General features: G+C 61.8%; 51 protein-coding genes and 3 pseudogenes (2 of these 54 running past the window's edge). 35 read left to right on the top strand and 19 right to left on the bottom strand.

Annotation, left to right across the window (positions count from 1 at the left end; genetic code table 11):
• Positions 1-700, top strand: the 3' portion of a protein-coding gene (locus tag BLL52_RS02235) for an ABC transporter permease (RefSeq protein ID WP_075585100.1). The gene continues 446 nt to the left of window position 1, outside the view; 700 of the gene's 1,146 nt are visible here — the last part of the coding sequence; its start codon lies beyond the left edge, outside the window; its stop codon occupies positions 698-700.
• Positions 701-1,151: 451 nt separating this feature from the next.
• On the opposite strand, the gene BLL52_RS02230 is transcribed toward BLL52_RS02235, so the two are convergent.
• The 6 genes from BLL52_RS02230 to BLL52_RS02205 all read right to left on the bottom strand — a co-directional run bounded on the left by BLL52_RS02230 (position 1,152) and on the right by BLL52_RS02205 (position 10,360).
• Complete coding sequence (locus BLL52_RS02230; RefSeq protein ID WP_075585099.1) at positions 1,152-1,859, bottom strand: hypothetical protein; 708 nt, start codon at positions 1,857-1,859, stop codon at positions 1,152-1,154.
• A gap of 75 nt (positions 1,860-1,934) precedes the next feature.
• The gene (locus BLL52_RS02225; protein WP_139313279.1) at positions 1,935-3,215 is read right to left on the bottom strand and encodes a hypothetical protein; all 1,281 of its coding nucleotides are present in this window, start codon (positions 3,213-3,215) and stop codon (positions 1,935-1,937) included.
• Positions 3,125-6,808, bottom strand: coding sequence for a tubulin-like doman-containing protein (locus BLL52_RS02220; protein WP_075585097.1), 3,684 nt, complete (start codon positions 6,806-6,808; stop codon positions 3,125-3,127). The genes BLL52_RS02225 and BLL52_RS02220 overlap by 91 nt, the downstream gene beginning before the upstream one ends.
• 33 nt (positions 6,809-6,841) lie before the next feature.
• Positions 6,842-7,279: a hypothetical protein gene (locus BLL52_RS02215; protein WP_075585096.1), complete on the bottom strand. Its 438-nt coding sequence runs from the start codon at positions 7,277-7,279 to the stop codon at positions 6,842-6,844.
• A gap of 73 nt (positions 7,280-7,352) precedes the next feature.
• Positions 7,353-8,846, bottom strand: coding sequence for a hypothetical protein (locus BLL52_RS02210; RefSeq protein WP_075585095.1), 1,494 nt, complete (start codon positions 8,844-8,846; stop codon positions 7,353-7,355).
• Positions 8,843-10,360 carry a hypothetical protein gene (locus BLL52_RS02205; RefSeq protein WP_139313278.1) on the bottom strand — a complete coding sequence of 506 codons (1,518 nt, stop codon included), beginning with the start codon at positions 10,358-10,360 and terminating at the stop codon, positions 8,843-8,845. Before BLL52_RS02205 ends, BLL52_RS02210 begins: the two co-directional genes overlap by 4 nt.
• Before the next feature lie 766 nt (positions 10,361-11,126).
• On the opposite strand from BLL52_RS02205, the gene BLL52_RS02195 reads away from it, so the two are divergent.
• On the top strand, positions 11,127-12,023 hold the full coding sequence (locus BLL52_RS02195; RefSeq protein ID WP_139313277.1) for a YihY/virulence factor BrkB family protein: 897 nt from the start codon (positions 11,127-11,129) through the stop codon (positions 12,021-12,023).
• Here BLL52_RS02195 and BLL52_RS02190 read toward each other — a convergent pair.
• Entirely contained in the window at positions 11,987-12,343 is a 357-nt protein-coding gene (locus BLL52_RS02190) for a rhodanese-like domain-containing protein (RefSeq protein WP_083633737.1), read from the bottom strand. The genes BLL52_RS02195 and BLL52_RS02190 overlap by 37 nt on opposite strands.
• A gap of 139 nt (positions 12,344-12,482) precedes the next feature.
• On the opposite strand from BLL52_RS02190, the gene BLL52_RS02185 reads away from it, so the two are divergent.
• Both BLL52_RS02185 and BLL52_RS02180 read left to right on the top strand, forming a co-directional pair.
• Complete coding sequence (locus BLL52_RS02185) at positions 12,483-13,574, top strand: PQQ-dependent sugar dehydrogenase (protein ID WP_241838961.1); 1,092 nt, start codon at positions 12,483-12,485, stop codon at positions 13,572-13,574.
• Between the two features lie 198 nt (positions 13,575-13,772).
• Positions 13,773-14,072, top strand: a complete 300-nt coding sequence (locus BLL52_RS02180) for a single-stranded DNA-binding protein (RefSeq protein WP_075585092.1) — start codon at positions 13,773-13,775, stop codon at positions 14,070-14,072.
• A 36-nt stretch (positions 14,073-14,108) separates the two neighbouring features.
• Here the strand turns inward: BLL52_RS02180 and BLL52_RS02175 are convergent, their stop codons facing one another.
• The gene (locus tag BLL52_RS02175; RefSeq protein WP_075585202.1) at positions 14,109-14,549 is read right to left on the bottom strand and encodes a hypothetical protein; all 441 of its coding nucleotides are present in this window, start codon (positions 14,547-14,549) and stop codon (positions 14,109-14,111) included.
• Between the two features lie 108 nt (positions 14,550-14,657).
• The gene (locus BLL52_RS02170) at positions 14,658-14,981 is read right to left on the bottom strand and encodes a hypothetical protein (RefSeq protein ID WP_075585091.1); all 324 of its coding nucleotides are present in this window, start codon (positions 14,979-14,981) and stop codon (positions 14,658-14,660) included.
• A 298-nt stretch (positions 14,982-15,279) separates the two neighbouring features.
• Between BLL52_RS02170 and BLL52_RS02165 the strand changes: the two are divergent.
• Positions 15,280-15,750, top strand: a pseudogene (locus tag BLL52_RS02165) (bactofilin family protein); the annotation flags it as partial.
• Positions 15,751-15,804: 54 nt separating this feature from the next.
• On the opposite strand, the gene BLL52_RS02160 reads toward BLL52_RS02165, so the two are convergent.
• Genes BLL52_RS02160 through BLL52_RS02145 form a run of 4 tightly spaced genes read right to left on the bottom strand, consistent with a single transcriptional unit; the run spans position 15,805 to position 24,425 of the window.
• Positions 15,805-17,361, bottom strand: coding sequence for a hypothetical protein (locus tag BLL52_RS02160; protein WP_075585090.1), 1,557 nt, complete (start codon positions 17,359-17,361; stop codon positions 15,805-15,807).
• A gap of 15 nt (positions 17,362-17,376) precedes the next feature.
• Complete coding sequence (locus BLL52_RS02155; protein ID WP_083633735.1) at positions 17,377-18,102, bottom strand: D-Ala-D-Ala carboxypeptidase family metallohydrolase; 726 nt, start codon at positions 18,100-18,102, stop codon at positions 17,377-17,379.
• A complete protein-coding gene (locus BLL52_RS02150; protein ID WP_075585089.1) occupies positions 18,099-23,534 on the bottom strand; it encodes a CHAT domain-containing protein in 5,436 nt (1,811 codons plus the stop codon). Before BLL52_RS02150 ends, BLL52_RS02155 begins: the two co-directional genes overlap by 4 nt.
• A 57-nt stretch (positions 23,535-23,591) precedes the next feature.
• Positions 23,592-24,425: a caspase family protein gene (locus tag BLL52_RS02145; protein WP_075585088.1), complete on the bottom strand. Its 834-nt coding sequence runs from the start codon at positions 24,423-24,425 to the stop codon at positions 23,592-23,594.
• A gap of 141 nt (positions 24,426-24,566) precedes the next feature.
• On the opposite strand from BLL52_RS02145, the pseudogene BLL52_RS19870 reads away from it, so the two are divergent.
• The 7 genes and pseudogenes from BLL52_RS19870 to hslU all read left to right on the top strand — a co-directional run.
• Positions 24,567-25,111 (top strand): annotated as a pseudogene (locus BLL52_RS19870) (IS4 family transposase); the annotation flags it as partial.
• A 58-nt stretch (positions 25,112-25,169) separates the two neighbouring features.
• The gene (locus BLL52_RS02130; RefSeq protein WP_075585086.1) at positions 25,170-25,481 is read left to right on the top strand and encodes a hypothetical protein; all 312 of its coding nucleotides are present in this window, start codon (positions 25,170-25,172) and stop codon (positions 25,479-25,481) included.
• Between the two features lie 396 nt (positions 25,482-25,877).
• A complete protein-coding gene (locus BLL52_RS02125; RefSeq protein ID WP_075585085.1) occupies positions 25,878-26,939 on the top strand; it encodes a CobW family GTP-binding protein in 1,062 nt (353 codons plus the stop codon).
• Between the two features lie 205 nt (positions 26,940-27,144).
• Positions 27,145-28,071 (top strand): RNA polymerase-binding protein DksA, encoded by a 927-nt coding sequence (dksA, locus tag BLL52_RS02120; protein WP_139313276.1) that lies wholly within the window; start codon positions 27,145-27,147, stop codon positions 28,069-28,071.
• A 39-nt stretch (positions 28,072-28,110) separates the two neighbouring features.
• Positions 28,111-29,790: an STAS domain-containing protein gene (locus tag BLL52_RS02115; RefSeq protein WP_075585084.1), complete on the top strand. Its 1,680-nt coding sequence runs from the start codon at positions 28,111-28,113 to the stop codon at positions 29,788-29,790.
• 15 nt (positions 29,791-29,805) lie between these two features.
• The gene (hslV, locus tag BLL52_RS02110; protein ID WP_075585083.1) at positions 29,806-30,351 is read left to right on the top strand and encodes an ATP-dependent protease subunit HslV; all 546 of its coding nucleotides are present in this window, start codon (positions 29,806-29,808) and stop codon (positions 30,349-30,351) included.
• Between the two features lie 329 nt (positions 30,352-30,680).
• Positions 30,681-32,012, top strand: a complete 1,332-nt coding sequence (hslU, locus tag BLL52_RS02105; protein ID WP_075585082.1) for an ATP-dependent protease ATPase subunit HslU — start codon at positions 30,681-30,683, stop codon at positions 32,010-32,012.
• 157 nt (positions 32,013-32,169) lie between these two features.
• On the opposite strand, the gene BLL52_RS21695 is transcribed toward hslU, so the two are convergent.
• Complete coding sequence (locus tag BLL52_RS21695; RefSeq protein ID WP_264569347.1) at positions 32,170-32,301, bottom strand: hypothetical protein; 132 nt, start codon at positions 32,299-32,301, stop codon at positions 32,170-32,172.
• A gap of 5 nt (positions 32,302-32,306) precedes the next feature.
• Here BLL52_RS21695 and mraZ point away from each other — a divergent pair, with 5 nt between their 5' ends.
• From mraZ to ftsA, 14 genes are all read left to right on the top strand, one after another.
• Positions 32,307-32,735, top strand: a complete 429-nt coding sequence (gene mraZ / locus BLL52_RS02100; protein WP_075585081.1) for a division/cell wall cluster transcriptional repressor MraZ — start codon at positions 32,307-32,309, stop codon at positions 32,733-32,735.
• Positions 32,736-32,744: 9 nt separating this feature from the next.
• Complete coding sequence (gene rsmH, locus BLL52_RS02095) at positions 32,745-33,698, top strand: 16S rRNA (cytosine(1402)-N(4))-methyltransferase RsmH (protein WP_075585080.1); 954 nt, start codon at positions 32,745-32,747, stop codon at positions 33,696-33,698.
• A complete protein-coding gene (gene ftsL, locus BLL52_RS02090; protein ID WP_075585079.1) occupies positions 33,695-34,024 on the top strand; it encodes a cell division protein FtsL in 330 nt (109 codons plus the stop codon). Before rsmH ends, ftsL begins: the two co-directional genes overlap by 4 nt.
• Complete coding sequence (locus tag BLL52_RS02085) at positions 34,021-35,754, top strand: peptidoglycan D,D-transpeptidase FtsI family protein (protein ID WP_075585078.1); 1,734 nt, start codon at positions 34,021-34,023, stop codon at positions 35,752-35,754. The genes ftsL and BLL52_RS02085 overlap by 4 nt, the downstream gene beginning before the upstream one ends.
• Complete coding sequence (locus BLL52_RS02080) at positions 35,754-37,274, top strand: UDP-N-acetylmuramoyl-L-alanyl-D-glutamate--2,6-diaminopimelate ligase (RefSeq protein WP_075585077.1); 1,521 nt, start codon at positions 35,754-35,756, stop codon at positions 37,272-37,274. The genes BLL52_RS02085 and BLL52_RS02080 overlap by 1 nt, the downstream gene beginning before the upstream one ends.
• The gene (locus tag BLL52_RS02075; RefSeq protein WP_139313275.1) at positions 37,271-38,707 is read left to right on the top strand and encodes a UDP-N-acetylmuramoyl-tripeptide--D-alanyl-D-alanine ligase; all 1,437 of its coding nucleotides are present in this window, start codon (positions 37,271-37,273) and stop codon (positions 38,705-38,707) included. Before BLL52_RS02080 ends, BLL52_RS02075 begins: the two co-directional genes overlap by 4 nt.
• A complete protein-coding gene (mraY, locus tag BLL52_RS02070; RefSeq protein WP_075585076.1) occupies positions 38,701-39,879 on the top strand; it encodes a phospho-N-acetylmuramoyl-pentapeptide-transferase in 1,179 nt (392 codons plus the stop codon). Before BLL52_RS02075 ends, mraY begins: the two co-directional genes overlap by 7 nt.
• 87 nt (positions 39,880-39,966) lie before the next feature.
• Positions 39,967-41,565, top strand: a complete 1,599-nt coding sequence (locus tag BLL52_RS02065; RefSeq protein WP_075585198.1) for a Mur ligase family protein — start codon at positions 39,967-39,969, stop codon at positions 41,563-41,565.
• On the top strand, positions 41,562-42,836 hold the full coding sequence (gene ftsW / locus BLL52_RS02060) for a putative lipid II flippase FtsW (RefSeq protein WP_075585075.1): 1,275 nt from the start codon (positions 41,562-41,564) through the stop codon (positions 42,834-42,836). Before BLL52_RS02065 ends, ftsW begins: the two co-directional genes overlap by 4 nt.
• Positions 42,837-43,004: 168 nt before the next feature.
• Positions 43,005-44,081 (top strand): undecaprenyldiphospho-muramoylpentapeptide beta-N-acetylglucosaminyltransferase, encoded by a 1,077-nt coding sequence (gene murG / locus BLL52_RS02055; protein ID WP_075585074.1) that lies wholly within the window; start codon positions 43,005-43,007, stop codon positions 44,079-44,081.
• On the top strand, positions 44,078-45,502 hold the full coding sequence (gene murC / locus BLL52_RS02050; RefSeq protein ID WP_075585073.1) for a UDP-N-acetylmuramate--L-alanine ligase: 1,425 nt from the start codon (positions 44,078-44,080) through the stop codon (positions 45,500-45,502). Before murG ends, murC begins: the two co-directional genes overlap by 4 nt.
• A 5-nt stretch (positions 45,503-45,507) precedes the next feature.
• The gene (locus BLL52_RS02045) at positions 45,508-46,467 is read left to right on the top strand and encodes a D-alanine--D-alanine ligase (RefSeq protein WP_075585072.1); all 960 of its coding nucleotides are present in this window, start codon (positions 45,508-45,510) and stop codon (positions 46,465-46,467) included.
• A complete protein-coding gene (locus BLL52_RS02040; RefSeq protein ID WP_075585071.1) occupies positions 46,464-47,252 on the top strand; it encodes a cell division protein FtsQ/DivIB in 789 nt (262 codons plus the stop codon). Before BLL52_RS02045 ends, BLL52_RS02040 begins: the two co-directional genes overlap by 4 nt.
• Before the next feature lie 21 nt (positions 47,253-47,273).
• Positions 47,274-48,503: a cell division protein FtsA gene (gene ftsA / locus BLL52_RS02035; RefSeq protein ID WP_075585070.1), complete on the top strand. Its 1,230-nt coding sequence runs from the start codon at positions 47,274-47,276 to the stop codon at positions 48,501-48,503.
• Positions 48,504-48,524: 21 nt separating this feature from the next.
• Here ftsA and BLL52_RS21135 read toward each other — a convergent pair whose 3' ends face one another.
• Positions 48,525-48,689, bottom strand: a complete 165-nt coding sequence (locus tag BLL52_RS21135) for a hypothetical protein (protein ID WP_206744486.1) — start codon at positions 48,687-48,689, stop codon at positions 48,525-48,527.
• On the opposite strand from BLL52_RS21135, the gene ftsZ reads away from it, so the two are divergent.
• Positions 48,651-49,910 (top strand): cell division protein FtsZ, encoded by a 1,260-nt coding sequence (gene ftsZ / locus BLL52_RS02030; RefSeq protein WP_075585069.1) that lies wholly within the window; start codon positions 48,651-48,653, stop codon positions 49,908-49,910. The genes BLL52_RS21135 and ftsZ overlap by 39 nt on opposite strands.
• A 52-nt stretch (positions 49,911-49,962) precedes the next feature.
• Here ftsZ and BLL52_RS02025 read toward each other — a convergent pair whose 3' ends face one another.
• Positions 49,963-50,379, bottom strand: a complete 417-nt coding sequence (locus tag BLL52_RS02025; RefSeq protein WP_075585068.1) for a SirB2 family protein — start codon at positions 50,377-50,379, stop codon at positions 49,963-49,965.
• A 230-nt stretch (positions 50,380-50,609) separates the two neighbouring features.
• Between BLL52_RS02025 and BLL52_RS20220 the strand changes: the two are divergent.
• The 8 genes and pseudogenes from BLL52_RS20220 to BLL52_RS01995 form a co-directional block, all read left to right on the top strand.
• Positions 50,610-50,921, top strand: a pseudogene (locus BLL52_RS20220) (c-type cytochrome); the annotation flags it as partial.
• On the top strand, positions 50,919-51,194 hold the full coding sequence (locus BLL52_RS20935; protein WP_175580246.1) for a c-type cytochrome: 276 nt from the start codon (positions 50,919-50,921) through the stop codon (positions 51,192-51,194). The pseudogene BLL52_RS20220 and the gene BLL52_RS20935, both read left to right, overlap by 3 nt.
• Before the next feature lie 261 nt (positions 51,195-51,455).
• Complete coding sequence (locus BLL52_RS02010) at positions 51,456-51,929, top strand: NnrS family protein (RefSeq protein WP_075585067.1); 474 nt, start codon at positions 51,456-51,458, stop codon at positions 51,927-51,929.
• Positions 51,930-51,938: 9 nt separating this feature from the next.
• On the top strand, positions 51,939-52,109 hold the full coding sequence (locus tag BLL52_RS20675) for a hypothetical protein (RefSeq protein ID WP_156876282.1): 171 nt from the start codon (positions 51,939-51,941) through the stop codon (positions 52,107-52,109).
• On the top strand, positions 52,096-52,443 hold the full coding sequence (locus tag BLL52_RS02005; RefSeq protein WP_075585066.1) for a hemerythrin domain-containing protein: 348 nt from the start codon (positions 52,096-52,098) through the stop codon (positions 52,441-52,443). The genes BLL52_RS20675 and BLL52_RS02005 overlap by 14 nt, the downstream gene beginning before the upstream one ends.
• Positions 52,444-52,500: 57 nt before the next feature.
• Entirely contained in the window at positions 52,501-53,424 is a 924-nt protein-coding gene (gene lpxC, locus BLL52_RS02000) for a UDP-3-O-acyl-N-acetylglucosamine deacetylase (protein WP_075585065.1), read from the top strand.
• 55 nt (positions 53,425-53,479) lie between these two features.
• A complete protein-coding gene (locus BLL52_RS20930; protein WP_173861790.1) occupies positions 53,480-53,656 on the top strand; it encodes a hypothetical protein in 177 nt (58 codons plus the stop codon).
• Between the two features lie 127 nt (positions 53,657-53,783).
• Positions 53,784-55,169: a sodium-dependent transporter gene (locus BLL52_RS01995; protein ID WP_075585064.1), complete on the top strand. Its 1,386-nt coding sequence runs from the start codon at positions 53,784-53,786 to the stop codon at positions 55,167-55,169.
• 46 nt (positions 55,170-55,215) lie between these two features.
• On the opposite strand, the gene ruvC is transcribed toward BLL52_RS01995, so the two are convergent.
• From ruvC to BLL52_RS01980, 3 genes are all read right to left on the bottom strand, one after another.
• Positions 55,216-55,776, bottom strand: a complete 561-nt coding sequence (gene ruvC / locus BLL52_RS01990; RefSeq protein WP_075585063.1) for a crossover junction endodeoxyribonuclease RuvC — start codon at positions 55,774-55,776, stop codon at positions 55,216-55,218.
• A 76-nt stretch (positions 55,777-55,852) separates the two neighbouring features.
• Positions 55,853-56,851 (bottom strand): phosphatidate cytidylyltransferase, encoded by a 999-nt coding sequence (locus tag BLL52_RS01985; protein ID WP_075585062.1) that lies wholly within the window; start codon positions 56,849-56,851, stop codon positions 55,853-55,855.
• A 12-nt stretch (positions 56,852-56,863) separates the two neighbouring features.
• Positions 56,864-57,306 carry the 3' portion of a lysophospholipid acyltransferase family protein gene (locus BLL52_RS01980; RefSeq protein ID WP_075585061.1) on the bottom strand. The gene runs 202 nt beyond the window's last position, so the window shows 443 of its 645 coding nt (coding positions 203-645); the start codon falls outside the window, past its right edge; it ends in the stop codon at positions 56,864-56,866.

The raw sequence follows: 57,306 nt of genomic DNA, 5'->3' as shown, positions 1-57,306 counted from the left end.
GATCACCGAGTTTTTAACCGGCAAACGCGACAGCGCGGCGCTGCCAATCAAACTGGTCACCCGGGTGCGTTTTAACCCCAACCTCAATGGCAAATGGTTTGGCGGGGTGATGGAGGTGATCAGCAATGTCACCATGCTGACCATCATTCTGGTCGGTGCTGCGCTGATTCGCGAGCGTGAGCACGGCACCATTGAGCATTTGCTGGTGATGCCGCTGGCACCGTTTGAGATCATGCTGGCGAAGATCTGGGCCAATGGACTGGCGGTGCTGGTGGGGGTCATCTTCGCCATGACGGTGATGTTGCAGTGGGTGCTAAAGGTTCCGATAGCCGGGTCGGTGCCGCTGTTTGTGGGGGCGGCGGCGCTGTACCTGTTTGCGGCAGCGTCCATCGGTATTTTTCTGGCCACATTGGCGCGCTCCATGCCGCAATTGGGGCTGTTGATCATCCTCACCATCATCCCGCTGCAACTGCTCTCTGGCGGCGTAACGCCGCGTGAAAGCATGCCTGAAGTCGTGCAAAACCTGATGTTGGCCGCGCCCACCACCTACTTTGTGCGGCTGGCGCAGGCCATTTTGTACCGGGGCGCGGGGCTGGACGTGGTCTGGGTCGACATGCTCAGCATGCTGGGGGTGGGCAGTGTGTTCTTTGTGGTAGCGCTGCTGCGCTTTCGCAGTTCTGTGACTCAGACGCAGGTTTGATGCAGTAAAAATAATAGCTGCTCACCCTTTATGCATAAGGGCTTGAGGCCAGAAAGACTTGGAACTTGTAGCGTTGTCTGCGGATGCGAAGCAGAAAGCGCCATTGCGCTTTGTTCTGGGCGTTCCCCTGCTGACCAGCGCCGCCGGCAAGTGAACAGGGTAGTCCGACATCAGCGGGCTTCAGTTGATGGGTCAGCGGCGTGAACGGTCAGCCCACTCGAAATCGGGGGCACCCGGTTCGGGCCAGTAACAGACGCTCAGGAAATCAGAACCTACTACCGCTGCAGGCTGATAGTGGGTCTACAGTTTGTTGAATTGCCTGCCTCATACCTGCCGTTCAATCTAGCAACTCTGGGTACCCGCAGTAGACTCATTGCGGCCTGCAAGCTTGTCAAAATGCCGCAGCCAAACCGGCAGCTGAGAGATGGGGGGGGGTAGCTCAGCCGAAGCATCAACGCGATGCTACGAGCACGCCAGAGCTGCCATCCCAGACCACCTGGGTGCGCAGATCACGCGTGGCGGCCAGCTTGCCGTTGATGTAGACGTTGGTCTTCAAGGGATAGACACCCTGGGACACACCTTCGGGCAGCTTGACCTCGAAGGAGTTCTCGTAGCGCCCGGCCGTGTTGGCTTTGAAGGGCTTGTTGCCGGTCTTGAACTGCGTGCCGCCGGGGTGGTAGATGATCAGCTCTTCACGCACCTCACGTACCTGCTGGCTTGTGCCGTTGACCATTTCCAGGGTGGAGTTGACCTTCATCGGCTGGCCACGCTGCACCGAGTTTTTGGCAAGCTGTGCCGAGTAGGACACAACCGTCGGCTCGCTCGGCAGCGCACCACGCGCCTTCTGGTAGTCGGCATCGGACTGCGCCGCGCTCTTGGTCTGGCGCGACTGGTAGTTGATCGCCACACAAGTCACCGCACCCAGCGCGCCGCCAGCCAGCGCGCCCTGGCCGGCGCCTCTTGAGCCATTCAGCAGCGCGCCAAGCAAGGCACCGGCAAGTGCGCCGGCCATCGCGCTCTTGCCAACGCTGCAGGGATCTTCTTCGGCCGCCGCGTCGGTCTGGCCGACGCCCGGGCCACCCGGAGCGGCGCAGGCTACGAGAAAAGCGGCTGCCGTGATGTGGACCACGGTACGTTGAAGATTTTTGAATAGGTTCATGGGGTTTTCCTGGGTGCTTTCGGGGGGGGGGATAAAAATGTTTGGCAACGGGTGCGGCAAGGTGGCCAGGCGGCATCACTTGATGGATGTCGCTTCCTCCAAGTACTGCAGCTCGCGTTCCCTGATCCGGCGGGCCAGCGCGGGCGCCAGCGGGTTGTTCGGGTCGAGGCGACGCGCGCTCTCAACATAGGTCTTGGCGGTATCGAACTTGAGCTGATTCATCGCGGTTTGCGCGTCGCGCAGGAACGACTGTGCCATCTCGGACTGCGGCGCCTCGCGCGCTGGGGTTGCTGCCGCCGCCGCCGCTGCTGCCGCCGCCGCGTTGGTCGGCTGGTCGCTTTCCGTGGCCTTGACACGCGCCGCCAGTTCCCGTCGCAGCGTCGCCAGATCGGGATGCTCGCGGTTGTTGGCGCTGATCTGGTCGAAGGCGGCGCGCGCGGCCTTCAAGTCGCCGTCGGCGAGCTGCTTGTGCATCTCGGCCTCGGCGGCGGCGGCGGCGACCTGGGCGGTTTCGATCTGGGTGCGCAGGCCTTTGCCCTGCGGGCTATCGGCGCAGCTTGTGTCGATCTCGTCGAGTGTGCTGCGGGCGCTTTGCAGGCGGTGCTCGGTGATCTGGCTGTCGATGCGGCGGAAACTGCGCTCGCATCTGGCTTGCACAGCCAGGAGCTTGTCAGCCGCCGACTGCAGCTCGCCGGCCTTGGAGCGGGCCTCGCCACTGCAGGAGGTCTGCGCCAGCACCGTCTGGGCGCGGGCATTTGCGGCGTCGCCGCCGGCCAGCATCGCGGCTGCCTGGTTCAAGGCTTGGTCGCAGGCGGTTTCCTTCTGGCTTGGCTGAGTGAACAGGTAGGCCCCGACCAAGGCAGCCAAGCCCAGCGTCACCACGATGCCCTTCTTGGAGCGCGGTGGCTTTGCTTGCGGTGGCGGTGGCTCATCGCGCATTGGGGTGGCCGGTGATGGGGCGAGCGGCGTGACCGGTTCGGCTGCTGGCTCTGTGGCCTTGGTTTTTGCCGGCAGCACCGGTGGCTTCGGTTTGAGCACCGCAGCGGGAGCCGGCGCCGCAGCCGCAGGACCCGGTGTTGGCGCCCGGATTGGCGCCGCCGTTGCGGCGGCGGCCACCGATGCACCGGCTGCCTGGCCGACCGGCTGGTCATCAGTGACGGGCTGCGCGACACCGCAGAACGGGCAATGCGCTACGGCGTCGTACAGCGGCGCGTTGCAGCCGGGACAAGGTTCGAAAGACGGTTCCAAGTCAGCCCCTGAAAAAATCAAGCCAGCGGGGGTGGCATGCCAGCGCTCAAGGGCGGCGGGCTTTGCAGCAAGGGCGCCAGCTCGGCCAGCTGGCTCAGCTCGACCCAAGCCGGCAGGCCCTGGCGCCAGACCTTGGTGCCCGCCGCGGCGATTTGCCCGGCCGCCAGCATCTGCGCGAGTTGCTGCGTGACGAAGGGGCCGTATTGCTGGCCGTTGACGCCGATGTGGTACTGGGGCGCCAGTTGCGATGCCAAGCCGCCCAAGGGTGGCGGCATGACACCAGGCATCACCGGCATGGCGGCCACTACAGCAGGCTGCAACAAGGCCTCCAGTGCGCCGGGTTCCAGCATGTCAGCGTTGATCAGGTACTTCAGCCGGGGCTGGCCGTCCTCGCCGGGTTCGCGCACTTCCCAGTCGTAGGCATCGGCGTCGGAATCGCCGATCGGCGTCGCCCAGGGTTTGAGCTTGTCCAGCAGCCTGGTGGCCGCCTGCTCGAGTTCACGCTCCGACAGGCCCTTGCGGCGCGCGCGGTCGCGCAAATCCTGCTTGGCCTCGGCCGAGATCGCGCTGGCGAATCCCTTGCGGACCTGCTCGGCGCCGGTTGCATCGGACACCAGCTTCGGGGTGTAGACGGCACTTTCGTAGTAATCACACAGCGCGGCCAGCGCCGCCAGCTGCTGCGCGCCGGCCTGGGCCAACTGCTCCTGCACCCGTGCGACGATGGCCTCGCGGTATGCCAAAGGCAGGCCATTCTGGCGGATCGCCCGCTCGTTGCCGATACGCCGCACATCGCCGCGCGCCACCGCAAACTGGTACTGTCCCGGCGGCACAACGCGCTGAATCGAGCGCGTCAGCACACCCAGCATCACCGCCAGCAGGAACTGCTTGAAGTCCTCAGCCAGGCGGTTGATCTCGTCCGTGGTCGGTGCAATCGGATGGCTGAACTGGGTTGAATCGATGTGGGTGTGGGTGGGGCTTTTTTCCGATTCCTTGCGGTAGCTGGTGCGCCAGCCTTCGAGCCCGCGCAGCACCGTCATCGGCACGCCCGACAGCTCGCTGTAACAGACCGCCCGGCCGGAGGCGCCGTTTTCGACGATGCTCAACTGGGCCGCGGTGATGCCGGCCTGCGTTGGTATGCAGGTGTCGAGTTCGGGGCCGAACTTGCGTTTGAACTCGTCGGCACCGGCCACACCGATGAAGCATTTGTACTGGTCGGCGCGCACCGTGAAGTCGCCCGACAGGTTGGCGTCGATCCAGGGCATTGCGCAGGCCAGCAGCTTGCGAAAGGCATCAATACGTGCCGCCGGGTTCATCTGCTCGAGTGCCTCGACCAGCGGGTCGGTGGCCGCCGCGTCGCCGTCAACGCTGGCGGCCAGCGCCAGCTGGCGCTCGGCCATACGCTTGATCTTGGCCAGGATCTTGCCGCGCTGTTCGACCTCGCCGAGCATCGGGAACAGGGCTTTTGACCCCCCCAGGTCCTTGAAGGCCTCGTCAGCCCATTCACGCAGCTGCGCCGCGCCGGGCATCGGGATCTCGCGGTCGGGTGCCGGAATGGTGATCAGCGTCGCATGGTCCTTCTTCAGATCCTGCTGCAGGATGGCGTTGGCACGCTGCAGCTGATCGAGCATCGCCAGCACCGACTCGCGTCCGGCCTGCAGTTCGCCGACCAGGCCGTTCCACACCGCCTGGCCCTGGGCGTCGACGCCCATCTTGCGGCCCAGCCAGGCCGACAGTTCACCCATCAACAGCGCGGCCTCGTCGGCGGCCTTGGCGCGCAGGTGGAACTTGATGCCGTTGGCGATCTCGATGCGCAACTGGTCCATCACGGTGACGGCCTGCTTCTCGCCGCCGCCAAAGAAGCCACCCTTGGTCTGCTCCAGATTGGTCAGTAGGCGTTCGACCTCGCGGCTGCGCACGGCCTCCTTGATTTCGCGATAACGCTCGCCGTTGAGTGTCAGCGCGGCGATCAGGCCGCTGCCTGAGACCTCGAGCCGGTCCTTGATCTGCTCGACCAGCGAGAGCACGTATTCAAGCCCGCCGAATTCCTTGTTGTCGAGGTAGGCGTAGAGCTGGTCGCGCACCGTTTTCCTGACGCGATCGAGCACCTCGCGGCGGCGCTTGGCGACGCGGTCCTCGGTGGTGTCGGCGGTCGAGTCCTGGTCGCGCACCGCATCACGCTCGAGCTGCTTGACGGCCTCGCGCACCTGCACCGGCCATTCGCCCCGGTCGAAGCCGTTGCGGATGTCGTCGATGCGGTGGTTGACGCGCTGCTCGACACCGGCCAGCAGCAGGCCGTTCTTGTCCTGCAGCAGGTCCTCGACGATGAAGTAATCGGTGAACTCGCCGCTGCTGCGCTTGAGCTCGACGGTCTTGTCGGAGAACTCGGGGAAATCGCTGAAGGTCGAGGCGCGCAGGGCCATGTGGGTGGCCATGAAGTCGTCGCGCTGTTTGTCGGTAGCGCGGTTGGCGCCGATGTCGGAGCCGCCGACGCCGAAGAAGGCCTTGAGCATCTCGCCGGCCCAGCGGTGGGCGCGCTCGTTTCGACGGGCTTCCTGGCGCGTGTCCAGCACCGCCTGGCCGAAGGCCGAGAAGCGCTTGGAATAGGACAGGCGCATGTCGGCAAAGCGGTTCTTCGGTACCAGGGCGTCGTGCAGGAAGTTCTTGTGCTGCGCCTGGTTGACCGCCACCGAACGTTTGCGCCGCGCGAAGTCGCCGGAGGCGAAGTCTTCGAACAAGGCATCGGCCACCATCTGGTAAACGTCCTTGACGTCCTTGGTGTGCTGCTGCGCGAGGTTGCCCGAGTCGATCAGGTAGACCTCGCCGTAGGGTTCGCGCGACAGTTCGGGCTGGTCAAAGGCGTCCCAGCGCCCAACGTAGCCTTTGTTGCCCATCATGGCCGATTCCAGCTCCATCAGCGCGGCGTAGCCGTTGGCCTCGGTGCGGTCCTTGTTGGCGCCGCTATAGCCAGTGGGCAGGAACAGCATCAGCTCGACGTCGGCCGCGCCGACCTCGGTCTTGGCCAGCCAGCGCGCCAGCAAGCCCATGTCGAGAAAGGCCCCCGAACCGGTGCCACCGGCCACCGAACCGATCACCACGATGCGGAACTTGCTGTTCTCCATCTTCAGGCCCAACTGGCTGAGCTGGCGCTCGTGCGACAGGCCGGCCTTCAGGGTCTTGAGCTTAAGGCGGATCTTGTCGCGCACCTTGGCGTATTTGTCGAAGAAGTACAGCCGTGAAACTGCCCGGATCTGGCCTGCCCCCTTGGCCGGGTCAATGCCCAGTTCGCGGATCTTCTTGGGCGTCAACGACAGCCATTCCTTGATGTGCGGGTACTTCTCCAGCGCGTCGTCGTCGCGGCTGTACTTGTCCATGTCGAAGGACTCGACGATCTTTTCGTCGTCGCTGAACTTGACCAGGTCGAACTGCAGGTCCTCGGCCTGGGCCCGGCCGCTGTCGATCACCGCGCCGCTGTCAAGGTCAAACTGGATGAACTGCGCCACGGGAAAGTCGGCCAGGCTCTCCACCTTGGTGCGTGCGCCGGAGCCGCCCCACAGCGTGTTGAGGATGCGCCGGCGCACCCGCATCAACACCTCCATACCGGTGCCACCGACGCCGATGAAGAGCGTCGGACGCAGGTCGATGCTGGTCTCTGGCTTCGGTACGGCGCCCACGCCGACCGTCTGGTTGATGCTGTCTGCCATGCCTGTCTCCCCTTGTAGCCGAAGCTTGATTATTTACTTGCGACCCGAAACAAACATCAGTACCAGCGCTAGCAGACCGACCGCCGCCACCGGTCCGATGATCAGAGGTGTCATGAACTTGGCCGAATTGACCGCCGCCAGCACCACGCCGGTCGCTAGGCTGGCCAGGAAGACGAACAGCCACCAGCCGGCCGCGTTGGCCTTGTTCGGCGGCACCCGCTTGGCCACCATGGTGTTGGCGTAGGCATTCTTGGCAAAGAAGAAGGCCACAAACAGCACCAGCAGAATGCCGCCGCCGACCAGCAGGTCGCGCGAAGAGGTGTCCGACACCACTGTGTAGGTGCCCTCGAACTTTTCGCCCGGCGGCAGGATGACGGTGGCCGTGGTGGTGGTGGGCGCGTTAGCAGCCGAGGCCGCGTCGGCCGGCGCCGGCAGTGAAAAACCGCTGCTTTGTTGTTGAGTCTGTGCCATGGCCGATTGCCCCTTGTGGATTGAGTTGGTGTAGATGAAAGACTGAATGAATGCTGGACCGGCGCGCCGGCCTTCAGGGGCGGCCCAGGTTGAGGGTATGGCCCTCGGCGACACTGAGCACTTGCGGGCGACCCAGGCCACGCTTGATCTCGCCCACCAGCCGGCCTTCGCCGTCCTTGATGGCGAGGCTGGCGAAGGGCTTGAGCACAACGTTGCGCTTATTGCCGTCAACCACCAACTCATAACGCTTGCTGCTGCGCGAGGCCAGGCCCAGCGCGACCAGCCCGCCGACCAGCAGCAACAAACCGCCCATCAGCGCCAGTACCGGCAGCAGCGGGTATTGAATCCGCACCAGCAGCGGAACCCGCACCAGCGAGGCCCGCACGCTGTCCGGCGGTGTGAACACCTCGGAGATCGGGTCACCCGGGAACAGTTCGCGCATTTCCGCCGAGAAGTTTTCGGACAGGGTCAGTTGCTGGCCGGTCAGGCCCATCTCGACCACCATCGGCAGCAGCACCTGCTTGCCCATGGCCGCCAGCGCCTGCGCCGACCAGGCCGACGGCACCTGCGCCATCGGCAGCGTGAAGCTCACCTCCACCGGCTGGGCGGCACCCGGCTGCAGGCCCTGCACCACGGCCGGTTCGACGCGCACCGGCGTGCGTTCGGCGCTGCCCAGCAAGCTGGCCTCGACGCCAGCGCGCTGGATCACGTAGGGGTAGAACAGGTTTTCCAGCTTGGCCTGCAAGGTCACCGTCGGCACCAGGCCGGCGGCCTCGACGTCGAGCACCAGCGTGCGCTGGTCGGCGCCCAGGCTGGCAGACACATTCGGCGCGTCTTTGACCGCCACTGGCACGATGCGCAGCGCGTCTTGGTCGACCGGCTTGAGCCGCGCCGGCGCCTGGGTCAGCACACGCGTCAGCCGCCCCTCGGCCATGATCCGGTCGAGCGCTTCGGCGGCCGGCTTGCCGTAGGCCAGCGCGTAGACCATCAGCCCGCGCGCCGCAAATTGCTTGCCCTGCACCGGCATCTTGAGCGCAAACACCAGGGTCTTGGTGATCGACGGCTCAAGGTGCAGCAGGCGATAGAAATCGCGGTTGCGCTCGGCGGTCTGGGCGTCGTTGTCGGGGCTGTTCTTGTTGTTGGTGAAGATCCAGATGATGCCCGGCGCGGCCTTGAACGGGCCGGTGATGGTCTTGCTGATGGCTTCCTTGAAATCGGTGTCGGCCAGCGCCGCGCCGGGCCCCTTGCGGGCCACCGTCAGCGCCGCCAGGTCACGGCCCATTGCAGCGGTTCCCCGACCGCTGGCCAGCAGCGCCGGCGACACATTGCTGCCCTTGCTCTGGCTGAAGGCGAGTGTGAACACCGGGTCATCGGCGCTGGTCGCCGCGCCGGCCACCGCTGCCACCAGGGCTTTCAGCTGCGAGGCCGGGTCGCTGTAAAACGGCTCCATCCAGCCCGAGTTCTGCACCAGGAAGGCCTGCTGTATGCCGGCTGAAACCGCGGGCAAGGCGACCAGGCCCGCACAAAAGACAACAGCAGCGCGGGCGGCACGGGCAAAAATATTCATGGTTGCAAGGTCCATCCGTCCAAACGACTCAACAGTGGGTGATAGGCCCAGAGCAGGCCGGCGTGAATAAAGACCCGTAGCCTCCAGGGCTCGGCCACAACGAGCATGTGGAAAGCGGTCTGGCTTGACGCGTCGTCCAGCACCAGCACCGCCCGCATACGCTCGCTCGAGCGCAGCAGATCGGCCAGGCCGGCGGTGGTTTCCAGCTTCAGGCCCAGCACCGCGACACTGCTGGTCGACTCCAGCAAGGGCAGGACCACCTCGTCGGAGCCGCCGTCATCGCCATGCTCGGGCTCCAGCCAGGGCTCACTCTTGAACTTGGTGGCAAAACGGAAGTTGAAGCTGCCAGAACACAGGCGCGGCGCCAGCGCCGACGCCCGCTCGGACTTGTCGACACCGAGCTGCAGATAGATATAACTGTCGTGCTGCGTGTCAAAACAAAGCTGCCAGAGGCTGCCGTCACGCGACAGATACGGGCTGCCAAACTCGAAGGACGGTTGCACACCGGCGGGCCAGGCCTGAAAACTCGCGACCAGCGCGCCGCTGGCCTGCTTGCGCAGCAAGAGTTGACCGTTGTCGCAGGGCCACAAGGCGGTGCGCCCATCGGCCAGCGGGGCATGTAATGCGCCCAGCGCCGACACACCGGTGCTGGTGGCCGGCAAGTCGACCTGTGCGCCGGCCTCGCCGCTGACGCTTGCGCTGACGAATCGGATGCCGCCATCGGCGAGCCGCAGCGGCGCCCAGACCTGTTCACCGAACTGCAAAGGTGCGCCGATGGCCGGCGCGTCGCCGATGTAGTCGACCTCGAAACCCAGGCTGGCCGCGTCGGGGCTGAGGCAGGCTAGGCCCGATTCGGTGGGCAGGAAGAGCAGGCTGCGCAAGCCGTCAACGGCGAGCTCGCAACGCCAGTCGGAGCGCGCGCAGCGCGACTCGGCCAGCAAGCCACCGCCGTCATGCTCAAGCAGTTCCCAGCGTTTGGATGTCGGCAACAACAAGTAAAGCAGGCCCTTGGCCGGGTCCAGCGCCAGCAGCACCGCTGCACGACTGCCCGCAGGGGTCGAAAAGTACTCGTAATCGCCCGGTGGCGGCAGACCCAGTGAGGCGTCGGGGTCGGTATCGGCACGACGCTGGTCCTGGCGGGTCAGTTTGATCGCCATCGCCGCCTGGCGCAAGCCGCGGACCGCGCGGCTGGCACGTGGCGCAAGTGGCGCGGCACCAAACGGCGGCACCCAGCTAATTCCTGTCGCAGTTTGCGGCGCAAGCTGCAAGGCCTTGCCAGACCTTGGACAAAATTTGAATTCAGGGGGGAACATTGCCTGCGGTACATCAAGGACGCAGCCTGCCTGCAAAAGCGCGCTGAGGTCGTCACGCTGCAAGACGCTGGAAGGGCCATGCTGATTGGCCGTCTGGCTCAGGATGAAACCCGTGCCGTGTAAATCAGGGGACCAGGTTCCCGACGCCAGTGGCCACAATTTAGTCAGCTCGCACCTTTTTTTGGTGTTTGTTTTGGTCACGATATATCTCATGTTGGTGACTACTTCCCCATTGGATTATGGCATTGTTTTAGTTAAGCTTTTCCCGCAAAAGAGACCTGCGCTAATGAACGCTGCAGGGCAGTCCCAACTCACGGTGGTCGAGGATTTGCCTTATCTTTGTACTGTTCTTGACGAACGCAATCAGGCACATTGGCCTAAATCAAAAAGAGTGGACAGACTAAGTGGAATACCTCGCAAATCGGTCATTGACTCCATTGGGCAAGTTGGATATGCCCACGAACGGCGGCTGGTCGGCACCTCAAATTTGAAAACTGGCTCACCCGGAGGCGGGCATTGATGGCCGTCAGGTCACGCTGCGCAGCAGCCATTCATTCAGCCAGGTTGAACGACTGTAACGGGTCGGAACCTGCCGACGGGCACTGAAAGCTCGATGACTCTTATGGGTCCAATCACGAACCCGACAACCAAGTTCAAACACCACAGCGTGCCCAGCGCACCTAGGCCAAGCAGCTTTGACACCAGCTCACTCCCGCAGACCTGATTAGCTCAACACAGCATTAATAAAAAACAATAGCGCATAGCCCTTAAATAATAGGGGCTAGAGAGCATTTTCATGCTTACTCCAGCGCGCCAACTCAGCCCGCCATGTGCGCTGGCGTACAGCCAGCATGAGTGCTGGCGGTCAACACTAAGCTGCTTTGCTATTGACCAGAGGTGTTCATGTTCCATTTGTCAGCGCTGCAAGCTGTCCAAGTGCTCCGCTTAAAAACCAGGGTCGCCTGACGTGCCCTGGGACTTGCGCGCCTTTTGGCGGCTTCTGCGGCTCACCGCGCGGTCTTGGCTGGCCGACTATGCGCCCAGCATGGGTGCCGCACTGGCGTACTACACCTTGTTTTCCCTGGCGCCTTTGTTGCTGATCGTCATCTCCGTGGCCGGCCTGGTCTTCGGCGAAGACGCTGCGCGCGGTGAAATTGCGCACCAGCTAAGCGCCTTGATGGGCAATTCTGGCGCCAAAGCTGTGCAAGACCTGCTGGCCAGCGTGGACAAGCCGCTGGAAGGCTCGCTGGCCACCGTGCTGGGCTTGTTAATGCTCTTCGTGGGTGCCACCACCGTGTTTGCCGAACTGCAGGACGCGCTGGACCGCATCTGGCGCGTGGCCGCGCATAACCCCGGCAACGGCTGGTTGGCGCTGGTGCGGGCGCGGCTGCTGTCTTTCGGGATGATTCTGGCCATTGGCTTCCTGCTCATCGTGTCACTGGTGGTCAGTGCCGTGCTGGGGGTCATGGGCAGCTGGCTGCAGCCGGTGTTTGGCGCGTGGGTGGCGCTGGCGGCGCTGGTCAACGCGATTGGCAGCTTTGTGCTGGTGGCGGCCATGTTTGCGCTGATCTACAAGGTGATGCCGCGGGCGCAGGTGCAATGGCGAGATGTCTGGACCGGTGCGGTGTTTACCGCCACGCTGTTCACCTTTGGCAAGTTTCTGATTGGCCTGTACATCGGGCGTAGCGGCGTGATCTCGGGCTTTGGCGCAGCGGGCTCGCTGGTGGTGGTGTTGCTCTGGGTATATTACTCGGCACAAATTTTTCTCATTGGCGCCGAATTCACCTGGGTCTACGCCAACGCCTATGGCTCGCGCAAGCCCAAAGATCAGTTCAAAAGCTTGGTCCAGGCACCGACGTTGTAAACCGTTGGGTAGCCATTTTTCTTCAGCACAAGTTTGGCCATGCCGCTGCGTGAGCCGCTGGCGCAGCACAACACCACCGGGCTGGTCTTGGGAATCTCACCGAGCCGGCTGCTCAGTTCCTGCAGGGGGATATTGATGCTGCCAGGTGCATTGGCCTGGGCAAACTCAGCGGCTGAGCGCACATCGACAAAGGTGGCGCCACTGGCCCTGAGCTCGGGCAGCAGGCCCACAACTTTTTTGGAGTTCCACCACTTGTAGCCCAACCAGAGAACCAGCGCCAGAAAAGGCCAATACTGTTGAAAAAAGCTCGAAATATCCATACAACTCCATGCACAACCGATTTGACAGAGTATCGTTGAACGCCCCAAATCCGCAAGGAAGACGATGAAGCAGTATTTGGCATGGTCTGTATGCGCTATCTCTTGCGCTACCGTTTTCGCACGCCCGGCGAGTGCCCAAGTGCCCCCGACTCCGGCCGCTGCGCAGGCGCCCTCCACGTCTGGTGCCGACCCGCAGCCGGACATCCTCGTCAAAGGGCTGGAGCATCCGTGGGGCCTGACCTTCATCGATGCACAGCGCCTGCTCATCAGCGAGCGACCCGGGCGCTTGCGGGTAGTTACGCTGCAGGGTCAGGTCGGCCCGGCCATCGCGGGCCTACCCCCGATCCACGCCGCAGGCCAGGGTGGTCTGCTGGATGTGCTGGCCGACAGCCAGTTTGCCAGCAACCGAATGATTTACTTTTGTTACACCGAGCCAGCTGCCGAAGGCAATGTTTATTCAACAGCCCTGGCTTGCGCCCAACTGTCTGAAGATGCCAGACGGCTGGACAAGGTCCAGGTTTTGTTCAGCCAGAAACCCAAGGTGTATGGCACGGCACATTTTGGCTGCCGGATCGTCGAAAGCCCTGACGGCAAGCTGTTTCTCACCCTGGGCGATCGGTATCACCGCATGCAGGACGCCCAGACGCTGGACAACCACCTCGGCAAGCTGGTGCGTATTCACAAAGACGGCAGCATTCCCTTGGATAACCCGCTGGTCGCGCAGAAAGGCGCAATGAAAGAAATCTGGAGCTGGGGGCACCGCAATGTGCAGGGGGCGGCCTGGAGTCCCGACGGCGCACTCTGGACGGTAGAGCATGGGCCGCAAGGCGGTGACGAGCTGAACCGGCCACAGTCTGGCAAAAACTACGGCTGGCCAGTCATTACCTACGCAGAGCAATACGGCGGTGGGCCGATTGGCCAAGGCCTCCAGGCCCGTGCAGGCATGGAACAGCCGGTGTACCAGTGGACGCCATCGATGGCACCGTCCGGCATGGCTTTTGTCACCAGTGCGCGCTACGGCCCGGCTTGGCAGGGCAGTTTGCTGGTGGGCGCGTTGAAGTTTCGCTACCTGGCCCGGCTGGAGCTGCAGGGCGGCAAGGTGGTGCGTGAAGAGAAGCTGCTGCAACACCTCAACGAGCGCATACGGGCGGTGCGCCAGGGCCCGGACGGGCTGATCTATCTGCTGACCGACAGTGCCGACGGTATGCTGCTGCGGCTGAAACCGAGATAGCCCTCAGCTAAAAGGGCAACGGCTCCTGCTGATTGTCATCAAATTGCCTTATCGCGATGACCTGGAAGAAGGTACCGGGCACCGCTGCGGCTCGCCATGGTTCACGCCGAGGCATACTTAAACGGATAGAACGTCACGCGGGTACGGGTTACCGCAGGGTTGGTTCAAAGTCATGGGCAAATTTTTGAGGAAAAAAGAATGATTGATGGATTGATCGCTGGCCGCCTGATTGGTGACCCGGAGCAACGCGTGGGCAAAGCCGAGAGCCGGTTTGTGGTGGCCAAGGTGCGTGCGCCCAGTAGTGATGGCGAGAACCTGATGGTCAACGTGATTGCTTTTGACGAGGCAGTTGGCCAGGCCCTGCTGGCGCTGCGCGATGGCGATTCGGTGGCCTTGGCCGGCAGCCTGACGCCCAAGGCTTGGACCGACAAGCAGGGCAATGTCAAACCCGCGCTAGACCTGATCGCCCAGCGGGTGGTCAGCGCCTACCCGGGCTGACAACACGCACCTCGGGGCCTGCGCCCAGGCTTTGCATCACTGCACGGCGGCACGCGCGGCGTCAGCACGGCGTTTGGCCTCATCGGCCTGGCGTTGCAGTTCCTTGGCTTCTTTCTCGGCGGCCAGGGCCTTGGTTTCTTTGGCTTGGGTGTCTTTGTCGGGTGACATACTGCCTGCCAACGCACCCCCGGCCATGGTGCCAACAGCAGCGCCCACCGCCACCGCACCCACGGTACCCAGCATGCTGGGGCTGCGGGCGGCGGGTGCCACGGCTGCTGCCGGGGCCTTGGCAGCGGCCGGTGCAACCGGCGCGACTGGCGGCTTCGGGGCTTTGGTAACGCTGGTGCGCGGCATCGGCTTGACACCCCCAAAAAGCCGTTTGGCATGCGCTAGGGAGGGCACGGCCAGCGAAGCAATGGTCAGCGCCACCACGGCAGTCGCCGCGCGTAAGGAAGAAAAGCGAAATGTAGTGTGCATGATGTTCTCCGTATTTGCGCCATCGTACTGACACACCTAAAAACGGCGCAGAGTAAGGAATTGGGCTGGCGTTTGGGTCTGTGCTTGGGCCGCGCCGGGCGAGTCAAGCTACTGGCCGCTGGCGGTGGGCCGTTCGCGCAGGCAGACTTGGCGGGCTGACGCGCTGGGAAGCAGCTTGCAGCGCCAAGCTGCTTGAGACTGTGCCGCCAGCGCTTGGTGCCGTAAACCACTTTGGTGTACCGCCTGCGTTACCACGGCGTGAAAGATCAGCACCAAACCGATCACCGCCCACACCGCCAGTATCTGCAGCAACAGCGGTGAACGCAGCAGCACCCACAGCCGCTGCCACCGGGGTGCAGACCGGTGGCTGGCCAGAGTCAGATGCTCGGGAGGCTGGTCAGAAAACTTGAATGTGTGTAAGTGGGTGTTCATGACAGGTGTGCTGTGCCGCAAGACAGCGGCCAAAAACAGTCATACGAATATAGACAGGTTTCATGCGCCAGACTGTGCGCTGGACCACGCAGGCCGGGATCCTTCCTGTTACAACACTTGCAAAACCGGTGGCGACTTTTGGGCGTTGGACTTTTAGCATGGGGCTTTTAAGGAATTCACACCCATGGCCATGTCACCTCACTTTTTCAACAAACGCGATGAAGCCACCCACGCCCGCCACGTCGTGCCGCTGCCGCAGGTACCCGGTTACACCGCATCAGGCGGCACATCGGCTTAGAGTTCGGCCAACGGCAACAGTTCGGCCAGCGCCAGTGCTGCATCAACAGCCCAAGACGCAGACGCAGCCGCTGCACAGGCCAAGGCACCGCACCGCGAAGGCGGCAGCAAGCTTACCGTTGGCCCCAACATCAAGCTCAAAGGCGTGGAAATCACCGATTGCGATACGCTGTTTGTCGAGGGGCTGGTCGAAGCCACCATGGATGCGCGGCTGATGGAAATTGCCGAGCCTGGCGCTTTTAAAGGGTCAGCCGAGGTTGACCTAGCCGAGATTCGCGGGCAGTTTGACGGTGATTTGACGGTGCGCGAGAAGCTGGTGATTTATTCAACCGGCTGCGTCAGCGGCAAGATTCGTTACGGCAAGCTGGTGATTGAAGAGGGTGGCCAACTCGGCGGTGACATTCAGTTTGGTGCGCTGCACAGCGCCAAGTCAGCCAGCGCCGACAAGCGGATGCTTGTCGCTGCGGGTTGATGAATTTATAAGGAATCAGCCTCTAGCCCTTATACATAAAGCGCTGGTAGCTATCTAACTTATAGTAAACAACGGCGCCAGCATAGCATCGGTAGCCAACGGTTTGGCCGCTTGCTGGCTGAGCCAGACAAAGCGACCTTCTGGCGCACCCACTGTGGCGGCCTGCGCTGGCGGTAGCTCGGTCTGGTCGTTGACCAGCACCACCACGCGGCGCAGCCCGGGCGCCTGGGTGAGCACCTGCAGCTCGTGCAGGCAGCCCTTGTTCTGCGCGACAAAGTTACGCAGGTCCATCAAAACCACGTCGCTCACCCGCACCAGCGCCATCAGCGCCTGCTGCCAGGTGGTGTCGTGGCAATAGCATTCGTTGACACGGTGGCGGCCATCTACATCGGCGCGCCATTCAAATTCAGCCAGGCGGCGCGGCACATCTGCCGGGGCCTGGATGAAGCGTTCACCCAGACGCCGGTCGATGAAGGTGAAGATGTCATCAGCGTCAATGGTGCGCTCCAGCAGGTCGGTGCCAGCGATCAAGACCGTGTTGCCGGTCAGGCGCCAGCGCTCAATCACCCGGTCAAACAGGTCTTGCACATTGGCATCCTGTTGAAACACGCGCAGCACCAGCAGCGTGGGTGGCCGGGCCGACGCAGCGGTTGTGCGTTGGCGCTGCATCACTGCCGCAGCCATCGGAATCCATAGCAGTGGCACAAAGCACACCAAGGCTCCCCAGCCCATGCTGCTTATCGCCATGAGCGTCGGGCTGATCAGGGCAATGGTCCACACCGCCGTGAAAAGGTAAAACAGTTCGGACACCTGCTGCCGGCGATACGCCCGTGCAAGCTGCCGGCCGAGCCAGCGCGCGGGCCACCAGGCCAGCAGCCACGGCAGCAGGGCAAACAACACAAAGGCCCAAGTGGCACCCATCCAGCGGGCCAGCCACTGGACAATCGGGCTGTTGGCCTCGATCAGCGCGGCGAGCAAGTCCACACCCAGTTGCGATGACGCGCTCAGCAGCACAAACAGCGGTGCCAGCCACGGCCCCACTGCGCGGGCAGCGCCCCCCAGGCACAACACAGTCACCAGCAGCAGCGGCAGGCCCACGTCAAACGCCATCCACTTCACGATCATCAGCAGCGTGATGGACTCGTTGGTGCGCCAGCTCAGCAGCAGCACCGCCAGCACAAACCAACCCAGCATCGCCCCGACAAAGCGCCAGCGCGACCAGCGGCCCAACACAGCCAGCACCGGCAACACCGGCCAGGCGTAGGCCGCGCCCAGCGTGGCAACGGTTTTGAAGCTGATGGGTGCATCGGCGATCCACTGCGTGATGAGCGTGCGGGTGAGCGCAATCACCAGCGTCAACCCCATAAAAATGATCAACAGCTGGCGATAGGCCCGCTGGTTATCCGCCAGCGTCAACCGCGCGGGAGGTCGCGGCTGGGGGCGCTCGGGGGCGTTGCTGGCTGCGCTTGACGCATCGACCGTCGCCGCTGTAAGGGTTGCGCGCATCAGCCGCTTCATGCTGGCGCGGTAACGCCAAGCCACCACCTGTGCACTGATCACCGCCAGCAAGGTGGCGATGATCAGCAGCGTGAGAATCTTGCCAGAAGCCAAAGCGCGCGCGAGCTGTCAGGCCATGGCCTGCAGGCCGGTCACATACACCAGCCTGCCGCTGGCATCGGGCACATAACTCAGGCACTGGCGCCGGTTGCTGCCCTGTCCTGGCGCCTTCAAAGAGATGTGCACCCAGCCTGAGTTAGGCCCGACGCGCGGGTCGTAACACTCGCAGATGATCTGATCAAAGTCGTCCAGGTGGTCACGCGCCCAGGCGGCCAACGCCAGCGTGGGCATGCCGACGATCTCAATGTCACATGCCTCACCCGTGGCATGCTGGCTGGTGCTGACCCAGGTGGAGGGCTTGTTTTTCAGGACGCGCTCCAGCGCCTGGCTGCGATAGACACTGTTGGGCGTGAACGCTTTAAACGCATCACGCACCGCCTGCAAAACGTGGCGCGCCAGATGGATCGCTGAGCGCAGGTGCTGCTCGCTGTCAAATCCGTTGGCGATACCCCGACGCGAGGCCAAGTCAGACTGGGTGAGTTCATAGGCGCGGAAATTTGGCGCAATCAGGGTGCGTGGTGCAAGCTGCGCTAAGTTAATCTGCTCCAGCGGTGTCTGGCTCAGGTCTGGCTCGCCGCGGGCCAGCGTTGCGGGGCCTGCCAAGGCGCGCTCGGCAGGCGCTGCGCGTTTGCGACGAAACACTCGCGGGGCTGGTTCTGGCGTCTGGGTTATTGCGGTGGCTTCAGCTGCTACCGGGGCAGCGACGGATAGCCGGGCCTTGCGTCGTGTGCTCATGACAGACTCTCCTGCAGTTGCTCAAGAATGCCGATCGTGAGCTTGTCGCGCGGTGCCCAGAGTGTGCGCAGAAAGTCCAGGTTGTCGACCAGGGCAGACTTTTCGCGCGGGCTGCTGGCGCGACCAATGGCGGCGCGGTAGGCGGCCAGCACCGGGGCGGCGGCCTCACCGGCCGAGACTTTGGCACGCGTTCGTGGTGGGGCCGTGCTTTGCAGCAGCAGGTGGCTCAGGCTCAGGTCGGCCAGGCTGGTGGTGTCCCAGAAGTTGGGGTCGTCTTGCAGGCGGCGGTTGAGCGCCACCTGCATGTCGGCCATCTGGTGCTGCAGGTCGGCCATGTCGAGCGTGAGCTCAGTGCCTTGGTGCCCGGTCAGCAGTGTGGCGGCCAGCCAGTTGCAAAAGGGATAGGCGTCGCGCTGGCGCTGCATGGCCAGGCGGTAATGCTCGGCCATATTCGTCAGGGCCTCCAGCCGCTTGTCTACTTGGGACTCCACCAGCGCCAGGCGTTTGTAGGCGCTGCCCAGCAGGTTCAGGCGCTCCACGGTGGGGGCGCGGCGGCAGAGCACGTCCAGGTCCAACAGGGCGGCTTCAATCAGGTCTCTGGCCTGTAGCCGCGCCGACTCACGCTTGGCCGCGCTCTGGCGGTGGGTGGCACGCCACTCCTCCAGCGCCAGGCGCACCCGGAAATTGGCGTGCTGCTCCAGCGCCCGCACCGAGCATTCGCCGCGCTCGGCGGTGATCGCCTTGTTCAGCCACATCACCGCCTGGCCGAACTCCCGCAACTCGCCCCACGCCATGCCCAGCGCGGCACACACGTCGGCTTGCGCCAGCCAGCGTTCGCTCTGCGCCTTGGGTACCCGCTCCCGCAGGAGGCCGTTAATACGCTCGGCACCGTCCTCGGTGTCGCCCCCGCCGCGCCAGTCGGCACACAGGTTGTCCAGCTCCACCACCAATTCATACGGTGTGCCGAAGTCCGGCAAGCGCTGCTGCATCACAATGCCGTCGCGGTGGAAGCGGAAGTCCGGGTCGCCATAACACTGGTAAGCACCCCAGGTGTTGACATCGGGGTAACGCGTCCAGATATCCTCACGCGCCAGACGGACCGCGTCACCGAAAGCTCGTCCGGCGAGCATGGCCCGGTAGAACGAGGCGGCAAACTCTTGGCCGGCGCGGTCGTCCACCGCCCAGCCCGCAGCGATCACCGCACGCACGCCCATGCAGATGAGTTCTTCACCCAGATTCGCGGCCAACCCAAGGCGGTCCAGCGGGCGGGCGCCGTCCACCCGGCCCAGGTGACAGCAGTTCACAAACACCAACTCGGGCACATAACGCAATTGCGCCAGGTCGCCCGGTGTCAAAAAGGCGTCGCCCCCAATCACCATTCCCGAGATCGGTTTGCAGTCCAGGGCCTTGGGCCGCTGGTACAGGTGTACGCCATGCCCGGCCAGGTGCACGATGCGCCAGCTGTTTTTGTGCAAGGCTTCCATGATCGGGGTGCTGGTCTGGTCGATGCAGTCCAGCACCTCGTAGCCGCTGTTGCTCAGCTGCTCGGCCACCTGGCGCGCTTCTTCGCGGGCACCCGGCAGGTCGGCAAATTCGGTTGCGCCGCTCAGATCTGGGTTGCCGATCACCAGCGCGGTGGTGTTCAGGCCGTGCACCGGGCGCTGACGGAATTCGTTTGTGCGGAACTGACGCACAAAACCGGCGGCCACGGCAGGTGGACGCTCGCCGGTGGCCCAGCGGTTTTCCAGTAGTTCCCAGGGGTAAGGGGCGGTTTTGGCATCCACCATCACCACCATATTGCCCTGCTGGGCGCTGAGCTCGCGCAGGCGCAGCGGTAGCAGCATCTCAAACAGGGTTTTGGAGGCTTCGGAGTTTTGCCCGGTGCTCTGGCTGGCAATCTGCATAAAACTCTGTGCCAGCGCCAGCTGTCCGGTGGCCAGGGTTTCTTCGGCCCGTGCCTGGTCGGTGGGGAAAGTAAAACGCAGGTGACCGCCTTCTTCAATGATCTCCAAGCGCTGGTACCACTCTTGTGGCTGGTCAAAACGCACCCGCCGACGCCCACCCTGACCCGGCTCGACGGCCTGGGCATCCCAGCGCAGCGTGTCGGCCAGCGCGTCTCTCTGCACGATGCGCCCTAGCGCCTCGGCGGCGGCAATGGCAACGTCTTCAAAAACCTCCAGAAACTCGATGCGGTCAATCAACACGCGGCTGTCCAGCCCCTGAGCAGCCAAGCGCCGATTGGCACACACCGCCGCGCGCAGCATGGCCTCCAGCGAGTCGTCCAGTGGCAGGCCACCGCCGCTGGTGCCCACCAGCAGGCAGGTCACCGCCGCCGAGCGTGGTCGGCCGATTTCGCCGAAGCGGCTGTCGGGCCAGTGCAAAACATCCAGGGCGAAGCGCAGCAGGGCGATCCGCACCGACTCTTCCAGCAGCCCAGGGCTCAAGGCGCCAATTTGCCCTAGGCCCACTACCACGGCACCGGCGGGCTTGCCACTGGCGGTTTCGTTCAAAATGACCGTGTTGCTGCCCAGCGGGCCGGGGTAAACGCCCAGGTCCAGCCGCCGGGTCAGCGCACCGCCCAGATGCCGGTCCAGTACCGCTTCGGCACTGACCACCGCGAAACCTTCGTAGTGGCCCACCATCACCGGGTGGCGCGCGTAAGCCAGGTTGCCGTGGCGAATGCTGATCTGAATCGGCGGCATGGCCTGCTCGGTGGCCTCCTCACTGAGGGGGCCACTGCCCGAGAAGCCAAAGCTGCCAATGTCAGCCGCCGCCGGAATGCCGTCTACCGGCGGGGTGTCGGGCAGCACAAAGCGCTCTTCACCACCCAGCGCACGGGCGCTGGCAGGTGGCGTGCTGGGCAACAGCGCCGTCTGCCCGTTGACCAGCAAATCCAGGTAGCCAGGGAAGGCCTTGGTCTGGGCGCACAGCGCGTCGTGGGCGGTGTTTTCGGCATACCAGGTGGGCACGCCAGGCAGGCGGCCTGAGCGCCAGCTGACCGTGCCGTCGCCCTCGCGGGTGGCAATGAACTGCAGGCGCTTCTGGTCTGGCCGCCACCATGCGTTGCCGCTGGTGAGCTGGTAGTCGATCACCGTGGCGTTCTGGCATCCTGCCACATAGACCATGCAACGGGGGTCGGGGGCGGCTGCGCGCAGCAGCTTCCAAGTGGTAGCCGCTTCTTGCAGCGGGGCCGCCTGTGCGGTTTCCCAGCGAGCGCAGACGGCCTGGCGCAAGCTTTCCCAGCGGCTGGTGTCGGCAAAGTCGGGGTCTTCCGGTGCGAACGGCAGCAGCTCCAGCAGGCCGGGGTAGCGCGCCACCAGGCCGATGATCTGGTCGGTGCTTTGGGTGATGTCCAGCAGCGATAGCTTGGTTTGTGTCGGGTTGAAGCCGGTGAGCCAACGCACAGCTTCATAGGAGCCCAGGTTGGGTGTGCCCAGCATTAGAAAGCGTGCACCATTGAGGCGGGTGATGCGCTGCCACATGGCGCTTCCTTTGCCGCCATCGGCCATCATCGAGCGCACCACCAGGGCGCCCATCGAATGCGCCACCACGCGCAGCGGCTGCCCAGTGTGCTCGGCCTGTGCCACCAGGGGCTCCAGCGTCACAGCTAGACGGTCTGCCGCTTGGCGCACCGAGTAACGCCAGTCATAGGGGAACAGCTCCACCTGATGGCTACGCGCCAGAAACTCCACCAGCGGGCCATAGAACTGATCGACCAGGCCCACCGGGGAGATGCCCGGGTGGTCCATGGCCAGGCGCTTGAGCCCGCCTTTGAGCAGTGCCCAATAATCCAGCCAGACGGTGTCGTCATCGGCGCGCAACTGGCTGCCCATGGTGCCGGGCAACATCACAACGATTGGGCGTGGCTTGTTGCCCTCACGGCTGCGGGCTGCAGCGGCCTGGCAACGTGGCGCAGCCGCTGGCGGCACGGACAGCGGCAGAAAACCGGCGTTATCAGCAACGTCGCGGCTCAAGGCCGCGCCGAGCCAGCGCACGCTGACCTCGTTGGTGAAATAACGGAAATGGTTGACCTTGGGGCCTTGGTCCTGACGCAGGCGCGCTCCGCCGAGCGCGCGCGTCAGGCCACCGCTCATCGAGCCGGTATCCACCACCAGGTCATGTTCGTCTTTGTAAAACCAGTCGGTGGCCAGCACTTTGAGCGTGTTCCACAGGCCGTCACCGGCTTGGATGTCCCCGGCGATCACGCTCAGGTCGGCGCAGGTCACCAGCTCTGGGGTACTGTTGAGCAAGCGCGTGAGTGCCGAGCCGGGCATCATCGCCTCGACGCCGGGCAGGGTGCGCGGGTCGGTGCGCTCTTTCACTACCGCCAGCAAAAAGTCCAGGCTGTCGCCAAACAGACCAAAACCCGTGGCGGCATTCACCAGGTAGTCCAACACCGACAGCCAGCGGTCCAGCCGCCCGGAAGCCAGCGTGGTGCCGCGTGCCGGGCAGGCGACGCGCACAAATCGGGTGATACGCAACTGCTTCTGCGCCAGCAGAGCCACCAGCTCCAGCAAGCGCTGGCGGTCGGCGTCGTAGGCCGCGTCGCGGGCTTTGGCGTCATCGTCTGCGAGCGGCGCCAGCCCCAGTTGGGGCGCCAGGGTGCGATCAGCGGCAAACAGGATTTGCACCTTGTTGGCGGTCAACACCTCAGCCAGATTCAGGCAGCCTGACAGCGCCAGCACCTCACCCACCAGGCCGCCGCGTGAATGGCTCACCAGGTGCAATTCGGCACCAGCGGGCAGCCGTTTTGCCAGCGCCAGCGCGTTGGCGATGGGGCTCTCGGACAGGGTGCGGTGTTGCAGCGCCAACACTCGGTTGCCATAAGTGGGGGCGAGTGCCTGGCGCAGGCGCAAACCCTCGGTGTTGCCGGGCTCCCAGAGCTTGCCAAAACCGCCCTCGGTGCTGCTGGCCGTGCCATGCAAAAACACCAGCGTCGGGCCTTGGTTGACGGGCAGAACCTCCGCATCGGCCACCGCGCTCAGCGCCAGGTTGCCGACCAAATCGAGCCGATACAAGCCTGGAGGGTGATCGCCAAGCAGCTTTTCTTCGAGCTTGATGCCCAGTTTGCCGGCTGATTTTTCGGCCAGCTCAACGCCAAAGAACTCCAGTACCCGAATGGCCAGCCCAAGGATGCCGCGCTCACCACCGCTGGCGCTGCGCGGCGCCAACCGCGAAAACTCCCAGGCGGCACCCGCATCGCGGCTGGGCAAGGCACCATATTCATGAGCGAGGTCATCGACCCGGCTCCAGAGCACAAAGCCGTTGTCCAGCTCAACACGCACCACACTGCTGCCCGCCACCTTGATCTCGTCACCCGCGCCATCACGCGCGGCGCCGGGTATGAGTCGGTAGGTGGGATTGATGCCACCCACAACGCGTGGCCGGGCGTCTGCCAGCGTGCCGCGAATCTTGTAGATCTGTTCTGCCATGGGGACCTCCTGGCTAACGAGTGACAGCCTGCGCCGCAGCGGTGCAGGCGTTGGAAATCAGGCGAAAACGATGCCTTTGCGGGCAGTGTCGCTGCCCACAATCTGCGGTGATTGTGGGTAGCTGGCCGACGGCAGATACTTGACGAAGGCCTTGTGCCAGTCGGCGTAGGTGGCCTCGGGTTTCAAGGTTTTGAGCGCTTTGAGCGCGTAGTAGGTGAAAGCCCCGTTGTAGCGGCCATTGATACGCGCGTCGTAGCTGAAGTTGTTGGTGCCTTCTTTGCAGCCTGATAGCAGCGGATCGCCAAGCTGGCGCGAATACGCAGCCAGCAGCGGTGACCCGCCCAGCGGTGCGACGACGGTAGCCGACAACTTGCCAACGCGGTTTTTCGGCAGTAGCTTGTCAGGCAGCCAGTTGCCCATGGGCATGAAACGCGGTCGGGTGTCAGAGTCTGGTTCGGCTGCGGCAGCGCGGGTGACGGTGCCAGAGTGGCAACTGTCGGCAATCAGCACGATGCGAACCCCGCCTTTGCGGTTGGCAAACAGGGTTTTGATCTCGTCGTCGGTCAGCGCGGCACCGTTGGTTTGTAAATCGTAGGGGCACAGCGCTTCGTCCAGGCCATCTGCCTCATCGCCGTCGGTGTCGGGCTGGTAGGTGCCGTGGCCAGAGAAGGTGATGACCAGGCTGTCGTTTTTGACCGCCTTGCTGATCAGGTTGCCCATAGCGGTCATCATGGCGGCTTTGGTGGCCTGGTCGTTTAGCAGGGTAATGGCGGCAAACCCGCGACCGACCAGGGCTGCTGCCCAGTCACTGGCATCGTTCACGCAGCCCTGCAAGTCCATGTGGGTGCCGGGGTAGTTGTTGATGCCGATGCAAAGTGCCTTTTTGGCCATAACGACTCTCCTATGGGGAACGTTGAAAAAAGGGTGACGTATCTCCGGATAATTCAAACGTGGCAACAGAATGAAAAAAACCAACGAGGAAACGGGTACGTTTGCCTTGGAGTACCCGCCCGTGCCGCTTGAGCGACAACTGAGGCGGGTGCCTTTTTTGTGACGCGGGCGAAGTCCAATTTCAACGTGCGGCGTGTGTACTCTGCCAAAGTGGATAAGGCCACCGGCGTGGTGTGTGATCAGTCTGTGGCGCTCAATGGATTCAAGGCGGCCAAAGATGACCCCGAGCATTTGCGCCGGGTTCGTTTCAAGGATCCAATGGGCAAGACGCTGATCTTCTTGACCAACAACACGGCATTGTCAGCACCGGTGATTGCGCAGCTTTACAAGAACCGCTGGCAGGTCGAATTGTTCTTCAAGTGGATCAAGCAGCATCTGCGTATCAAGAAGTTTTGGGCACCAGCGAGAACGCAGTGAAGACGCAAATCTGGTGCGCCATCGCCACTTAGGTTTTGATCGCCATTGTCAAAAAGGAGCTTCAACTCAAATCCTCGCTCTACACTTGTCAACAGATTTTGTCGGTCTCGGTTTTCGAGAAAACCCAGGTTTCATGAGCCTTGCAGACCGATGAATTACAAAACGAACCCAAGTCCATCTCTAACCAATTGATTTTGTTTGACTTTTGACCGGACGGTTGTGGTTCAAAATAGTGTTTTATCGGTCATTTTTACCAACAGGTGCCTTATGCAAAAGCAAATCAGCGTGGTCTTCGACAAAGGTGTTGAGCTGTCCTTTCATGTCCCCGACGGCGTACCCCTTGCGCACGATGCTGCCCGTGCGTGGCTGGACCAGCAGTTCACCGAACTGGACTGCGAGCCCCTGCGCGCCAGCGGCAAGGTGCTGACCGCCGACAAGGTGCTGGTGGTCACGCAGGCCGCGGGCCCAAGGCTGTTCGAGGATGCCAATTGGGTCAGTGGTTATGTAGCGGCGGTCAGCGCGGCTTTGGGTAAACCGATGATCCGCGTGGACGTGCCGTCCATGGCCATCACCTACTGATTTAAATCCATCGGTTGAGCAAAGCCGTGCACGTGGCGCTGGGTAAAAGCCAGTTTCTGGACGTTCAGGCCCGGCACCAAAAGCCGCGCGTGGGTTGAATTATTGACGCATGCGACACGCATGGAAGCATCATTTTTTATAGCTGGTTACGCAATCTCTGTAAGGGCTAGAAGCTAATTTGGCATAAAAAACGACGGTCGGCGTCTGGTGCGTGGTAAATCCGACGGTCTGCCTGGTTTGATGAGAGCCGTTATGGCGACCCATTGCAGGCACGGTTGACCAGCGCCGGGGTCAACTTTCCATAAGGTGAGTGCGTTTAGGGGTTGGTGGTGATGCGAAAGCAACTGTGCGCAGCTTCGTCGTTACACTCGCTGCCTTTCAACCAGCCTGCGCACCATGTCCCTGATCCCTGCCACCATCCTCACTGGCTTTCTCGGTTCCGGAAAAACCACGCTGCTCAAGCGCGTGCTGTCAGAGGCGCACGGCCAGAAAATTGCCATCATCGAAAACGAATTTGGCGAGGAAAACATCGACAACGACATTCTGGTGACCGACTCCAAAGAGCAGATCATCCAGATGAGCAACGGCTGCATTTGCTGCACCATCCGTGAAGACCTGCGTGAAGCACTGCAACTGCTGGCCGCCAAAAAACGCCAGGGTCTGCTGGACTTTGACCGCGTGGTGATTGAGACCACCGGCTTGGCCGACCCCGGTCCGGTGGCGCAGACGTTTTTCATGGACGACGAGATTGCCGAAAGTTATCTGCTGGACTCGATCCTGACACTGGTGGATGCGAAGCACGCCAACCAGCAACTCGATGACCGCCAGGAAGCGCGCCGCCAAGTGGGTTTTGCCGACCAGATCTTCATCAGCAAGACCGACTTGGTGTCTGCGCAAGAGGTGGCGGACCTGCAGCAGCGCCTGAAACACATGAACCCGCGCGCACCGCAAAAAGCGGTGCATTTTGGTGAGGTGGCCCTGAGCGAGGTGTTTGACCTACGCGGCTTCAATCTCAATACCAAGCTCGATATTGACCCGGACTTTCTCAAGGAAGACGATCACGAGCACGACCATGCAGGTCATGACCACGCACCGGGCGAAACCTGCAATCACCCTTCGCATGAGCACAACCACCAGCATGGCCATCACCATGCGCACGACGATGACGTGAAAAGTTTTGTGTTCCGCTCGGACCGGGCGTTTGATCCGGCCAAGCTGGAAGACTTTTTGGGCGCCATCGTCAACATTTATGGCCCGCGCATGCTCCGGTACAAAGGCGTGCTCTATATGCAAGGTACCGACCGCAAGGTGATCTTCCAGGGCGTGCACCAGTTGATGGGCAGCGATCTGGGTCCGGCCTGGGGCGCGGACGAAAAGCGTAGTAGCAAAATGGTCTTTATCGGCATCGATCTGCCCAAGGACATTTTTCTGCAAGGCATGGAGCAAAGTCTTGTGTGAGTTGGTCTTTTAACCTTGCATCGGAGGAGTGATGTTTGTCTCGCTTTTGCAACTGATGGGTTTTTCAACGGCACCGCCAGTACACTCGCACGCCGAAGAAAAAGCACCTCCCAAAGCAGCCAAAATGCAGATGCTATCCGCCAAAGAGCAGGAAACAGCCGCATTCGCACCCAAGGATCCCCCCAAAATCGCCAGGAGACTACCCGTGAAAGCGCCAGCCGTTAAATCGAAAGCTGTACCCGCCAAAGCGGCTGTAGCCACCCAACCCAGCCCTGCGGCCAAATCCGCCAAAGCCCAACCAGCCGCCAAGGCACCCGTTGCCAAGGCCCCCGTAACCAAAAAGGTCGAATCGGCCACCAAAGCTGCGCCTGCCAAGACGGTGCCAGCGGCAACGCCGATTCCTCCCCGTTCCAAAAAGAAGGTTGAGCCTGTGACCACTGTTGATCCCATCAAAACCGAGTCTTCTTCCAAGACAGCCAAAGTCATCAAGCCCGCTCCCGTGGCACCACCCATGACGCCGCTGGGTATTCCGGTGCGCTCGGGCCGTCCGTCGTCACGCTTGGCGCAACTCACCGTGCCCTCGATGGCCCAGTCGGTGGCGTCCACCGCAGCCAAAGCCAGCTTCACGCAGATGACCACGGTGCAGCCCATCGTGTCACCGCTGGCCTCGGCGATCAAAAAAGACCCGAAGCTGGCCGACAACTGGAAGAAAAAACCGGTGTCTGAGTTGGCCGACGCAGAAGTCATGGCCATGTCGGACGATCACTACATGAACGACACCCAAATGGCGTTTTTCCGGCACAAACTGGTGGTGCTTAAAAACGACATCCTCAGCAACGCCGGTGAAACCACCGAGCACCTGCGTGAAGACACGGTGGTTGTCCCTGACCCGGCCGACCGCGCCACCATCGAGGAAGAGCACGCCCTGGAGCTACGCACGCGCGACCGTGAGCGCAAATTGCTCAAGAAGATCGAGCAATCCATCAACCGCATCGATTCAGGTGACTACGGCTATTGCGACGAAACGGGTGAACCCATTGGTGTCGGGCGCTTGTTGGCTCGGCCCACCGCCAGCCTGTCGCTTGAAGCGCAGCAGCGACGCGAGCTGAAACAAAAAATGTTTGGAGACTGAAGCGACTCCCATTCGGGGCTACCCGCGACACAAACTTTGATGGCAAGCAAAGATACACCCACCGGGCTGTTGGCCCGGGTTGCCAATTTTGTTCGCAGCCCGGCCAGTGAAGTGTCCGCGCGCCACCTGGCAACTTCGCCGCAAGAAGGCGAAGCAGGTAAGCAAACCATCAAGCGCATGATTGAGCGCAAGGCGCACAACGACGCAGTGCGTCACCGTGAATTCAGCCAGCTTCGCAAGCTGCGCGAAGCGTCCCCGGCAGCCTTGTCCGAAATGGCTGCCCGCGCCTCTTTTTACCAAGACAGCACTGGGTTTGCGGAATCTGTCGGGCGCGAATCCACTTTGAAAAAAATCGACGACATCGAAGCGCAGATGTCTAAACAGTGGTGGACAGGCCATCAAGGCAAACCGACCGAAGCGAACTTGCCCGCCAAACGGTCTGACCGCGTGCAAGCGTCGCCAAATGCTGCGTCTGCAGAGCTGGCGCACTCGCAGCTGGACACCTACAACACCTTCGCCCCAACCATGCCGACCCATTTGGCCGAGTCGGAGAGGCCCAAACCCACCAGGGTGGCTGCAGTTCCTGCGTCGCCACAAAACTTTGAAATGTCTGGCCAAAGCGGCTTTTCCAACTCCAGTGTGGTGTCTATTGATATGGGTAAGGCCTTGGATCCGGTGCTTGAGGACGCAGCCATTCGCTTCGCCAACAGCGATGACACGGGTGCCGAGTCGGTCCTGTTGTTGGCTCTGCAAGGCGACCAGGCTACAGCTGATTTGAAAGACACCTGGACCACCGCACTGCTGGACATGTACCGGTGTACTGGCCAACTCGCCAGCTACGAACGCCTGGCACTGGAATACGCCCAGCGAGCTGACTGGGAAGCGCGCAACCCAGGGGTCATGCGGCAAGTAGCAGCCTCTGCGGTAAGCCAGCCGGGTTATGCCAGCTGGCAATCGCCGGCCATCCTTGACAAGGCCGCGGTGCTGCAACTGCAGGCCAGCGTGGCCAGCGGGCATTCCCACGCCCGGCTGGACTGGCTGGGCCTGAAGGCCATCACCACCGAGGGTTCCGTGGCGCTGGCCAGTTTGATGGCACAGTGGTGTGATCAGCCCCTGGCACTGCAGTTCGACAATCTGGAAGTGCTCGATACGCTGTTGCGCATCCATACCCCGTTAGGAGACAGGCAGGTGCCCCAGTTTTGGTGGCAGCTGCGTCTGAGCACCCTGCGTGTTTTGACCGCTCAAAATGAGTTTGAGCTGGTGTCGATGGACTACTGCGTGACCTACGAGGTGTCGCCGCCAGCTTGGGAAACTGCGCGCTGCCATCGCGCCTACGCGCCTGTGGCGCCTGTCCAGCGAGCTTCGTCTCGTATCAACGGCCACCCTGACACCTCCTCATGCGGGCCTCTGACCGAACCCACGCCTTTTGTGGATGCCAGTGCCTGCCGGGTGGCGTTGTCAGGTGAGGTCATGGGGTCGGCAGCGGCTGGACTGGATGCGCTGCAAGCGGCCCTGCAGGCCAGCGGGGATGTGCTGGTTAGCTGCGACAGTCTGGTGCGGGTTGATTTTTCGGCGGCAGGCAGCATTTTGAACTGGGTTGCCAGCGCGCAGGCAGCAGATAAAAAAGTTGAGTTTTGCCGCTTGCCCCATTTGGTGGCGGCCTTTTTCAATTTGATCGGCATCAACGAGCACGCCCGCGTGACGGCGCGTGCCAACTAGGACAGCAGCTTCGGTATGGAACAATTTCACGGAACCACCATCATCAGCGTGCGCCGTCAGACCCCAGAGGGCGTGCAGGTGGCGATTGGCGGCGATGGGCAGGTGACACTCGGCAACATTGTGGTCAAAGGCACGGCGCGCAAGGTGCGCAAGCTCTACCACGGCAAAGTGCTGGCCGGTTTTGCCGGGGCCACGGCAGATGCTTTTACCCTCTTTGAGCGTTTTGAAGCCAAGCTCGAAAAGCACCAGGGCCACTTGGTGCGCGCCGCCATTGAGCTCACCAAAGACTGGCGTACCGACCGGGTGCTGCGCCGCCTGGAAGCGATGCTGGCGGTGGCAGACCTTGAGGCCTCGCTGATCATCACCGGCAATGGCGATGTGCTGGAGCCTGAAAATGGCATTGTGGCCATCGGCTCTGGTGGTGCCTACGCGCAAGCTGCGGCGATCGCCTTGCTGAACAACACCACCCTCTCGGCCACTGAAATGGTCAAAAAATCTCTGGAGATTGCGGGTGAGATTTGTATCTATACCAACATGAACCACACGATTGAAACATTGTGAAACCTTGCGGGACAGACCAAGAGCTACACGAAGTGAGCTTTGCTCTGTCCTCAACACTTCGTCGGATGTCCGGCTGCCCACCTTGCGGGACAGACCAAGAGCTACACGAAGTGAGCTTTGCTCTGTCCTCAACACTTCGTCGGATGTCCGGCTGCCCACCTTGCGGGACAGACCAAGAGCTACACGAAGTGAGCTTTGCTCTGTCCTCAACACTTCGTCGGATGTCCGGCTGCCCACCTTGCGGGACAGGCCAAGAGCTACACGAAGTGAGCTTTGCTCTGTCTCCAACACTTCGTCGTTGCAAGCCAAAATTTTCAACTAATTGAACCATGTCATCTTTAACCCCCCAGGAAATCGTTACCGAACTCGACAAACACATTGTTGGTCAGCAACAGGCCAAGCGTGCGGTGGCCATTGCGTTGCGCAACCGCTGGCGCCGACAGCAAGTCGACAGTGACTTGCGCAGCGAGATCACCCCGAAAAACATTTTGATGATTGGCCCCACGGGTGTGGGTAAAACCGAAATTGCCCGCCGCCTTGCGCGTCTGGCCGATGCGCCTTTTATCAAGGTGGAGGCGACCAAATTTACTGAAGTGGGTTATGTGGGCAAAGACGTGGACTCCATCATCCGCGACCTGGCCGATGTGGCGGTCAAGCAAACCCGCCAGACCGAGATGCACAAGGTGCGCGCGCGTGCCGAAGATGCCGCCGAAGACCGGGTGCTGGATATTTTGATCCCGATGCCGCGCAAGGAGTTTGGCGTGATGGAAGCCCAGGAGCCTGAGAGCGCCGCGCGGCAAAATTTTCGCAAAAAACTGCGGGAAGGCCAGCTCAATGACCGCGAGATCGAACTCGACCTGGCGCAAGCCGCGCCGCGCCTGGAAATCATGGGTGCGGCTGGCATGGAAGAAATGACCGAGCAATTGCGCGGCATGTTTGGCCAGATGAACCAGAACAAAAAGCAGACGCGCAGGCTGAAAATCAGCGAGGCGTTGAAGCTGCTGGCTGACGAGGAAGCCGCCAAACTGGTGAATGACGATGACATCAAGACCCAGGCACTGCACATGCTGGAGCAAAACGGCATTGTTTTCCTCGATGAAATTGACAAAGTCACCTCACGTGCCGACAGCGGCAGCGCCGAGGTGTCGCGCCAAGGCGTACAGCGTGATCTGCTGCCGCTGGTGGAGGGCACCACCGTGTCGACCAAATACGGCACGGTGAAGACCGATCACATTTTGTTCATTGCCTCAGGTGCCTTTCACCTGAGCAAGCCCAGCGATCTGATTCCGGAACTGCAGGGGCGTTTTCCGATTCGGGTTGAGCTCAAGTCGCTGTCGGTTGAAGACTTTGTGGCCATTCTGACGCAGACCCATGCGTCCCTGGTGAAGCAGTACCAGGCGTTGCTGGCAACCGAGCGGGTGGCGGTTGAATTCACCGACGAGGGCATAACGCGCCTGGCGCAAATTGCCTTTGACGTGAACGAGCGTACCGAGAACATCGGCGCTCGCAGGCTCTCCACGGTGATGGAGCGGCTCCTGGATGAAGTGAGTTTTAACGCCAGCAACCTGGCTGGCCAGACGGTTCAGGTCGACTCGGCCTACGTCGACTCACGCCTGGCTGAACTCAGCAAGAACGAAGATCTGAGCCGTTACATCCTGTAGTGAACAGTCGGCAACCGGCCGTCAACCGGTAATTTTTCACCTGTTCTGAGGATGTTTGCGCATCCTCAGTCATCACTTTCAGTGCGTGTTCTAAGTGCTTCATTTAGAACAGTTTTGTCGTGATCGATTCTTTAAAGTCGCTCCTAACTTGTTGATTTCATTGTGCAAATAACTGTAATCCTGTTTGCAGGCCGTTATTTTGCTGGTACAGTGCAAAAAAGTGCAATTTAGTGGTGAAAAGTGCTTTTTTACTGACGCCCGTCAGGCTGGCAACTCCAACAAGGGTCATTTCAAGTGTTTCAAGGGGCTTCTTCTCTCAGTCTGGACGCAAAGGGTCGGCTATCTGTGCCGACCCGGCATCGTGACGTGTTGAGTGCCACAGCCAGCGGCCAACTCACCATCACGAAACACCCAGACGGTTGCCTGATGATTTTTGCCCGTCCGGAGTGGGAGAAATTTCGCGAACGCATCAACAGCCTGCCCATGTCGGCACAGTGGTGGAAGCGTATTTTCCTGGGCAATGCCATGGATGTGGAGATGGATGCCACTGGCCGTGTGCTGGTGTCGCCCGAACTGCGCGCTGCAGCCGGTATCACCAAAGAGTCTGTGTTGCTGGGCATGGGCAGCTACTTTGAGTTGTGGGACAAGGCCACCTACGACGCCCAAGAAGCGCAGGCCATGCAGGGCGGCATGCCCGACGTTTTCAAAGACTTTGCGTTCTGAAGGCCAGCGGTGGAAAACGTATGGACACACACCACCGTGTTGTTGGGCGAAGCGGTTGACGCTTTGCTCGGCACCTCTGACGCGCCTGTTGATTCTGTCGCTGCGCCAGTCTATGTGGATGCCACCTTTGGGCGCGGCGGCCACAGCCGCCTGATTTTGTCGCGCTTGGCTCCGCACGGCCGCTTGATCGCGTTTGACAAAGACCCGGATGCCCTGCTTGAGGCGGCCTGCATCACCGACCCGCGTTTTGCCATCCGGCATCAAGGTTTCAAAGATCTAGGTGAACTGCCGCCTGCCAGCGTGGCGGGGGTGTTGCTGGATTTGGGCATTAGCTCGCCGCAGGTGGACAACCCGGCGCGGGGTTTCAGTTTCAGGTTCGAAGGTCCTCTGGATATGCGCATGGACACCACGCGCGGCACAAGTGTGGCGCAGTGGTTGGCTCATGCCGAGGTACAACAAATAACGGAGGTGATTCGTGACTACGGCGAAGAACGGTTTGCTGGCCCCATTGCAAAGGCGATTGTTGCGCGCCGACAGGCGCGGGGCCCCCTTGACACCACCACTGAATTGGCCCAGCTCGTGGCTGACACGGTCAAAACCCGCGAGCCGGGCCAGAACCCTGCAACGCGCACATTTCAGGCTTTTCGGATTTTCATCAATGCCGAGCTTGAGGAGCTGCAACAGGCGCTAGACGGCGCGCTGAAAGTGTTGCAACCGGGTGGGCGGCTGGTGGTGATCAGCTTTCACTCGCTGGAAGACCGCATCGTCAAGCAGTTTATTGCCCAACACGCCAAAGAGGTGTATGACCGCCGGGCGCCGTTTGCTGTACCCAAGGTGATGCAAATGAAAGCTTTGGGCCGCATCCGCCCAAGCGCGCCAGAGGTGGCGGCTAACCCGCGTGCCCGCAGCGCCATCATGCGTGTGGCCGAGCGCACCGTTAGCGGGCAAGAGGGCGTGCCATGATGCGCAGGAACCTGGTGTTGGCGGTGGGTGTGGTCCTCAGTGCGCTGTATCTTGTGAATGTGCAATATGAGTCGCGCCACCTGTTTTCCGAGCTGGACCGCGCACGCTCTCTGGCACACAAGCTGGAGGTGGAAAACGAACGCCTGCAAGTGGAAAAGCGCGCCCAGGCGACCTCGGCGCGTATTGAGCGTTTGGCCAAATCGCGCTTGCAGATGCGTGCGGCCAATCCGGCTATCACCGCGTATGTGGCCTATACGCCCAGTGCAACCGACGCGTCTGGACTACTGACGCCAGCCAACCCCTTGAGCGTCGGGCGGGTGAAATGAGCCGCAGCATCGCCTACAACTCCAGCCCTTTGTTGGCCAGCCCGACACCGGTGTGGCGCAGCAAACTCATTGTGGCTGCCACGGCGTTGGCTTTTGTCGGCCTGGCTGGGCGCGCGGTCTATATCCAGGTGATTGAAAACGACTTTTTCCAACGGCAGGGCGAGGTGCGTTTCGCCCGCACGCTGGCGCTGCCGTCGAATCGCGGGCGCATTCTGGACCGCAACGGGGTGGTCCTGGCGTCCAGCATTCCGGTGCCAAGCATCTGGGCGATCCCTGAAGATGTGGACCGCGACCCGGTCAACCTGAAAAAGCTGGCTAAGCTGCTAGGCATGTCGCCAGTGGCGCTGAACAAGAAGCTGCAGGACGAGGACAAGACCTTCGTTTGGCTCAAACGTCAGATCGATGAGTCGGTGGGAAAAGAGATTGAAGCCCTGAAAATCAAGGGTATTTACCAGCGCAAGGAATACAAACGACAGTACCCCGAGGGTGAAGCCGTGGCCCATGTGGTGGGCTTCACCAATGTCGAGGACCGTGGGCAGGAGGGCATGGAGCTGACCTTCAACACCGATCTGGGTGGGCGCAACGGCTCACGGCGCGTCATCAAGGACCGCATGGGCCGGGTGGTGGAAGCGGTGGGTGAGCAGATTGCGCCGGTAGATGGGCGCGACCTGCAGCTCAGCATTGACAGCAAGGTGCAGTTCTTTGCTTACCAGACACTCAAGGAGGCGGTGCTGCTGCACAAGGCCAAGGCCGGCAGTGTGGTGGTGCTGGATGTGTTAACCGGAGAAGTGCTGGCGCTGGCCAATTACCCCAGCTATGTGCCCGACAAGCGACAAAACCTCAGCGGTGAGCAGTTGCGTAACCGGGCGCTCACCGACACTTTTGAGCCGGGCTCCACCATGAAGCCGTTCATCATCGGGCTGGCCATGGACACCGGGCGTGTCTCGCCGCAGACCGGTATTCAGACTGCCCCGGGGCGAATGAGCATCGGCAACGCGACCATCTCAGACTCGCACCCGCACAGCATGCTCACCGTCGCCGAGGTGATCCAGAAGTCCAGCAACGTAGGCACCGTGAAGATTGCCATGCAAATGCCCGCGCGGGAGATGTGGGAGATGTACAGCCGTGTCGGCTTTGGACAGAAGCCGCAGGTGCCGTTTCCAGGCGTGGTGAGCGGGCGGCTGCGGCCCTACAAGGCCTGGCGGCCGATTGAGCAGGCCACTATGAGTTACGGTTATGGCCTGTCGGTGAGTCTGATGCAACTCGCCCATGCCTATACCGTGTTTGGTCGCGAGGGTGATTTGGTACCGCTGTCCATGCTCAAGGTGTCGCAGCCCAGGGCCGGGCAGCCGGTTTTTAAGGGCAAGGTGGCGCGCGACGTGCGCAACATGTTGCACTTGGTCACCGGCCCAGGTGGCACCGCGCCCAAGGCCCAGACCATGGGTTACTCGGTGGGCGGCAAGACCGGTACCGCGCACAAGGTGGAAGGCCGTGGCTACGCCAGCAAGCGTTATCGCGGTGTGTTCGCCGGGCTGGCACCGATTGACGCGCCGCGCATCGCTGTGGCGGTGATGATCGACGAGCCTACCAATGGCAAGTATTTTGGCGGTGACACAGCCGCGCCGGTGTTCAGCACAACCGTGCAGCAAACCTTGCGCGTCCTGGGTGTGGCGCCGGACATGACGGTAGTGCCCCAGGTGGTGACCGAGCTGGTGGAGGAGTCGTTCTGATGCTGCAATTTCACACCCCGCTGCAATGCGCGCGCTGGCTGCAGACCCAGGTCACCGGGACGCTGCGCACTGACAGCCGCCAACTGCAGGTCGGTGATGGCTTTCTGGCCTGGCCAGGCGCTGCGGTGGACGCACGTGCCCATGTGGCCGGTGCGCTGGCGGCCGGAGCCAGCGCCTGCCTGGTGGAGCAAGACGGTGTGGCTGGCTTTGGCCTGGATGACCCACGCATCGCCTGCTACCGCGGTTTGAAAGCCGCCAGCGGGCCGCTGGCCAGTGTCTACTTTGGTGAGCCCAGCCAGGCCTTGCGTTTGCTGGCAGTGACAGGCACCAATGGCAAAACCTCCACTGCTTGGTGGCTGGCTCAGGCGCTCTCAAAATTAAAGCATTCCGCGCATATTCCATGTGGGTTTGTGGGCACTTTGGGTATTGGAATCCCCCCTGATGTGGTGAGCACTGGCCTGACCACGCCCGACCCGGTGGCCTTGCAAGCAGGGTTGGCTGGCTTTGTGGCCCAGGGCCTGCAAGCCTGCGCCATGGAGGCCTCGTCCATCGGCATCGAAGAGCACCGGCTGGATGGCACACAGATTCATACCGCCTTGCTGACCAACCTGACGCAAGACCATCTGGACTACCACGGCAACATGCAAGCCTATTGGCAAGCCAAGGCGAGGCTGTTTGCCTGGCCGGGTTTGCGCGCTGGCGTCATCAATGTGGACGACCCCTACGGTGTGGAGCTGGCGCAAAGCCTGGCAGCGCGCGCGCAGCAAGGGGCGCTGGATCTCTGGACGGTGTCGATGCAGCCCGGGCAGGGCAACCGGGCACGGCTGCAGGCGCAGGCCATTGACTACAGCCATGGTGGCGTGGGCTTTGATTTGGTGGAAGGCGGGCAGTCTGTGGCCCTGACCACGCCCTTGATGGGTGACTACAACGTCTCCAATCTGCTGGGCGTGATCGCCGCGATGCGTACGTTGGGCGTGCCACTTGCGAGCGCCGCAGAAGCGTGTGCCGCCTTGACCCCGGTGCCGGGGCGCATGGAGTGTGTCAGTGTGCCGGGCCAGCCGTTGGTGGCGGTGGATTACGCCCACACCCCGGACGCGCTGGCCAAAGCGCTTGATGCGCTCAAGCCCGTGGCTGCGCAGCGCGGTGGCCAACTGTGGTGTGTGTTTGGTTGCGGTGGTGACCGCGACACCAGCAAGCGCCCACTGATGGGCGCCATGGCCGCTGGGCACGCCGAGCGTGTGATGGTCACCAGTGATAACCCGCGCAGCGAACCGGCAGACGCCATCATCAGCCAGATCTTGCTGGGGCTGGTCGGTGAGCCGCATGTGATGGTGGAACCCGACCGCGCCCGTGCCATTGCCGAGGTGCTGGCACAAGCCGCCGCTGCCGACGTGGTGCTGGTGGCCGGCAAGGGCCATGAGGACTATCAGGAAATTGCCGGCAAACGCCTGCCTTTCTCGGACATGGTGCAGGTCCGGCAAGCCCTGAAGCAGCGCCCTATCGGCGGGGTGGCAGCATGAGAACCCGCATGACCTTGGCGCAAGTCGCCACCTGGCTGGGCCAGGCGCAGCCGGTTGGGCTGGATGCAGCGGCGCCGGTGGCTATAGCGCGCGTGCACACCGACACCCGTACCCTGCAGCCCGGTGATTTGTTCGTGGCCTTGCGCGGTGAGCGCTTTGACGCCAATGCGTTTCTGGTAGAGGCCCGGGCCAAAGGCGCAGTGGCGGCCTTGTGCCAGGGTGACAAGGCTGCGGCGCAACTGGCGCAAGCAGGCTTGCCGGGGCTGGTGGTGGCCGATGCGCGGCTGGCACTGGCGCAACTGGCCACCCACTACCGCGCGCAGTTCAGCTTGCCGCTGATCGCGGTGACCGGCAGCAACGGCAAAACCACGGTGACGCAAATGATCGCCGCCATCCTGCACGCCGCGCAAGGTGATGCCGCTTTGGCCACACAGGGCAATTTGAACAATGACATTGGCGTGCCGCTCACTGTGGCGCGCCTCACATCTGAGCACCGCACCGCTGTGGTCGAGCTCGGCATGAACCACCCCGGCGAAATCGCCACCTTGGCGGCCATTGCCCAGCCCACGGTGGCGCTGGTCAACAACGCCCAGCGAGAACATCTTGAATTCATGCACACCGTGCAGGGCGTGGCCGAAGAAAATGGCGCGGTGATCAGTGCCCTGCCTGCTGACGGTGTGGCGGTGTTCCCGGCCGACGACGCCTACAGTGCCGTCTGGGTTGAACTGGCCGGTGCGCGCCGGGTGCTGCGGTTTGCAGCGCAGGCGCCAGCCGATGCAAAGGCCGATGCCGAGGTGTATGCCCTGCAGACCCACTGGCAAGACGCCGCTTGGCAGGTGTGTGCCGCCACCCCGGTGGGTGAGTTGCGCTACAGCCTGCACATTGCCGGTGCCCACAACGTGAAGAATTCGCTGGCTGCCGTGGCCTGTGCATTGGCGGCTGGTGTTGCTTCTGAAGCCATCACCGCCGGACTGTCTGCTTTTGAGCCGGTAAAAGGCCGCAGCCGGGCACTGCAGGTCAGCTTGTCGGGGCGCAGCATCACCGTGGTGGATGACACCTACAACGCCAACCCGGATTCAGTGCGCGCCGCCATTGACGTGCTGGCGGCGTTGCCGGGGCCGTGTTTGCTGGTGCTGGGTGACATGGGTGAAGTCGGCGACCAAGGCCCGCTGTTCCACGCCGAGGCGCTGACCCACGCTTTGGAAAAAAATATAGAAAAAGTGCTTGTAACCGGCGTGCAGTCAGCGCAAGCAGCTATGAAATTTGATGATGTGAGGGTTTGTGTGGAGATGATTGATTTACAGGCAGCCGTATTGGCTGCGTTGCCCGGAGTGTCCAGCGTGTTGGTCAAGGGCTCGCGCTTCATGAAGATGGAGCGGGTGGTCGAGGCCATCGTGGCCGCCACGCAAGAAAGCAGGGCAGCGGCATGCTGATCTGGCTGGCGCAATGGTTGCAAACGCTCTCGCCCGAACTGGGCTTCTTGCGCGTGTTTCAGTACCAGACCTTTCGCGCGGTGATGGCTGCCATGACCGCGCTGCTGATGGGTCTGGCCGCCGGACCCTGGGTCATCCGGCGCCTGGCGTCACTCAAAATCGGCCAGCCGATCCGTGGCTACGGCATGGAGTCGCACCTGAGCAAAAGTGGCACACCCACCATGGGTGGCGTGCTGATTTTGCTGAGTATTTCGATCTCGACCCTGCTGTGGTTTGACTGGAGCAACCGCTTTGTCTGGATTGTGCTGCTGGTCACGCTGGGTTTTGGCGCCATTGGCTGGTCGGACGACTGGCGCAAGGTGGTCAACAAAGACCCCGAAGGCATGCCCTCACGCGAAAAGTATTTGTGGCAGTCGCTGATTGGTCTGGTGGCGGCGCTGTACCTGGTGTTTTCCATCTCGGAAAGCTCCAACATCCGGGTGCTGGAGCTGTTTTTCAGCTGGGTGCAGTCGGGTTTTGACTTGAGCCTGCCGCCCAAAGCCGATTTGTTGGTACCGTTTTTTAAGCAAGTCAGCTACCCGCTGGGGGTGCTGGGTTTTGTCATCCTGACCTACTTGGTGATTGTGGGCTCAAGCAACGCGGTGAACCTGACCGACGGGCTGGACGGCCTGGCCATCATGCCGGTGGTGATGGTGGGTTCTTGCCTGGGCATTTTTGCCTATGTGACCGGCAATTCGGTTTTTTCACGTTATCTGCTGCTGCCGCACATTCCCGGCGCCGGGGAACTGATGATCTTTTGTGCGGCGATGGCCGGGGCTGGCTTGGCGTTTTTGTGGTTCAACACCCATCCGGCGCAGGTTTTCATGGGTGATGTGGGTGCGCTGGCACTTGGCGCGGCGCTGGGCACCATTGCGGTGATCGTGCGGCAAGAAATAGTGCTGGCCATTATTGGCGGGGTGTTTGTAGCCGAGGCCATTTCTGTGATGCTGCAGGTGACCTATTTCAAATACACCAAAAAGCGCTTTGGCAGCGGTAAGCGCCTGCTGAAAATGGCGCCGCTGCACCACCACTTTGAGAAAGCCGGTTGGAAAGAAACGCAGGTGGTGGTGCGTTTCTGGATCATCACCATGTTGTTGTGCCTGGTGGGTTTGAGTACCCTGAAGCTGAGATAGCAGATGGCCACCCCAACGCTTGCCATTGCATGTGCTGCGCTGCCCCCCGAGGGGGCGCATGCCGTCTTGGGGCAGCCCGGCGACGACATGAACACCCTGCATGACCAACACGTGCTGATCCTGGGCCTGGGTGCGTCCGGCCTGGCGATGGCGCGTTGGTGCACGCGTTTTGGCGCGCGGGTCACGGTGGCTGATACGCGTTTGGCCCCACCGCAGTTGGCCCGGTTGCAGTCCGAGCTTCCCGCCGCGCGCTTCATTGGTGGCGCCTTTGACGCTGCGATGGTGCAGGGCACCGACCTGCGCGCGGTGTTCAAGAGTCCCGGCTTGAGTCCGGCTGAGGTTGCTCCTGTTTTTGAAGCTGCTCAGGCAATTGGTATATGGGCTGCAGGCGAATTAGGCTTATATTCCCAAGCTTTGGCAGCGTTAAAGTTAGAGCGTGGTTACACGCCTGCCGTGCTGGCCATCACCGGCACCAACGGTAAAACAACGGTAACCTCGCTGACCGCGCAACTGCTGGCGCGCGCTGGCAAAAGTGTGGCGATGGCCGGCAATATCGGCCCGACACTGCTCGACACCCTGGCCCAACATCTGGATGCCAACAGCCTGCCGGACGTCTGGGTGCTGGAGCTTTCGAGCTTCCAGTTGGATGGCGAAACCAGCTTCGAGCCGACTGCCGCCGCGGCGCTGAACATCAGCCAGGACCATCTCGACTGGCATGGCTCAATGGCCGCCTACGCCCAAGCCAAGAGCAACATCTTTGGTAAAACCGCTCTGATGGTGCTCAACCGTGAAGACGAAGAAGTCATGCGGATGTTGAGCGCCGACAAGCCGCCCTTAGGCGCGAAGACCCCCTCGGGGGGCAGCGCAGCACATGCAATGGCAAGTGCGGGGGCCACGAAATCACCCGTGAAGATCAAGGGCCAAAAGCCCCAGCAGCGCGCTTGCATTTTGTTTGGTGGCGATATGCCGCAGCGCCCGGGCGACTTTGGGATCGAGACCATCAACGGCATGACCTGGCTGGTGCGCGCCCTGGACGCTGACGAGACCAAACGCAAGCGCAACGAAGCCGCTGAAGAACTGTTTTTCCAGCGGTTGATGCCTGCCGACGCGCTGCGCATTCGTGGCCGCCACAACGCCACCAATGCCTTGGCGGCCTTGGCGCTGGCAAGTAGCGCGGGCTGCGCGCTAGCGCCCATGCTCTTTGGCCTGCGCGAGTACACCGGCGAGCCGCACCGCGTGCAGCCGATTGGTACGGTGAACGCGGTGGAATATTTCGACGACAGCAAAGGCACGAATGTGGGCGCCACGGTGGCCGCGCTGCTGGGTCTGGGGGCTGACCGCAAGGTGGTGGCAATTCTGGGCGGCGAGGGCAAGGGGCAAGACTTTTCGCCGCTGGCTGACCCGGTGCGCCGGTGCGTGCGCACGGTGGTGCTGATCGGGCGTGACGCACCCTTGATCCGGGCTGCGCTTCAAGACACCGGCATCCCTGTGCTGGATGCCACCTCGATGGCTGACGCTGTGCGCCAAGCCAGCGGACAGGCTCAGCCAGGCGACGCGGTGCTGATGTCACCCGCTTGCGCCAGTTTTGACATGTTCGACAACTACGAACACCGCGCCCGCGTGTTTGTGCAGGCGGTGACCGAGCTGGCCCTGGATGCCGGTGTGATGCTGGAGGGGCAGGCATGAGCAGCGCTCGCATTCCCTTCGGCCAGCGCCTGCGCCAGTGGACGGGCGCCGGCGCGTTCGCCACGCCTGACGGCGATGTGTTGCCGGTGCGCCTGGGCGCTACCCGGCTGGCCTCAACCGGCACCGCACCGATGCGCGCGCAAGGCTTTGACCAGCCGCTGTTGTGGGTCACGGTGGCGCTGCTGCTGTGGGGTCTGGTGATGGTTTATTCCGCCTCCATCGCGCTGCCGGAGAACCCGCGTTTTGCCCAATACACACCGACCTATTTTTTGCTGCGTCACAGCCTGTGGCTGATGATTGCCTTCACCGGCGCCTTGCTGGCTTTCCAGATACCGCTGGCCACCTGGGAAAAATTGGCGCCGTGGCTGTTTGTGGCGTCTCTGGTGTTGCTGGCGCTGGTGCTGGTGCCCGGTGTGGGTAAAAAAGTCTATGGCGCACGCCGCTGGATCAGCCTGGGCCCGCTGAGTTTTCAGCCGTCCGAACTGGTCAAATTCACCGTGCTGCTGTACGCCGCCAACTACATGGTGCGCAAGATGGACGTGAAAGAGCGCTTCTTGCGCGCGGTGCTGCCCATGAGTGTGGCGGTGGCGGTGGTGGGCGTGCTGTTGCTGGCCGAGCCGGACATGGGTGCGTTTTTGGTGATTGCGGTGATTGCCATGGGCATCCTGTTCCTGGGTGGGGTAAATGCCCGCATGTTCTTCCTGATCGTGGCGGTGCTGTTGGTGGCCTTCGGCACCATGATCGCCACCAGCGAGTTCCGCCGGGAGCGGATTTTTGCGTACCTCGATCCCTGGAGCGCGGAAAATGCGCTGGCCAAGGGCTACCAACTCACCCATTCGCTGATTGCCATCGGGCGTGGCGAGATTTTTGGCGTGGGCTTGGGGGGCAGTGTCGAAAAGCTCAACTGGCTGCCCGAAGCACACACCGACTTTTTGTTCGCGGTGATTGGTGAAGAGTTTGGCTTGGTCGGGGTGGTGTTGGTGATTGGTCTGTTTTTGTGGATGGTGCGGCGCATGATGTATATCGGCCGCCAGGCGATTGCGCTGGACCGGGTGTTTGCCGGGCTGGTGGCGCAGGGTGTGGCGGTGTGGATGGGCTTTCAGGCTTTCATCAACATGGGTGTGAACCTCGGCGCGCTGCCCACCAAGGGCTTAACCCTGCCGCTGATGAGTTACGGCGGCTCCGCCATACTGATCAACCTCATCGCCATCGCCGTGGTGCTCAAGGTGGATCAGGAAAACAGAACCCTCATGCAAGCAGGCCGTGTATGAGGGTTCTGTTTCACCAAAATAGAACCCAGCGCGCAGCGCGGCAGGGCGCTTGTGCGGCCTGGCTCATGCAAGCAGGCCGTGTATGAGGGTTCTGTTTCACCAAAATAGAACCCAGCGCGCAGCGCGGCAGGGCGCTTGTGCGGCCTGGCTCATGCAAGGAGGCCGTGTATGACGAAGTGCGCACTGATCATGGCGGGTGGCACCGGCGGTCATATCTTTCCGGGGCTGGCGGTGGCGCAGGCGCTGCGCGAACGGGGCTGGCGCGTGCACTGGCTCGGTGGCCGTGGCCAGCCGGGGCAGCCCAGCATGGAAAGTCAGCTGGTACCGCCGCAAGGTTTTCCCTTTGAGACCATCGACTTTGGTGGCTTGCGTGGCAAGGGTCTTATCACGGTGGCGCTGCTGCCGCTGCGTCTTCTCAAGGCGTTTTGGCAAAGTATTCAGGTGCTGCGTCGCGTCAAACCCGATGTGGTGGTGGGTCTGGGCGGCTACATCACCTTCCCCGCAGGTTTGATGGCCGTGGCGCTAGGCAAGCCGCTGATCCTGCACGAACAAAATTCGGTGGCAGGCCTAGCGAACAAGGTGCTCTGCGGCGTGGCAGATCGGGTGTTCATTGCGTTTCCGAATGTGATCAAGAGCGCCCAATGGGTGGGAAACCCGTTACGCGCTGCGTTTTTGAGCCAGCCCGCGCCAGCAGAGCGTTTTCCTGCGCGCAGCGGGCCGCTCAAGCTGCTGGTGGTGGGTGGCAGCCTGGGTGCCAAAGCCTTGAATGAGATCGTGCCGCAAGCGCTGGCTTTGCTGCCTGCTGATCAGCGCCCGACAGTGATCCATCAAAGCGGTGCCAAACAGATTGACGCCTTGCGCGCCAACTACGCACAGGCTGGCGTGGTGGCCGAGCTGACGCCCTTCATCGACAACACCGCTCAGGCCTTTGCCGATGCTGATCTGATCATCTGCCGCGCCGGGGCCAGCACCGTGACGGAAATCGCGGCGGTGGGGGCGGCGGCGCTGTTTGTGCCGCTTCCCTCGGCGGTGGACGACCACCAAACGACCAACGCCAGTTTTCTGGTCGATCAGGGCGCGGGCTGGCTGGTGCCCCAGCGCGATCTGAGCGCTCAAAGTCTGGCCGACATGCTTTCAAAAATGGAGCGCTCCGCGCTTATGAATAAAGGGCTAGAGGCCAAAAAGATGCAAAAAATCGAAGCAACGCAATATATGGTCAGTGCGTGTGAGGAGTTGACCCAATGAAACACGCCATTCGCCACATTCACTTTGTCGGTATCGGCGGTGTAGGCATGTCCGGCATTGCCGAGATCTTGTTCAATCTGGGCTACACCATCTCCGGCTCTGACCTGTCTGACAGCGCCACGCTGCAGCGCTTGGCGGGCCTGGGCATCCAGACGCACATTGGTCACGCGGCCAGCCATGTGGCTGGCGCCGATGCGGTGGTCACCTCGACCGCGGTGCAGGCGGATAACCCCGAGGTGCTGGCGGCACGCCACAGCCGCATTCCAGTGGTGCCGCGCGCGCTGATGCTGGCCGAGCTGATGCGCCTGAAAAAAGGCATTGCCATTGCCGGTACCCACGGCAAGACCACCACCACCAGTCTGGTCGCCAGTGTGTTGGCCGAGGCCGGGCTGGACCCGACTTTTGTCATTGGCGGGCGGCTCACCAGCGCCGGTGCTAATGCCCGTCTGGGGCAGGGTGACCACATCGTGGTGGAGGCTGACGAGTCTGATGCGTCGTTCCTGAACCTATTACCGGTGATGGCGGTAGTGACGAATATCGACGCCGACCACATGGAAACCTATGGCCATAACTTTGAGAACCTGAAGAAAGCGTTTGTCGACTTCCTGCACCGCATGCCGTTTTACGGCACCGCCATTCTGTGCACCGACGATGCGGCGGTGCGCTCCATCGTGCCGCAAGTCACCTGCCCGATCACCAGTTACGGCTTTGAAGAAGGTGCGGAAGTGCGCGCGGTGGACGTGCGCGCGCTGGATGGTCAGATGCTGTTTACCGTGCAACGGCGCAACGGCATGGTGCTGGCGGATCTGGCCGTGGTGTTGAATCTGCCGGGCCGGCATAACGTTCTTAACGCGCTCTCAGCCATCGCCGTAGCGCTGGAGCTGAGCGTGTCCGACGATGCGGTGCTGCGTGCCCTGGCCGGTTTCAAAGGCGTCGGGAGGCGCTTTCAGAATTACGGCGAGCTGCCCGCAGCCACTGGCGGCAGCTTCACGCTGGTGGACGACTATGGCCACCACCCCATCGAGATGGCCGCCACCCTGGCAGCGGCACGCGGCGCTTTCCCTGGCAGGCGGCTGTTGCTGGCCTTTCAGCCGCACCGTTTCACCCGCACCCGCGACTGTTTTGACGACTTTGTGAAAGTCATCGCCCAGGCCGACGCGGTGCTGCTAACCGAGGTGTATGCCGCTGGTGAGACGCCCATCGTGGCGGCAGATGGCCGCAGTTTGGCGCGTGCGCTACGCGTGGCCGGCAAGATCGAACCGGTGTTTGTCGATCAGATTTCCGACATGGCGCAAAGCATCGTCGACATCGCCCAAGGTGGTGATGTGGTGCTGTGTATGGGCGCGGGCTCGATTGGTGCGGTGAGTGCCAAGGTGGTTGATTTGCTCTCTAAAAAAGAGCTACTACCGCAGGAGACATAAGGGTTATGAGCCGATTTGACATATATTCTGACAAGGTGGCCGTGCTCATGGGCGGCCAGTCGGGCGAGCGTGAGGTGTCGCTGATGTCTGGCGCCGGCGTGCTGCAGGCGCTGCAATCGCTGGGGGTAAATGCCCATACGTTTGACCCCAGCCAGCGCGACTTGAGCGAGCTGAAAAAAGACGGCTTTACCCGCTGCTTCATTGCCTTGCATGGCCGATTTGGTGAAGATGGCACAGTGCAGGGCGCGCTCGAACTGCTCGGCATTGCCTACACCGGCCCAGGTGTGATGGCCTCCAGCATGGCCATCGACAAAATCATGACCAAGCGCCTGTGGCTGGCCGACGGCTTGCCGACCCCCGCCTGGCGCAAGGTGACCAGCGCCGAGGCGACCCTGGTGGCCTATGCCGAGCTGGCCCAACCCGGTCAGCCAATGATCGTCAAACCGGCACGTGAGGGCTCCACCCTGGGCTTGACCAAAGTGACCGCCGCTGGCCAATGCGCAGGTGCCTATGCGCTGGCCGTTGGCATGGACGATGAGGTGCTGTGTGAGCAGTTTGTCAGTGGTGACGAGGTGACTATTCCCGTGCTGGGCAGCGGTGCGCTGGCGCGGGCCTTGCCGGTGATCCGTATCGTCGCGCCCGACGGCAACTACGACTACCAGAACAAATACTTCACCAACACCACCCAGTATCTGGTGCCCTGCGGGCTGCCCGAGGGTGAAGAAGCCGCCATTCAAGCGCTGGCGCTGAAGGCCTACAACAGCTTGCAGTGCCGTGGCTGGGCGCGCGCTGACGTGATGATTGACGCCGCCAGCCGTAAGCCGTACCTGCTGGAGATCAACACCTCGCCGGGCATGACCAGCCATTCGCTGGTGCCCATGTCGGCCAAGGCCGCAGGCATCAGTTACGCCGCGCTGTGCCTGCAAATTCTGCAAGCCGCCACACTGGACTACGCCGCAGCATGAGCCAAAAAACGCCCCTGCCGCTGGATATTCGCTTGATGAACGCCATCGCCTCGCTGCTGTTGGTAGCGACGCTGTTGCTGGGGTTCGGTGCGTTGCTGGGCTGGGCTGCGCGCTTGTCAGCATTTGCCATCCAAGGGGTGAGCGTGACCGGTGATGTCCAGCATTACAACGCCATCACCCTGCGCGCCAACGTGATGCCGCGCCTGCAAGGTACCTTCTTCACGCTCGACATCACCGCCGCGCGCAAGGTGTTCGAGACCATGCCCTGGGTGCGCCAAGCCATTGTGCGGCGCGACTTCCCGAACCGCCTGAAGGTGCAACTGCAAGAGCATCAGGCGGTGGCTTTCTGGGGCCCTGAGGGGTCGTCCAACCTGGTCAACAGTTTTGGTGAGGTGTTTGAGGCCAATGTGGGCGAACTCGATGACGATAACCTGCCGCGACTGAACGGCCCGGACAACCAGTCTGCCCAGGTGCTGGCGATGTACCAGACCCTGCAGCCCCAACTTGACCCGCTGGACCTGACGCTACAGCAGCTGGAACTGTCGCCACGCGGTGGTTGGCACGCCGAACTCGACAGCGGCACCTTGGTGGAACTGGGCAGCGGCAGCGCGACAGATCTGCTGGCGCGGCTGGATCGCTTCGCCAAGACCGCCACCCAGGTGACCGCGCGTTACCAGCGCACGCCGGAGCAACTGGCGTCGGTGGATTTGCGGCACACCGACGGCTATGCGATTCGCCTGGAGGGCGTCACCACGCTCGACAGCACAGACATCAAAAAACAGTAATGCAAGGCAACAGGTGACATCATGGCAAAAGAGTACAAGGATTTAGTTGTCGGGCTGGACATCGGTACCGCCAAGGTGATGGTGGTGGTGGCCGAAGTTATGCCCGGGGGTAGCCTCAAACTGGCCGGCCTGGGTGTGGCGCCCAGCAACGGCCTGAAGCGCGGCGTGGTGGTCAACATTGACGCCACCGTGCAAAGCATCCAGCGGGCGCTGAAAGAAGCCGAGTTCATGGCTGATTGCAAGATCACCCGGGTTTACACCGGCATCACCGGTAGCCACATCCGCGGCATCAATTCCCACGGCATGGTGGCCATCAAGGACCGTGAAGTGAGCGCCGCCGATGTGGCGCGGGTGGTGGAAACCGCCAAGGCCATCAACATCAGCACCGACCAGCGCCTGCTGCTGGTGGAGCCGCAAGAGTTCATCATCGACGGGCAAGACGTGAGAGAGCCTATCGGCATGAGCGGCATCCGCCTGGAAGCCAAGGTGCATATCGTCACCGGTGCCCAAAGTGCGGCTGAAAACATCATCAAATGTGTGCGCCGTTGCGGCCTGGAGGTGGAGCAACTCATGCTCAACCCGCTGGCGTCAAGCCAGTCGGTGCTGACCGAAGACGAGCGTGAACTGGGCGTGGCCCTGGTCGATATTGGCGCGGGTACGACGGATTTGGCTATTTTTACTGGGGGTGCGATTCGCCACACCGCCGTGATTCCGATCGCTGGCGACCTGATCACTAGTGACATCGCCATGGCGTTGCGCACGCCGACCAAAGACGCGGAAGAAATCAAGGTCGAAAACGGCTGGGCTAAACAACTGCTGGCCGACCCCGAGGCGCAGGTGGAAGTGCCTGGCCTGGGTGACCGGGGCCCGCGCATGCTCAGCCGTCAGGCGCTGGCCGGGGTGATTGAGCCACGCGTCGAAGAAATTTTCAACTTGGTGCATCAGGTCATGCGCGAGTCCGGTTTTGAAGAAATGCTGTCTTCCGGCATCGTGCTCACCGGCGGCAGTTGCATCATGCCCGGCATGGTCGAACTGGGCGAAGACATCTTCCTGAAACCGGTACGCCGGGGCATCCCCAAATACACCGGCGTCTTGTCTGACATGGTGGCCCAGCCGCGTGCCGCCACGGTGATGGGGCTGCTCGAAGAGGCGCGGCTGGCCCGCATGCGCGGTTTCAAGGTAGCGCAGAAAAACGGCTCTATGAAAACCGCCTTCAGCGGCATCAAGGACTGGTTTGTGGGGAACTTTTAACGATGACAAACCAACGATGGCTCAGCCGTGCAGGCCCACCCGGACGATGGCGGTGCATAGACCCACCACCACCACCACCAACACCACCAACATTTTCCTCGCCATTTTTTTCAGATTTTTTACCCATTCATCCCCAAGGAGCACACCATGACCATTGAACTCATCGACGAAGAAGCCTTCAACCAAGGCACCCAGATCAAAGTGATTGGCGTGGGCGGCGGCGGCGGCAACGCTGTGGCGCACATGATTGCCAGCGCCGTGCAAGGTGTGGAATTCATCTGCGCCAATACCGACGCGCAGGCACTGTCCACCAGCGACGCGCACCGCGTCATCCAACTCGGCAACACTGGCCTGGGCGCCGGCAGCAAGCCCGACAAGGCACGTGACGCAGCCGAATTGGCCATTGAGCACATTCGCGAAGCCATTCAAGGCGCACACATGCTGTTTATCACCGCCGGTATGGGCGGTGGCACCGGTACGGGCGCAGCCCCGGTGATTGCCCGCGTAGCGCGTGAAATGGGTATCCTGACCGTGGGCGTGGTCACCAAGCCGTTCGAGTTTGAGGGCCCACGCCGCATGGCCAACGCCGACAACGGCATGGCCGAGCTGGAAGCCAATGTGGATTCGTTGATCGTCGTGTTGAACGAAAAGCTGCTCGAAGTGATGGGCGACGATGCCACGCAGGACGAAGCCTTTGCCCATGCCAACGATGTGCTGAAAAACGCGGTTGGCGGCATTGCCGAAATCATCAATGTCCCAGGTCATGTGAACGTCGACTTTGAAGACGTGCGCACCGTGATGGGTGAACCCGGCAAGGCCATGATGGGCACGGCGCTTGCCGCGGGCCCGGATCGCGCCCGCATTGCCGCCGAGCACGCCGTGGCTTGCCCACTGCTCGAGGGCATTGACCTGTCAGGCGCCAAAGGGGTGCTGGTGTTGATATCTGCCGCCAAGGGTTCTTTGAAGCTGTCTGAATCCAAACTGGCTATGAACACCATCCGCGCCTACGCCTCGCCAGATGCGCATGTGATTTACGGTACTGCCTACGACGACAACTTGGGCGATCAAATTCGGGTCACAGTGGTGGCTACCGGGTTGAGCCGCCAGGGTGCCCGCCCAAAGCTGGTGGTGGCCCCGCCGCAGCAGCAAGTGCAGTTGCGCACCGGGACCCATGACGTGCCGTTCAATATTCCCACGCTCGACACCCCGCTCAACGCCAACCAGGTCACCGGCATGATGAGCAATGCCACTTTGGGCCGCAGTCAGCCCGACTACGGCGCCATGTCCACTCCCAGCGTTTGGCGTACCCGTGACCGCACCACGGCCGCTGCCAAGGTCGACGCGCTGTCCAGCGGCGGCATGGATGACTTTGAGATCCCGGCTTTTTTGCGCAAGCAGGCAGACTGACGGTGCAAACACGAGGGTGCCAGCCGCTTGAGTGGCTGGCACCCTTGTCGCGTCAGAAGGCCAGCAGCCAGCCCAGCGGGTGGTGCGCCAGCGCAATCGACACCATGGTCAAGGCACAGCCCAGCGCCAGGATAGAAAACAGCACGCGCCCGCGGTAGGTTTTGGCACGTTTTAGGCCATAAGACCCCAGCACGATATACACCAGCAGCAGGATCAGCTTCACCCCCAGCCAGTCGTCACGGACCGGGTTGAATTGCAGCATGCCCCACAGCGACAAGCCCGCTGCCATCAGTACCACGTCGATCCACACGCTGGTCCAGCGCCAAAATTTTTGCATTGGCCAAGTCTGGCGCAACGCCACGCCCAGGCCCCGCGCAGCAAACAGGCTCACGCTCAGGGTGACGGCGGTGATATGGGTCGTCAGGATGAAGACGTATAACCAGGGGGCGAGAACCAGCAGATGGGGCATGCAAACCTTTCTTTACCCATTGTTGCAGTGGTCCCGAGGGTGGGCAATCGTGCCCTCGCATTCTCTTAATCTGCGATAAGGACGCGTGAAAGTCTTAGCGAAACAATGCCTCTACTCGCCAAAAGTAGCGCAGCCTTAGACAAGTCAAGAGTTAACCTCCTGGCGTTTGGCTGCGCATAAACTGAAGCAGACGACATGACGCCCCCCGCTTGACGCAAGTTGAGGCTGTTGTGCTGACCACCTTTTGCCTGGCTGCTTTTGCCCAGGACGTGAAGGGAGTCACCCCAGGTGAGGCGAATTACCAGGCCGCACCATCACCCCTGGCGAACGTGCCCATGGTGCAAAACATCAACCCCAAGGCGCCCAAAATGACGCTTGCAGCGTTTGATGAGGCCCGCGACATCTGCTTTCAGCGCTGCGCGGGTTGGCACGGTGTTTTGCGCAAAGGGGCCACTGGTAAACCGCTGACGCCCGACATCACCATCGCCAAAGGTACCGATTACCTGAAAACCTTTATCAACTACGGATCGCCCGCCAGCATGGTGACTCTGAGTGTCCAGGCCGCAACCCCAGACGCGATCCTGACCAAAAGCGGATGTCTGGCGTGCCATCAGAAAGAAAAGAAATCTGTCGGCCCTGCGTATAAGGTGGCCGCCAAATACAAAGGCCAGGGTGGCACCCCTGCCTTGTTGATGGAAAAAATACGAAAAGGCGGCAAGGGCGTTTACGGGCCTGTCCCGATGATTCCCAGTGGTCCTGACAAGATCAGCGATGAAGACCTGAAGACAGTGGTTGACTACATTCTCACGCTCTAACGCTCAGGCGCAACGAGCACTTTGCGCCGTTCATTTGGGCAGCGCACGGCTGCCGTCGACTAACCTGAGAATGTTTTGAGTCATCAATTTTTATAGCTGCCAGCGCTTTCTGCATAAGGGTTAGCGATCAATTTTCCTCATGAAGCAGCCCGATGTCGATGACGCCACGGGCTGATTTGCGTCATAGGCCGTCCGTGTTGCCAAAAGTTTGCACAGTCGCGTCCAAAGCCACAGCCACAGCCACAGCCACACACTGGCGTCTTGGGGGCGCTGGTGCTGATGGCGGCAGCGCTGGCGCATTCGGTGCGGCTGTTGCGCTGGCGCTCTTGGATGACCCGACGCAGGCCGATTTTGTGGATATTGCACGCAGCCTATGCCTGGATACCGTGGGACCTGTTCTTTTTGGGCTTGGCGCAGCTCGGCTGGGTGGTGCCATCGGTGGGCATCCATGCGCTGGGGCTGGGGGCGACCGGCGGTTTGATCATTGGCATGATGACGCGCACCGCCCGAGGCCATACCGGCCGCCCAGTGGCCGCCTCTGGCAGAGAAGTGCTGGCTTATGGCCTGGTGCTGCTGGCCGCTGTGATGCCCGTGCTGGGCACGCTGATGCCCGCTCAGTGGCACGCCACAGTTTTGGTGCTGACCGCCAGAGCCTGGAGCCTGGCTTTTGTCCTTTACCTCTGGAAGTTCACGCCTTGGTTGTTACGCACGCGCCTAGACGGCCGTGACGGTTGAAGCCCCGCCATGACAACTAACGTGGAAGATGTGGCCGAGCAGCGGCTGGCGGGTGACTTGGCCGTCTGGCTGATCATGGATCTGTGGCACGCCCCAGCGCTGCGGCGCCGCCTGTTGGTGGGCTGGTTGATGGTGATCACCAGTCTGATCCTGCTGGCTTACTGGTTTGGACTGGGCTAGCCCAAACTTCGCCGAAGAGTTGCAGGCCCTGATGGACGAGCTGGAAGGCCATATGTTCAAGGAAGAAATGCGCCGGTTTCCGATGATGGCGCAAGGTGGCAACGCGCTTATGCAGCTTCTGGTTGACGACATGATGCAAGAGCATGCTCGCCACGGTGTGGACACTGCCGCTATGACCGCCCGATTGAATGCATTGGTGGTGCCGCAGGCGCAACAAGCCACCCCGGCGGCAGTGAAAGTGGGCTGGCAAGCCTTTTTGGTGGAGCTTGCTAAACACGTGGCCGCAGAAGATGACGCGTTGTTTTTGATGTTCCAGCCTGTCTCGCCTGCCTGAGAAGTGCAGGCTTGACCGCCGGCCTTCTCGTTGCGCCGGAAAAAGTAAAATCGCGGCGTGCTTAAACAAAGAACCCTCAAAACCCTGACCCGCGCCGTGGGCGTGGGCTTGCATAGTGGCCAGAGGGTAGAAATCACCCTGCGCCCAGCGCAACCCGACACCGGCATCGTGTTCCGCCGGGTCGATTTGCCCCAACCTGTTGACATTCCGGTGTCGGCATTGGCAGTCACCGACACCCGCATGGCCTCCACCATCTCGCACGGGCAGGCCAAGGTTCACACGGTGGAGCACCTGATGTCGGCTTGCGCCGGGCTGGGGGTAGACAACCTGTATGTGGACATCACCGCCGAAGAGGTGCCGATTCTGGACGGCTCGGCGGCATCCTTTGTGTTTTTGCTGCAAAGCGCTGGCATTGAGCTGCAAAACGCACCGCGTCGGTTTATCCGCGTGTTGAAGCCAGTGGAGGTGCGCCAAGGCGAGGGCGCCAACGTCAAGTGGGCACGCCTGAGGCCGTACCATGGCTACCAACTGAGTTTCGAGATCGAGTTCAGCCACCCGGCGGTGGATTCCACCGGCCAGCGTGTGGTGTTTGATATGAGCACCGACTCGTATTCCAAAGACATTGCGCGCGCCCGCACCTTTGGCTTCACCAAAGACGTGGAGATGATGCGCGCCAACGGCCTGGCGCTGGGCGGCGGTATGGACAACGCCATCGTCATGGACGACTACAAGGTGCTCAACGCCGGTGGGCTGCGTTATGACGATGAGTTCGTCAAGCACAAGATTCTGGACGCCATGGGCGATTTGTACCTGCTGGGCAAACCGCTGCTGGCCGCCTACAGCGCCTTTCGCTGCGGCCACGCCCTGAATAACCTGCTGCTGCGCGAGTTGCTCAACCATACCGATGCGTGGGACGTGGTCACCTTTGAAGACGAGAAAAAAGCACCGCAAGGCTTTGCCAAACTGGCCCGCGCCTGGTAGGCGCATTGGCAAACTGTTATACCTGAGCTGATCTACTCAACCGGATCCACTCGCCATGCAGTTTTTTCGCTGGGCCATCCTTTTGCTGTTGCTGTCATCAATAGCCTGCTTCGGGTTCTACATAGCCACCTCTCAGGTTCGCTACAAGCACTGGGGTCTGAAGATCCTCACCTGGACGCTGCTTCCTGCCTTCGCCTTTTTCGCGGTGTTGATTGTTCAGCGGCTGGCGTAACTGTTTCATACCTGGGGTAGCGTCTGCGTCCATCCAAAAACAGGGGTCTGCGCGGCATCACGCCGCAACCTCGCAGACCAAGGCCAGTGCGTGTGCAGCACTTGGCCATCGCATCGGTTTCAATGCAATGAATGAAAAAACTTCTTTAGCGCGACCCAACACGGTGCTTGCGCGCGCCGGTTTCACCAGCGGATTTGGCGTGCTGGCGGCCACGCTCGGCTCGGCGGTGGGTCTGGGCAATATCTGGAAATTTCCGTACCTCACCGGCGCCAACGGCGGTGCTAGTTTTTTGCTGGTTTACGTGCTGGCCACGCTATTGGTCGGACTGCCGGTGATGATGGCCGAGATTTCGCTCGGACGCGTGGGTAAGGCCAACCCCATTTCGACCCTGCAAGCCTTGGCGCCAAAAGGCCAACCGTGGTGGCTGATTGGTGTGGCGGGCATGCTGGGCGCTTTTTTGATCCTGTCGTTCTATTCCGAAGTGGTCGCCTGGGTTTTTGCTTATGTGGTCAAGGCAATGCGCGGGTCCATCCTCAGCAGCGACCCGCAGGTGACCGGGGCCGCGTTTAATGCGCTGATCAGCGACCCGATGCAGTCGCTGCTGTGGCAATGGGGGGTTTTGCTGTTTATTGGTGGCATCTTGCTGATGGGTGTGACCAAGGGTATCGAGGCCGTCACCAAAAAGCTCATGCCAATCCTGTTTCTGCTGCTGTTGCTGTTGTGCGCGGTCAGTCTGTCGTTGGATAAGGCCTGGGAAGGTCTGGTCTTTTTGTTTCATCCTGACTTCAGCAAAATAACCGCATCGGTGGTGCTGACGGCCATGGGTTTGGCTTTTTTCAAGCTGTCGATTGGCATGGGCACGATGATGACCTATGGCAGTTATTTCCGGGACGATCAAAACATTCCGCTCACCACTTTGCGCGTCATGGCGGCAGACCTGAGCATCTCGATGTTGGCAGGCATCGCCATTTTTCCCGCAGTGTTCACCTTTGGCTTTGCCCCCACTGCCGGGCCATCCCTGGTCTTTATCACGATTCCAGCGGTGTTTTCGCAGATTCCGATGGGGCAAAGCTTGATGGTCGTCTTCTTTGTGCTGGCGGCCATTGCCGCTACCGGGGCCATGCTGTCACTGATGGAGGTGCCAGTGGTCATCTTGCATGAGCGCCTGGGTTTGACGCGCCCCAAAGCCACGCTGCTGACCATTTTCTTGCTGGTGATCCTGGGGTCGACCAGCGCGCTGAGCAACAGTACGCTGGCGGACTTCAAACTGTTCGGGATGACGCCGTTTGATTTGTTTGACTTCGTCTCGTCAAACATCATCCTGCCGGGTGGCGGCATTTTCATCGCGCTGTTTGTCGGCTGGGTGTGGGGCTTCGACAAGTTCGGGGGCGCATTGACCAACAAGGGCCATCTGCAGAATCAAAAGGTGGCCCAAGCGGTATTTTTCTTGTTGCGCTATGTATCGCCCGCGTTGATTTTGGTGGTGATGCTCAAAGGCCTGAACTTGTTCTAGCAGGCGAGCGTTGGCAGCCATGCTGCGGCTGCAGCGACCTTGCCAGTTAGCGGCTGCGCCCAGCTTTGTAGGCTGCCTTTTGCGTCTGGTGCTGCGCTTGGCCCAGGCCTTTGGCCTGCGCCAAGCGGGCCATTGAGGTGGCCGCATGCGCGTGAGTGATGGCCAGGCCCAGGGCGTCCGCCGCATCTGGCCCAGGCAAGCCGGGCAGGGCCAGCAGGCGGCGCACCATCTCCTGGATCTGGGTTTTGTCGGCGCGGCCGTAGCCCACTACCGCCTGCTTCATCTGCAAGGCGGTGTATTCAGCTACCGGCAGGTCGGCAGACACCAGCGCTGTGATCACCGCGCCGCGTGCCTGGCCCAGCAGCAGCGTGGACTGCGGGTTGACGTTGACAAACACGATCTCCACCGAGGCGCAATCGGGCTCATAGCGCGCCACCACCTCGCGGATGCCGTCAAACAGCACTTTCAGGCGGGCTGGTAACTGGTCTTTTTCGATGTGGATGGTGCTGATGGTGCCGCTGGCCACATAGATCAGCTGGGAGCCATCCACATCCACCACACCAAAACCGGTGGTGCGCAGGCCAGGATCGATCCCCAAAATTCTCATGGATGGGCGCTGCTCATGGAACGACAAAACTTGAATGCTCTCATATCAATAGCTATCAGCGCAATATCCATAAGGGCTAGAGGCCAAAATACCATCTAACCGAGTAAAAGAACCCCGGCGCGGCAAAACACAGCGCGTCGACCCGGTCAAGCATACCGCCCGCACCGGTCACGCTCTTGTCACCGCCGTGCCATATCGGAATGCCCCGGTCGCGCTTGATCGCCTTCATCACCAGGTGGCCCATGGACCCGGCGGCGCAGGCAATGAACGCCATCGAAAACGCTTGCCCCGCCGCAAACGGGGTGATGCCGGTTAGCAGCGCCCCCAGCACGCTGCCCGCTGCCATGCCTGATGCCCAAGCGCGCCAGGTGAAGCTCTGGCTGATGCGGGGCAGGGACGCCGGCTTGCCCAGCGCAATGAGCCGACGCGACACCAAGTGCTGGACCAGCATGCAGGTTTGCACCACCAGCACCAGGAAAAACATCAGAAACGCATTTTGCGAGTCGTAACCGGGAAACTTCAGCAGCAGCAAGGCCGGCACATGGCTCATGCCGTAGATGCAGACCATGATGCCCCACTGCAGCTTGGCGTTGCGCTCCAGAAACTGCAGCGGGTCGTTGGCCAGGGCGCTGGCCACCGGCAGCGCCAGAAACACATACACCGGGATAAACACCGTGAACAGGTTGAACTGCGCCGCTCCCACCAGCCAGTATTGCACCGGCAGGATGACAAAAAACGCCAGTATCAGGCTGTGGTGGTCGCCGTGACGGGTGGGCGACAGCGTCAAAAACTCGCGCAACGCGAAAAACGACCCCACGCCAAACAGCACCAGCCGGGAGGTGTCGCCGGCGATCCACGCCACCCAGAAGACCAGGACCAACAGCGAACTGGTTTTCAGCAGCTGGGCCAGGTTGTCGATCTCGTCACTGTGGCGGGCTGATGCATCAGCGTCTTCAAACTCGCGCAACGAGCGCAAAAAGATCACCAGTCCGGCCAGCAATAGCAGGCCAAAGACGATGCTGAACAGCAGGCCGACCTGTTGCGTGGGCGTGACGTTTTTCAGCGCTTGGTACATCAACAGCGCCGCTTACACATAGCGCAGGGCGATCACTGCCGCACGCGCCCGCTGCAAAAACGCCGTGCAGTCTTCGCCCGGCAGCACCTGCATCGGCACACCAAAGGTCACCGAGCACAGCACCGGCACCGGCACCACCTCGCCCTTGGGCATGACCCGCTGCACGTTGTTGATCCAGGCCGGCACCAGTTCCACCTCGGGGAATTTAAGCGCCAGGTTGAACAGCCCGGCCTTGAACGCCTGCGGCTCGTCGGCAAAGCCGCGCGTGCCCTCGGGGAACAGAATCAACGAATCACCGCCGCGCAGCGCCTCAAGCAGTGGCTCCAGCGGGTCTTCGTCGGCGTGGCGCGCGCGCGAGACATAAATCACGTTGAACACTGCACTGGTGAGCCAGTGCCGAAACGGCGTTTTGCCCCAGTAATCCCGCGCGGCCACGGCGCGGGTGCTGCGGCGCA

Source organism: Rhodoferax antarcticus ANT.BR (assembly GCF_001938565.1).
Lineage (GTDB): Bacteria > Pseudomonadota > Gammaproteobacteria > Burkholderiales > Burkholderiaceae_C > Rhodoferax > Rhodoferax antarcticus.
This window is presented reverse-complemented; position numbering and strand designations above follow the sequence as displayed.

Coding starts and splice junctions, on each gene's coding strand:
- mraY (WP_075585076.1), top strand. CDS start 38,701: ATGCTGATCTGGCTGGCGCAATGGTTGCAAACGCTCTCGCCCGAACTG.
- BLL52_RS21695 (WP_264569347.1), bottom strand. CDS start 32,301: ATGACCCTTGTTGGAGTTGCCAGCCTGACGGGCGTCAGTAAAAAAGCA.
- BLL52_RS01995 (WP_075585064.1), top strand. CDS start 53,784: ATGAATGAAAAAACTTCTTTAGCGCGACCCAACACGGTGCTTGCGCGC.
- BLL52_RS02175 (WP_075585202.1), bottom strand. CDS start 14,549: ATGCACACTACATTTCGCTTTTCTTCCTTACGCGCGGCGACTGCCGTG.
- BLL52_RS20935 (WP_175580246.1), top strand. CDS start 50,919: ATGGTGACTCTGAGTGTCCAGGCCGCAACCCCAGACGCGATCCTGACC.
- BLL52_RS01985 (WP_075585062.1), bottom strand. CDS start 56,851: ATGTACCAAGCGCTGAAAAACGTCACGCCCACGCAACAGGTCGGCCTG.
- BLL52_RS02075 (WP_139313275.1), top strand. CDS start 37,271: ATGAGAACCCGCATGACCTTGGCGCAAGTCGCCACCTGGCTGGGCCAG.
- hslV (WP_075585083.1), top strand. CDS start 29,806: ATGGAACAATTTCACGGAACCACCATCATCAGCGTGCGCCGTCAGACC.
- ftsL (WP_075585079.1), top strand. CDS start 33,695: ATGATGCGCAGGAACCTGGTGTTGGCGGTGGGTGTGGTCCTCAGTGCG.
- BLL52_RS02155 (WP_083633735.1), bottom strand. CDS start 18,102: ATGAGCACACGACGCAAGGCCCGGCTATCCGTCGCTGCCCCGGTAGCA.
- hslU (WP_075585082.1), top strand. CDS start 30,681: ATGTCATCTTTAACCCCCCAGGAAATCGTTACCGAACTCGACAAACAC.
- BLL52_RS02085 (WP_075585078.1), top strand. CDS start 34,021: ATGAGCCGCAGCATCGCCTACAACTCCAGCCCTTTGTTGGCCAGCCCG.
- ftsW (WP_075585075.1), top strand. CDS start 41,562: ATGAGCAGCGCTCGCATTCCCTTCGGCCAGCGCCTGCGCCAGTGGACG.
- murG (WP_075585074.1), top strand. CDS start 43,005: ATGACGAAGTGCGCACTGATCATGGCGGGTGGCACCGGCGGTCATATC.
- BLL52_RS02065 (WP_075585198.1), top strand. CDS start 39,967: ATGAACACCCTGCATGACCAACACGTGCTGATCCTGGGCCTGGGTGCG.
- BLL52_RS02180 (WP_075585092.1), top strand. CDS start 13,773: ATGATTGATGGATTGATCGCTGGCCGCCTGATTGGTGACCCGGAGCAA.
- BLL52_RS02220 (WP_075585097.1), bottom strand. CDS start 6,808: ATGGCAGACAGCATCAACCAGACGGTCGGCGTGGGCGCCGTACCGAAG.
- BLL52_RS20930 (WP_173861790.1), top strand. CDS start 53,480: ATGCAGTTTTTTCGCTGGGCCATCCTTTTGCTGTTGCTGTCATCAATA.
- BLL52_RS02145 (WP_075585088.1), bottom strand. CDS start 24,425: ATGGCCAAAAAGGCACTTTGCATCGGCATCAACAACTACCCCGGCACC.
- ftsZ (WP_075585069.1), top strand. CDS start 48,651: ATGACCATTGAACTCATCGACGAAGAAGCCTTCAACCAAGGCACCCAG.
- BLL52_RS02125 (WP_075585085.1), top strand. CDS start 25,878: ATGTCCCTGATCCCTGCCACCATCCTCACTGGCTTTCTCGGTTCCGGA.
- ruvC (WP_075585063.1), bottom strand. CDS start 55,776: ATGAGAATTTTGGGGATCGATCCTGGCCTGCGCACCACCGGTTTTGGT.
- BLL52_RS02080 (WP_075585077.1), top strand. CDS start 35,754: ATGCTGCAATTTCACACCCCGCTGCAATGCGCGCGCTGGCTGCAGACC.
- murC (WP_075585073.1), top strand. CDS start 44,078: ATGAAACACGCCATTCGCCACATTCACTTTGTCGGTATCGGCGGTGTA.
- BLL52_RS02045 (WP_075585072.1), top strand. CDS start 45,508: ATGAGCCGATTTGACATATATTCTGACAAGGTGGCCGTGCTCATGGGC.
- BLL52_RS02230 (WP_075585099.1), bottom strand. CDS start 1,859: ATGAACCTATTCAAAAATCTTCAACGTACCGTGGTCCACATCACGGCA.
- BLL52_RS02130 (WP_075585086.1), top strand. CDS start 25,170: ATGCAAAAGCAAATCAGCGTGGTCTTCGACAAAGGTGTTGAGCTGTCC.
- BLL52_RS20675 (WP_156876282.1), top strand. CDS start 51,939: ATGACAACTAACGTGGAAGATGTGGCCGAGCAGCGGCTGGCGGGTGAC.
- BLL52_RS02215 (WP_075585096.1), bottom strand. CDS start 7,279: ATGGCACAGACTCAACAACAAAGCAGCGGTTTTTCACTGCCGGCGCCG.
- BLL52_RS02040 (WP_075585071.1), top strand. CDS start 46,464: ATGAGCCAAAAAACGCCCCTGCCGCTGGATATTCGCTTGATGAACGCC.
- ftsA (WP_075585070.1), top strand. CDS start 47,274: ATGGCAAAAGAGTACAAGGATTTAGTTGTCGGGCTGGACATCGGTACC.
- BLL52_RS02210 (WP_075585095.1), bottom strand. CDS start 8,846: ATGAATATTTTTGCCCGTGCCGCCCGCGCTGCTGTTGTCTTTTGTGCG.
- BLL52_RS02190 (WP_083633737.1), bottom strand. CDS start 12,343: ATGGATATTTCGAGCTTTTTTCAACAGTATTGGCCTTTTCTGGCGCTG.
- BLL52_RS02170 (WP_075585091.1), bottom strand. CDS start 14,981: ATGAACACCCACTTACACACATTCAAGTTTTCTGACCAGCCTCCCGAG.
- BLL52_RS02115 (WP_075585084.1), top strand. CDS start 28,111: ATGGCAAGCAAAGATACACCCACCGGGCTGTTGGCCCGGGTTGCCAAT.
- BLL52_RS02150 (WP_075585089.1), bottom strand. CDS start 23,534: ATGGCAGAACAGATCTACAAGATTCGCGGCACGCTGGCAGACGCCCGG.
- BLL52_RS02025 (WP_075585068.1), bottom strand. CDS start 50,379: ATGCCCCATCTGCTGGTTCTCGCCCCCTGGTTATACGTCTTCATCCTG.